The sequence below is a fragment of the Affinundibacterium seohonense genome, from assembly GCF_014284305.1.
GTDB classification, from domain to species: domain Bacteria; phylum Pseudomonadota; class Gammaproteobacteria; order Burkholderiales; family Burkholderiaceae_D; genus Undibacterium; species Undibacterium seohonense.
Window position 1 is genome coordinate 115,344 of sequence record NZ_JACOFW010000004.1, and the last position, 57,671, is coordinate 173,014.

Annotated in this window: 45 protein-coding genes and 2 pseudogenes (2 of these 47 cut by a window edge); 32 read left to right on the plus strand and 15 right to left on the minus strand. The window is 46.9% G+C overall.

Annotated elements, in window-relative coordinates:
• The 4 genes from H8K52_RS05345 to H8K52_RS05360 form a co-directional block, all read right to left on the minus strand.
• Nucleotides 1–229, minus strand: partial view of an MBG domain-containing protein gene (locus H8K52_RS05345; RefSeq protein WP_186921861.1) — the 5' portion only. Its footprint begins 95 nt before the window's first position; only the first 229 of its 324 coding nucleotides appear in the window; its start codon is at nucleotides 227–229; its stop codon lies off the left edge, out of view.
• Nucleotides 160–1,866 (minus strand): MBG-2 domain-containing protein, encoded by a 1,707-nt coding sequence (locus tag H8K52_RS05350; protein ID WP_186921862.1) that lies wholly within the window; start codon nucleotides 1,864–1,866, stop codon nucleotides 160–162. Before H8K52_RS05350 ends, H8K52_RS05345 begins: the two co-directional genes overlap by 70 nt.
• Nucleotides 1,867–2,076: 210 nt before the next feature.
• Nucleotides 2,077–3,114, minus strand: coding sequence for a phosphatidylserine decarboxylase (locus tag H8K52_RS05355; protein ID WP_186921863.1), 1,038 nt, complete (start codon nucleotides 3,112–3,114; stop codon nucleotides 2,077–2,079).
• Between the two features lie 72 nt (nucleotides 3,115–3,186).
• A complete protein-coding gene (locus H8K52_RS05360; RefSeq protein WP_186921864.1) occupies nucleotides 3,187–4,236 on the minus strand; it encodes a zinc-dependent alcohol dehydrogenase family protein in 1,050 nt (349 codons plus the stop codon).
• A 303-nt stretch (nucleotides 4,237–4,539) separates the two neighbouring features.
• On the opposite strand from H8K52_RS05360, the gene H8K52_RS05365 reads away from it, so the two are divergent.
• The 4 genes from H8K52_RS05365 (at nucleotide 4,540) to H8K52_RS05380 (ending at nucleotide 8,779) form a co-directional block, all read left to right on the plus strand.
• Nucleotides 4,540–5,799 carry a putative Na+/H+ antiporter gene (locus tag H8K52_RS05365; RefSeq protein ID WP_186921865.1) on the plus strand — a complete coding sequence of 420 codons (1,260 nt, stop codon included), beginning with the start codon at nucleotides 4,540–4,542 and terminating at the stop codon, nucleotides 5,797–5,799.
• A gap of 222 nt (nucleotides 5,800–6,021) precedes the next feature.
• Nucleotides 6,022–7,209 carry a cation:proton antiporter gene (locus H8K52_RS05370; protein ID WP_186921866.1) on the plus strand — a complete coding sequence of 396 codons (1,188 nt, stop codon included), beginning with the start codon at nucleotides 6,022–6,024 and terminating at the stop codon, nucleotides 7,207–7,209.
• Nucleotide 7,210: 1 nt separating this feature from the next.
• Nucleotides 7,211–8,335, plus strand: coding sequence for a YbdK family carboxylate-amine ligase (locus H8K52_RS05375; RefSeq protein WP_186921867.1), 1,125 nt, complete (start codon nucleotides 7,211–7,213; stop codon nucleotides 8,333–8,335).
• A gap of 30 nt (nucleotides 8,336–8,365) precedes the next feature.
• Nucleotides 8,366–8,779 (plus strand): hypothetical protein, encoded by a 414-nt coding sequence (locus H8K52_RS05380; RefSeq protein ID WP_186921868.1) that lies wholly within the window; start codon nucleotides 8,366–8,368, stop codon nucleotides 8,777–8,779.
• A gap of 95 nt (nucleotides 8,780–8,874) precedes the next feature.
• On the opposite strand, the gene H8K52_RS05385 is transcribed toward H8K52_RS05380, so the two are convergent.
• Nucleotides 8,875–9,282 (minus strand): acyl-CoA thioesterase, encoded by a 408-nt coding sequence (locus H8K52_RS05385; RefSeq protein ID WP_186921869.1) that lies wholly within the window; start codon nucleotides 9,280–9,282, stop codon nucleotides 8,875–8,877.
• 151 nt (nucleotides 9,283–9,433) lie between these two features.
• Here H8K52_RS05385 and H8K52_RS05390 point away from each other — a divergent pair, with 151 nt between their 5' ends.
• The 7 genes and pseudogenes from H8K52_RS05390 to H8K52_RS05415 all read left to right on the plus strand — a co-directional run bounded on the left by H8K52_RS05390 (nucleotide 9,434) and on the right by H8K52_RS05415 (nucleotide 20,562).
• Complete coding sequence (locus tag H8K52_RS05390; RefSeq protein WP_186921870.1) at nucleotides 9,434–11,269, plus strand: ABCB family ABC transporter ATP-binding protein/permease; 1,836 nt, start codon at nucleotides 9,434–9,436, stop codon at nucleotides 11,267–11,269.
• Between the two features lie 250 nt (nucleotides 11,270–11,519).
• Nucleotides 11,520–12,479: a LysR family transcriptional regulator gene (locus H8K52_RS05395; RefSeq protein WP_186921871.1), complete on the plus strand. Its 960-nt coding sequence runs from the start codon at nucleotides 11,520–11,522 to the stop codon at nucleotides 12,477–12,479.
• 236 nt (nucleotides 12,480–12,715) lie between these two features.
• Nucleotides 12,716–12,925, plus strand: coding sequence for a gamma-glutamylcyclotransferase family protein (locus tag H8K52_RS21030; protein WP_222613690.1), 210 nt, complete (start codon nucleotides 12,716–12,718; stop codon nucleotides 12,923–12,925).
• A gap of 359 nt (nucleotides 12,926–13,284) precedes the next feature.
• A pseudogene (locus H8K52_RS21795) lies at nucleotides 13,285–15,087 on the plus strand (AAA family ATPase); the annotation flags it as partial.
• Between the two features lie 150 nt (nucleotides 15,088–15,237).
• Nucleotides 15,238–15,567 (plus strand): annotated as a pseudogene (locus H8K52_RS21205) (biotin/lipoyl-containing protein); the annotation flags it as partial.
• 51 nt (nucleotides 15,568–15,618) lie between these two features.
• On the plus strand, nucleotides 15,619–17,265 hold the full coding sequence (locus H8K52_RS05410) for a VWA domain-containing protein (protein ID WP_186921873.1): 1,647 nt from the start codon (nucleotides 15,619–15,621) through the stop codon (nucleotides 17,263–17,265).
• Nucleotides 17,266–17,928: 663 nt separating this feature from the next.
• Complete coding sequence (locus tag H8K52_RS05415) at nucleotides 17,929–20,562, plus strand: PKD domain-containing protein (RefSeq protein ID WP_186921874.1); 2,634 nt, start codon at nucleotides 17,929–17,931, stop codon at nucleotides 20,560–20,562.
• Between the two features lie 60 nt (nucleotides 20,563–20,622).
• On the opposite strand, the gene H8K52_RS05420 is transcribed toward H8K52_RS05415, so the two are convergent.
• From H8K52_RS05420 to H8K52_RS05435, 4 genes are read right to left on the minus strand one after another with little or no spacing between them, the layout of a single operon-like run.
• On the minus strand, nucleotides 20,623–21,459 hold the full coding sequence (locus H8K52_RS05420) for a metallophosphoesterase family protein (protein WP_186921875.1): 837 nt from the start codon (nucleotides 21,457–21,459) through the stop codon (nucleotides 20,623–20,625).
• The gene (locus tag H8K52_RS05425) at nucleotides 21,456–22,457 is read right to left on the minus strand and encodes a diacylglycerol/lipid kinase family protein (RefSeq protein WP_186921876.1); all 1,002 of its coding nucleotides are present in this window, start codon (nucleotides 22,455–22,457) and stop codon (nucleotides 21,456–21,458) included. The genes H8K52_RS05420 and H8K52_RS05425 overlap by 4 nt, the downstream gene beginning before the upstream one ends.
• A complete protein-coding gene (locus H8K52_RS05430) occupies nucleotides 22,458–23,546 on the minus strand; it encodes a DUF3616 domain-containing protein (RefSeq protein ID WP_186921877.1) in 1,089 nt (362 codons plus the stop codon). It lies immediately after the preceding gene.
• 36 nt (nucleotides 23,547–23,582) lie between these two features.
• Complete coding sequence (locus tag H8K52_RS05435) at nucleotides 23,583–24,101, minus strand: YqhA family protein (protein ID WP_186921878.1); 519 nt, start codon at nucleotides 24,099–24,101, stop codon at nucleotides 23,583–23,585.
• A 503-nt stretch (nucleotides 24,102–24,604) separates the two neighbouring features.
• Here H8K52_RS05435 and pssA point away from each other — a divergent pair.
• Both pssA and H8K52_RS05445 read left to right on the plus strand, forming a co-directional pair.
• Nucleotides 24,605–25,966, plus strand: coding sequence for a CDP-diacylglycerol--serine O-phosphatidyltransferase (pssA, locus tag H8K52_RS05440; RefSeq protein ID WP_186921879.1), 1,362 nt, complete (start codon nucleotides 24,605–24,607; stop codon nucleotides 25,964–25,966).
• 190 nt (nucleotides 25,967–26,156) lie between these two features.
• Nucleotides 26,157–27,512, plus strand: a complete 1,356-nt coding sequence (locus H8K52_RS05445) for an amidohydrolase (protein WP_246464295.1) — start codon at nucleotides 26,157–26,159, stop codon at nucleotides 27,510–27,512.
• A 60-nt stretch (nucleotides 27,513–27,572) separates the two neighbouring features.
• Here the strand turns inward: H8K52_RS05445 and H8K52_RS05450 are convergent, their stop codons facing one another.
• The 3 genes from H8K52_RS05450 to H8K52_RS05460 form a co-directional block, all read right to left on the minus strand.
• Complete coding sequence (locus tag H8K52_RS05450) at nucleotides 27,573–28,472, minus strand: dienelactone hydrolase family protein (protein ID WP_186921881.1); 900 nt, start codon at nucleotides 28,470–28,472, stop codon at nucleotides 27,573–27,575.
• A 206-nt stretch (nucleotides 28,473–28,678) separates the two neighbouring features.
• Nucleotides 28,679–30,589: a phytase gene (locus tag H8K52_RS05455; RefSeq protein ID WP_186921882.1), complete on the minus strand. Its 1,911-nt coding sequence runs from the start codon at nucleotides 30,587–30,589 to the stop codon at nucleotides 28,679–28,681.
• 194 nt (nucleotides 30,590–30,783) lie between these two features.
• A complete protein-coding gene (locus H8K52_RS05460; protein WP_186921883.1) occupies nucleotides 30,784–33,369 on the minus strand; it encodes a TonB-dependent receptor in 2,586 nt (861 codons plus the stop codon).
• Nucleotides 33,370–33,912: 543 nt separating this feature from the next.
• Here H8K52_RS05460 and H8K52_RS05465 point away from each other — a divergent pair.
• From H8K52_RS05465 to H8K52_RS05500, 8 genes are all read left to right on the plus strand, one after another.
• Nucleotides 33,913–34,836, plus strand: a complete 924-nt coding sequence (locus tag H8K52_RS05465) for a GGDEF domain-containing protein (protein ID WP_186922000.1) — start codon at nucleotides 33,913–33,915, stop codon at nucleotides 34,834–34,836.
• A 15-nt stretch (nucleotides 34,837–34,851) separates the two neighbouring features.
• On the plus strand, nucleotides 34,852–35,883 hold the full coding sequence (locus H8K52_RS05470) for an AraC family transcriptional regulator (RefSeq protein WP_343044134.1): 1,032 nt from the start codon (nucleotides 34,852–34,854) through the stop codon (nucleotides 35,881–35,883).
• Nucleotides 35,884–36,008: 125 nt separating this feature from the next.
• Nucleotides 36,009–37,016, plus strand: coding sequence for a sulfate ABC transporter substrate-binding protein (locus H8K52_RS05475; protein ID WP_186921884.1), 1,008 nt, complete (start codon nucleotides 36,009–36,011; stop codon nucleotides 37,014–37,016).
• Between the two features lie 459 nt (nucleotides 37,017–37,475).
• On the plus strand, nucleotides 37,476–38,348 hold the full coding sequence (locus H8K52_RS05480; protein WP_186921885.1) for an EAL domain-containing protein: 873 nt from the start codon (nucleotides 37,476–37,478) through the stop codon (nucleotides 38,346–38,348).
• Nucleotides 38,349–38,473: 125 nt separating this feature from the next.
• Nucleotides 38,474–39,328, plus strand: a complete 855-nt coding sequence (gene cysT / locus H8K52_RS05485) for a sulfate ABC transporter permease subunit CysT (protein ID WP_186921886.1) — start codon at nucleotides 38,474–38,476, stop codon at nucleotides 39,326–39,328.
• Entirely contained in the window at nucleotides 39,328–40,212 is an 885-nt protein-coding gene (gene cysW / locus H8K52_RS05490) for a sulfate ABC transporter permease subunit CysW (RefSeq protein ID WP_186921887.1), read from the plus strand. Before cysT ends, cysW begins: the two co-directional genes overlap by 1 nt.
• 255 nt (nucleotides 40,213–40,467) lie before the next feature.
• Complete coding sequence (locus H8K52_RS05495) at nucleotides 40,468–41,538, plus strand: sulfate/molybdate ABC transporter ATP-binding protein (RefSeq protein ID WP_186921888.1); 1,071 nt, start codon at nucleotides 40,468–40,470, stop codon at nucleotides 41,536–41,538.
• An 8-nt stretch (nucleotides 41,539–41,546) separates the two neighbouring features.
• Entirely contained in the window at nucleotides 41,547–42,491 is a 945-nt protein-coding gene (locus tag H8K52_RS05500; protein WP_186921889.1) for a CysB family HTH-type transcriptional regulator, read from the plus strand.
• A gap of 45 nt (nucleotides 42,492–42,536) precedes the next feature.
• Here H8K52_RS05500 and H8K52_RS05505 read toward each other — a convergent pair whose 3' ends face one another.
• The 3 genes from H8K52_RS05505 to tyrS are packed head-to-tail and all read right to left on the minus strand — an operon-like array spanning nucleotide 42,537 to nucleotide 44,917.
• Complete coding sequence (locus tag H8K52_RS05505) at nucleotides 42,537–43,202, minus strand: histidine phosphatase family protein (RefSeq protein WP_186921890.1); 666 nt, start codon at nucleotides 43,200–43,202, stop codon at nucleotides 42,537–42,539.
• A gap of 3 nt (nucleotides 43,203–43,205) precedes the next feature.
• The gene (gene dtd / locus H8K52_RS05510; RefSeq protein ID WP_186921891.1) at nucleotides 43,206–43,661 is read right to left on the minus strand and encodes a D-aminoacyl-tRNA deacylase; all 456 of its coding nucleotides are present in this window, start codon (nucleotides 43,659–43,661) and stop codon (nucleotides 43,206–43,208) included.
• On the minus strand, nucleotides 43,658–44,917 hold the full coding sequence (gene tyrS / locus H8K52_RS05515) for a tyrosine--tRNA ligase (protein ID WP_186921892.1): 1,260 nt from the start codon (nucleotides 44,915–44,917) through the stop codon (nucleotides 43,658–43,660). The genes dtd and tyrS overlap by 4 nt, the downstream gene beginning before the upstream one ends.
• Nucleotides 44,918–45,176: 259 nt before the next feature.
• Here tyrS and H8K52_RS05520 point away from each other — a divergent pair, with 259 nt between their 5' ends.
• The 11 genes from H8K52_RS05520 to purH all read left to right on the plus strand — a co-directional run.
• A complete protein-coding gene (locus H8K52_RS05520) occupies nucleotides 45,177–46,571 on the plus strand; it encodes a M23 family metallopeptidase (protein WP_186921893.1) in 1,395 nt (464 codons plus the stop codon).
• 66 nt (nucleotides 46,572–46,637) lie between these two features.
• Entirely contained in the window at nucleotides 46,638–47,771 is a 1,134-nt protein-coding gene (locus H8K52_RS05525) for an anhydro-N-acetylmuramic acid kinase (protein ID WP_186921894.1), read from the plus strand.
• Nucleotides 47,772–47,818: 47 nt separating this feature from the next.
• Nucleotides 47,819–48,466 (plus strand): DsbA family protein, encoded by a 648-nt coding sequence (locus H8K52_RS05530; protein ID WP_186921895.1) that lies wholly within the window; start codon nucleotides 47,819–47,821, stop codon nucleotides 48,464–48,466.
• Nucleotides 48,467–48,580: 114 nt separating this feature from the next.
• On the plus strand, nucleotides 48,581–48,943 hold the full coding sequence (locus H8K52_RS05535) for an adenosine deaminase (RefSeq protein WP_186921896.1): 363 nt from the start codon (nucleotides 48,581–48,583) through the stop codon (nucleotides 48,941–48,943).
• A 67-nt stretch (nucleotides 48,944–49,010) separates the two neighbouring features.
• On the plus strand, nucleotides 49,011–50,849 hold the full coding sequence (locus tag H8K52_RS05540) for a lipoprotein N-acyltransferase Lnb domain-containing protein (protein ID WP_186921897.1): 1,839 nt from the start codon (nucleotides 49,011–49,013) through the stop codon (nucleotides 50,847–50,849).
• Between the two features lie 121 nt (nucleotides 50,850–50,970).
• The gene (locus H8K52_RS05545) at nucleotides 50,971–51,876 is read left to right on the plus strand and encodes an aldo/keto reductase (RefSeq protein ID WP_186921898.1); all 906 of its coding nucleotides are present in this window, start codon (nucleotides 50,971–50,973) and stop codon (nucleotides 51,874–51,876) included.
• A gap of 153 nt (nucleotides 51,877–52,029) precedes the next feature.
• Entirely contained in the window at nucleotides 52,030–54,375 is a 2,346-nt protein-coding gene (locus H8K52_RS05550) for an EAL domain-containing protein (protein ID WP_246464299.1), read from the plus strand.
• 84 nt (nucleotides 54,376–54,459) lie between these two features.
• Entirely contained in the window at nucleotides 54,460–54,999 is a 540-nt protein-coding gene (locus tag H8K52_RS05555) for a TlpA family protein disulfide reductase (RefSeq protein ID WP_186921899.1), read from the plus strand.
• Between the two features lie 207 nt (nucleotides 55,000–55,206).
• On the plus strand, nucleotides 55,207–56,253 hold the full coding sequence (gene dusB / locus H8K52_RS05560) for a tRNA dihydrouridine synthase DusB (protein WP_186921900.1): 1,047 nt from the start codon (nucleotides 55,207–55,209) through the stop codon (nucleotides 56,251–56,253).
• 140 nt (nucleotides 56,254–56,393) lie between these two features.
• Nucleotides 56,394–56,627, plus strand: a complete 234-nt coding sequence (locus H8K52_RS05565) for a helix-turn-helix domain-containing protein (RefSeq protein WP_186892113.1) — start codon at nucleotides 56,394–56,396, stop codon at nucleotides 56,625–56,627.
• 21 nt (nucleotides 56,628–56,648) lie between these two features.
• Nucleotides 56,649–57,671, plus strand: partial view of a bifunctional phosphoribosylaminoimidazolecarboxamide formyltransferase/IMP cyclohydrolase gene (gene purH, locus H8K52_RS05570; RefSeq protein WP_186921901.1) — the 5' portion only. It continues 543 nt past the right edge of the window; 1,023 of the gene's 1,566 nt are visible here — the first part of the coding sequence; it begins with the start codon at nucleotides 56,649–56,651; its stop codon lies beyond the right edge, outside the window.

Genomic DNA, 57,671 nt, shown 5'->3' on the forward strand with positions numbered 1-57,671 from the left:
ACGTCATCGTCTGACCATAACTTTTACTAGCGTCATTGGCTGTCACGACCAAAGGAATTGGCACGACAGTGAGCGCGCCATTGACGTAACTTAGCGTGTAATTGGATAGCACAAAGGAACCACTTGCACCGCTAGGTGTAATGGCATATGGACTACCGATCACATTTGCGGTGGCGATGGTGCCAGGGCTAGATTCATTGACGCTAACGATGGTGTCACCATTGACCAAGCCAGACTGGTAAAAGCGGTGAGTGGTAGCGTGATCGTCTGGCCATAATTTTTGCTGGCGTCATTGGCCTTCACTACAAGAGGGATAGGCAATACGGTTAAGGCGCCATTGACGTAAGAAATAGTGTAATTCGACGCCGTGAACGAACCACTAGCGCCACTAGGAACGATGGTGTAAGGACTACCAACCACGTTGGCAGCTGCGCTCGTGCCTGCACTTATTTCATTCACGCTGACAACCGTGTCACCGTTAATTAGACCGCTAGTGGTAAATGCAGTCAGAGGTAGGGTCATGGCCTGACCATAATTTTTTATCTGATCATTTGCCGTGATAACCAAGGGAATGGACTGGATAGTTAGGATGCCATTGACATACGTGATGGTGTAGTTTGATGGGGTAAACGTACCGCTAGCTGCACTCGGCGTGATGGTGTATGGACTACCTGCGATGCTTGCGGATGCGACGGTACCAGGGCTAGTTTCATTGACGCTGACGACTGTATCGCCATTCACCAGGCCACTGCTGGTAAACGCGGTGAGTGGAAGTGTGAGTGTTTGACCATAGTTTTTGCTGGCGTTATTGGCCGTAATCACTAGCGGCGTTGGTAGCACAGTCAGGGCACCATTGACATAACTCAGCGTGTAGTTTGATGCTGAAAACGCCCCACTAGCGCCACTCGGCGTGATGGCATATGGGCTACCAATCACGTTGGCTGACGCTGCTGCACCTGGACTGTTCTCGTTCACACTCAGGATCGTATCGCCATTGACTAAACCTTGGGCGGTAAAAGCCGTTGGCGCAAAATTGATACCCTGTCCATAATTCTTGCTCGCATCATTTGCTTTCACTACCAGTGGAACCGGCAACACGCTCAGTGCACCATCAACATAACTTAACGTGTAATTTGACGCGATAAATGATCCGCTGGCCGCGCTAGGGGTGATGGCGTAAGGACTACCAACAACATTCGCCGTGGCGATCGTGCCTGCGCTAGTTTCGTTGACGCTGACGACAGTATCACCATTGACTAAGCCATTGGTGGTGAAAGCTGTGAGAGGCAGTGAAATACTTTGACCATAATTTTTGCTGGCGTCGTTGGCGGTTACGATTAACGGTCTTGGCTGCACGGTAAGCGCGCCATTGACATAACTTAGCGTGTAATTAGACGCAATGAATGAACCACTTGCATTACTCGGCGTGATGACATAAGGGCTACCAATAACGCTCGCTGTGGCGACTGTGCCAGGGCTAGATTCATTCACACTAACGATGGTGTCCCCATTGACCAAACCACTACTTGTGAAGGCGGTGAGCGGCAGCGATACTGACTGACCGTAAGTTTTTGTCGCGTCATTGGCTGTTACCGTAAGAGCAACCGGCATGATCGTCAAACTTCCATTGACATAACTTAGCGTGTAGTTCGATGGCGTAAAAGTGCCACTTGCCGCACTCGGTGTGATGGCATAGGGACTACCAATCACATTCGCGCTAGCGACGGTGCCCGGACTCGTTTCCAGCACACTTACAATGGTGTCTCCATTGACCAAGCCGCTGGTGGTAAATGCAGTCAATGGCAAGCTTAGCGTGTCACCATAATTCTTAATTTGAACATAGTGACTTTCGGTTGATAAACGCAAATGACAGCAGTAGATTGTTAAGCATTCATGATGCTGGTCGTTTTTGTTCTTATGATCTGTGCGCTGGCACGCAGTATTGATCGATGTTAGCAAGGGGAGTGTCGATAATCTGACACTCGGAAATCGTCTCAGACTTCGCTTTTCGGAGGCGCTACCAGGACGTGTGATGAGAGAACACGATGAGATATTTAGTCACCATTTAGTCACGGCTTAATCAATATGATGACGCACGTGACCTAACTGTTGCCCCTGCAAATAGTGTTGACCCACGCGCGCGGTCAGCTCGACTTTATCGGACTCATATAAGGTGATAATGTCAGAGCCGCCAAAAGCAAAATAGCCAAATTCTTCGCCTTTGTGCAGGCTAGCGCCAAGATCTGGCGTCAGATTGACCGAAGAGACTTGTGCCATGCCGATCGGCAGCACCGCCACCATGCCAATTGCAGTCTCGATAATGATTAAGCCGCGATCTTGCGTAAATTGATAGCCGACGCCATCCACAATACTCAGACTGCCATCAGGATTTCGAATGACATCCATCACCGCATAGCCAGGGATCTTGCGCAACTCTTTAACGATGCCAGCAATTGGTAAATGAAAGCGGTGATAGTCATTCACATCTAAGAAACTATGGGTGAACAAACCATTTTTAAAGCGCTCTTGATAGGGACTGCCTGCAAGAAAATCTAGTACCGACCAACGCAAGTCTTTGATGGTAATGGTCGATTCCTCTGCGATTTTCCAAGCGCCTTGGTACACACTATCAGCCGGCGATACGACACTGTGATCGTCACATAAGCCGTCGATAGGGCGCTTGCCCGGTTTGACTTGGCGAGCAAAGAATTGATTGAAACTGAACCAACCACCGGGCGTCTGTATGTAGTCATCCATGTGATAGCTAGGATCTGCATAGAAGCTTGGTAAGCTGGCAGCGGACTCGACTGTGTCCAAAAATGTGCCCCAATCACTGGCAAATTTTCTGACCCATTCTTGAAATGCTTCATGATGACGTAAGACATAATCAGGGGATTGACCAATGATGAAATAGAATTTGCTGACGACAGGGTTGAGATTGCGTACATTGGGAATCAAGGTGACCGTCGCATCCAAAAAGTCGAAATAGTCTTTTAAGCTTTGTATATCGCTGAAATTGGCACGTTTAAAAGACGCTAATAGCGCCTCTTGCAGTGAAGGCTGATCATTGAGAAGGGTAATGAGTTCGTTGGTGATGTTTTGATGGGCGTGCATGATGTGCTCCGGATGCGTCAGGATTGTTGGGATGATTGGGATGACCATTTGTCGCTGAATCATTCACAAGACTCAACCGGGCTCCTGCATGCTAATGACCAGCTTCAGTGCATGCGTCTTGGCGGCATCGCGAAAGCTATCGTAGGCATCCAAGATTTGATCGAATCGGAAGTGATGCGTGACGAGCTTTTTGGCCTGAATCTTTTCCGCTGCAATGGCTTTGAGCAGCATAGGCGTACTCGAGGTATTGACTAAAGCGGTAGTGATCGTGATGTTTTTGTCCCATAGAGTTTCCAGATGCAAGTCAACTTTATGTCCATGCACGCCGACATTGGCAATGGTGCCGCCGACTGCGATAATCGCCTGACAAAATTCGAAAGTCGCAGGAATACCCACCGCCTCAATCGCTGTGTCTACGCCTTTGCCCTCGGTCAATTTCAACACCTGTTCTTTGGCATCGATTTCGCTACTGAGCACCGTCGCAGTAGCGCCGAATTGCCGTGCCATGGCGAGACGCGATGCATCTAAATCGATGACGATGATTTGCGATGGCGAATAGAATTGCGCGGTCAGCAGTGCCGCCATACCGATAGGGCCAGCACCGACAATGGCGACAGTGTTACCGACTTGTATTTTTCCATTGAGTACACCGCACTCAAATCCAGTTGGCAGAATGTCGCTCAACATCAACATGCTTTCTTCATCGGCACCAGCAGGAATCGGATACAAGCTAGTATCGGCATAAGGAATTCTGACAAATTCTGCTTGCGTGCCATCGATGGTATTACCCAAGATCCAGCCACCGTCAGTGCAATGCGAGTACATCATTTTTTTGCAGTACTCGCACTTGCCACAGGAGGTAATACAGGAAATCAGAACGCGATCACCGACCTTAAAATTGCTAACGCCTGCACCGACAGCATCAATCACGCCCACACCTTCATGACCCAAGATGCGGCCTGGCGTGCAGGTAGCGACATCCCCTTTTAAGATATGTAAATCGGTTCCGCAAATACTGGTTTTGGTCACGCGGACAATGGCATCGCTGGGTTTGTCTATGCTAGGTTTAGGACGATCCTCTATCTTTTGTTGATTGATACCGCTGTAAATAAATGCTTTCATGATGGCTACCTGTGATTGAGTGTGATGAACTCATTAGCCTAGTCTTTTGCGGTAGACATTCAGTGCGTTAGGGAACATATAGGTTTGTTTGACACCGTGTGTAGGTGCAATCCTCTCTCAGTTTTTTCATGAAAATTGAGTGCGTGTTGCCTTTTGCAAAATGCGACATTGTCCGATCTTTATTGTTCTGCATCGCTTAAGATGGATAAATCGGTTAAAATCGTGGCGGGTGCACATCACATGTGATGCAGCAGGTTTCAGCGACGGTCGGGCCGCCTCGCTGTTTTTTCACATCTAAAGCCCATGACCCATCTTTCTATTGAGTTGATTGCCGCTATCCTTTTCGCAATCGCTTTACTCCACACCTTCTCCGCCAAACAATTCGAACGCCTCTCCCACCGCTATCCGCGTCATGCGGGATTATTTCACCTGCTGGGTGAAGTTGAAGTCGTGTTCGGCTTCTGGGCTATCGTTTTGATTTTTACGATGGCGGCGATTAACGGTGGTGATCAGGCGCTTGCCTATGCCGAGTCGCGCCAATACACCGAACCTTTATTTGTCTTTGTGGTGATGGTGGTGGCGGCATCTCGCCCCATTCTTCAATTAGTCTTGAATGCGGTGAGTTTGACCGCGCGATTCATACCACTGCGCAATACATTGGTGAGTGCATGGCTAGGTTTGGCAGCGGTGCCATTGCTAGGCTCTGCGATTACTGAGCCAGCGGCAATGACGATTGCGGCGTTGATGCTCGCACCGCAAGTGTTTAGAAGCGATGTTCCTGAGCGCCTGAAATATTTTGCCCTCGGCGTGTTATTCGTCAATGTGTCAATTGGTGGCACCTTGACCTCCTTTGCGGCGCCGCCAGTACTGATGGTGGCCGCAACATGGCAATGGGACTCGGCTTTTATGCTGGCAACCTTTGGTTGGAAGGCTGCAATTGCAGTGGTGATTAATGCCACCATCGCCGTCGTTGTATTGAGAAAACATTTGCCTGATCAAGTGTCGACACCCGATGCTGATGAAAGAAAGCCAGCGCCAATCGTATTGACGCTAGTGCATATTGCTTTCTTGGTTGGTGTCGTCACTTTGGCTCATCATCCAGTCGCCTTCCTTGGCCTGTTTCTTATGTTTCTGGGTGTCACGCAAGCGTACGAGCGGCACCAAAATCCACTGATCATTAAAGAGGCATTGCTGGTCGCTTTTTTCTTAGCAGGTTTGGTCGTGCTCGGTGGATTACAACAATGGTGGTTACAACCATTGGTGGCCAACATGTCGCCAAAGGTGCTGTTCTTTGGTGCAACTGCATTAACCGCGGTCACCGACAATGCGGCTCTGACTTATCTCGGCTCATTGATTACCGGGATCTCGGAGCAAGCGAAATATAGCTTAGTCGCAGGTGCGGTAGCTGGTGGTGGTTTGACGATGATCGCGAACGCGCCGAATCCAGCTGGTGTAGCCCTGCTTAAGCGCGGATTTGCTGATGAGTCAATTGGCGCGGGAGAGCTCTTGATCGGCGCACTCTTGCCAACCTTGGTGGCGATTTTGGCTTTTATGTTTTTATAAGCATCGAAAAATGGCGTAATTGACGCAGAGGTGGGGTGTGCTTAATTGAGGCTTGGTAAGTGGGGCGATTGCCAATGCCGTAGTGCATGAGACGAATTAACCTATTCAATTTCATGGCATTGGGGCAGATCGGTTTGTGTGTGAATGATATCCACTGCAATTTTATGGGCAATTGTGATGATTGATAAAAGCGTTTGATGTGAAACCAGTAGAAAGGAAATCATGATAGAACTGACTACACTCCGAAATGATATGGCGTGGCCGCTTGCTATATTACTGGCATGGATAGCTGGTGAATTTGCTTATCGTTGGCTCAAGTTGTCGCGCATCAGCGCTTATGCATTGGTCGGATTTGTACTGGCACCTTCACAAGGTGGATTGCTACCCGCTAGTCAGTCACCGACCATGCTATTGATGGCGAATATCGCGTTTGGTCTGATCTTGTTTGAAAGCGGCTATCGAATTAATTTGCGCTGGCTACGTAGTAATCCTTGGATCGCCGCGGCGAGCTTGACTGAGGCCATCCTTACATTTGCCAGTGTCTATTTTTTGGTGCTTGCCTTTGATCAAACAGAAACCTCGGCTCTGCTCTTAGCTGCATTATCAATGGCAACTTCGCCAGCCACGATACTTCGGGTGATTAATGAGCAAAAAAGCTCAGGTCAAGTGACAGAACGTGTCTTGCATCTTTCTGTACTCAATTGCGTCCTTGCAGTTTTGGTATTTAAGGTGATCGTGGGACTGGTAATCTTTAAGACTTCTGGCAATTTATGGGATGCGAGTTATAACGGATTAATTGTATTAATTGTCTCTGCCGCATTAGGTTTAATGTTTGGTGTCTTGATACCAGCTGTACTGCGCAAAACCAAACGACTTAACCAAGATGGCACTCTCGCATTCACAATTGCCGTTGTTTTTATCGTCGCATTGACACACAGCCTAAAATTATCGCCTGTGCTGGCCACCTTGACCTTCGGCTTGGTTGCACGCCACAGACGTATCATTTTAAATGCCTCTCAGCGAGGATTTGGGGCGCTTGGTGATTTGTTGTCGGTGATCTTGTTTGTTTTTATTGCTGCAACGATTGAATGGAAACAAGTTGTCGCTGGTGTCGGCTTAGGGCTTGCCATCATCGTCGTTCGTCAAGTTGCCAAGATGGCCGGTATCGGCATATACGCAAAAGTCAGCGGTATTTCTTGGCGCAAAGGCGCTTTAATCGGGATGGCAACGATGCCAATTTCTGCATTTGTGATTTTGGTGCTAGAGCAAACCAGATACATAGGCGTCAATTTGGTGGATCAACTCGCGCCTTTAGCGACTGCCGCTTTGACGCTCGAAATCTTAGGGCCTCTGTTTATACAAAGAGCTTTGATTTGGGCACATGAAGTTCCTGAAAATAAGGAGGATTGAAATGGCACTCGAGAAATTTAAGAATTCACAGGCACTGAGCATGGGTGTCGAGTTAGAACTTCAATTAGTGAGCCTGACTGATTTTGATCTGGTAGCTGCTAGTCCAGATATGCTTGAACTACTTTCTCGCAATGCTTTTCCTGGAGTGGTAACGCCAGAGGTGACAGAAAGCATGCTAGAGATTGCCACCAGCGTGCACTCTGAGTATGGATCGTTGGTTGCCGAATTGTGTCAAATGCGGGATATCTTGATTCGTGCAGCAGATCGTCTGAATATCGGTATTGGCGGTGGTGGGACACATCCATTTCAAATTTGGTCCGATCGACGTATCTTCAAAAAACCCCGTTTTCAGGAAGTGTCCGTTCTATATGGATACCTGACCAAACAATTTACCATTTTTGGTCAGCATGTCCATATCGGCTGTACTAGTGGTGATGAAGCTTTATTTTTGCTGCATGCATTGAATCGCTATGTGCCGCACTTTATTGCCTTGTCCGCTTCCTCGCCTTTTGTACAAGGGCATGACACGCTATTTAATTCAGCGCGGCTCAACTCTGTGTTTGCTTTTCCATTGAGTGGTCGGGCCCCTTTTTTTCTAAAATGGGATGAATTTGAAAAACATTACTTTGAGAAAATGGAACATACCGGCGTTGTTAAGAGTATGAAAGATTTTTATTGGGATATTCGGCCTAAACCTGAATATGGCACGATAGAACTACGCGTCTGTGATACACCACTAACGGTAGAGCGCGCTGCTGGATTGGCTTGTTATCTGCAGGCCTTATGCAAGTACTTACTAGAACGAAATGAGCCCCCACCAGCCGAAGATGATTACTTGGTTTATAACTACAATCGCTTTCAAGCCTGTCGATTTGGACTTGACGGCACAATAGTGCATCCTAAGTCGTATGAGCAAATGCCTTTACGTGAAGATATCTTAACGACTTTACGTAAAATTCAATCACATGCTGATGCATTGGGCGCAAATGCGGCTTTGGAGCATATTTACCAAGCGACCCACACTGGCAGTGATGCTAGTTTCTTACGCAATGAATTCGCCCACCGTGGCAGCGTCGAAGGTATGGTGGATTTTTCACTGCAGAAGTTCAGACAATCTGTGCTGTAAATGCTGCATTAATCACTCGGAGAGTCTCAAATGATCATCCTCAATTTTGTAGCAATTGCGCTGATTTTTTTGACTGCTGTTTATTTCATTCTGCTCGGCATTGTTGCATTGTTGAAACCGACAATGGCAGCCCGATTCTTGCTCGGTTTTGCAAACAGCGCTGCGATGCATTATTTGGAATTGTTTCTTCGAATGGCGATTGGCTTTGCCTTGATACATCAAAGTACAAATATGTTGTTCGCTGATGTGTACTGGAGTTTCGGTTGGTTGTTGGTCGCAACTACCGCTTGCCTGTTCCTCCTACCATGGCAATGGCATCGGAAATTTACAAACAAAGTAGTCCCCTATGCGAATACTTATCTTGCTTTGATTGGGATCACGTCATTGGTTCTGGGGATGTTAATTCTCGGTTCCATTTTTATTCCCGCGATACAAGCTGTTTGAGAGCCAGTCAAACGCATTACTGAAGATGGATAGCTTGGACAGACAACCAAGCATATCCATCTTTTGTTGAAGACCGCGCTGAACAAAAAAGGTAGTTACAGCAAGTCGAGCGGCGGGATCAACCGAGGCTTACGGTTCTCATCAGTAGCGACATAGGTTAATGTTGCTTCTGTAACCTTGACCGTGTCTGCCTGCAAGCGATTGCGTTCTGCATACACTTCCACATACACCGTGATTGATGTGTTGCCGACCTTTGTCACTTCCGCATAAAACGACAACAGATCGCCGACGAAGACGGGTTGTTTAAACAAAAACGAATTCACCGCAATCGTCGCCACCCGACCATTGGCGCGTCGGGCGGCGGGTACTGCCCCAGCCACGTCGACCTGTGCCATGATCCAGCCCCCAAAGACGTCGCCGTGGATGTTGGCATCGGATGGCATCGGCATCACGCGTAACGTCGGCATGGTGTTCGGGAGTGAGGTTTTTGTGTTATCTGACATGGCTTTCTCTCTTAGGTCGATTGAACGCGATACAATCGCAGGAATTTCTTTTGAGTCTTTGAATCGATTGTCGCGTGGTAGTTGACTAGCATGTTCTCGCTAGCGCGATAAGAAACAATGATATAGCAAATTCTTTTACTGATGGTAAGCCATGCGCCGCGATTCTCGACCTTCTTCACCTGCCAGTCCCAGTGCCGTTCGCGGTGACTGGTCAACCGTTAAAACTTTATTACCGTATTTGTGGGCATATAAGTGGCGGGTAATGTTAGCCCTCAGTTTTTTGGTCGGCGCTAAGCTTGCCAATGTGGGTGTACCGTTGGTCTTAAAGGAATTGGTAGATCAATTGACAGTCAATCCTTTGAGTCCGACGTCCTTGATGGTGTTGCCAGTCAGCGTCTTGTTGGCGTATGGCCTCTTGCGCTTATCGACAACCTTGTTTACCGAGTTACGTGAATTTGTCTTCGCCAAAGTGACACAGAGAGCAGTGCGCACAATTGCGCTCAAAGTGTTCCGGCATTTACATGCCTTATCTTTGCGTTTTCATTTGAATCGTCAAACCGGTGGCATGACACGGGATATTGAACGTGGTACGCGGGCAGTCTCTTCTTTGGTATCGTTTGCTCTGTTTAGTATCGTACCGACGCTTTTGGAAATCGGTTTGGTACTTACTTATCTGTTCGTGCAATACGATAAGTGGTTCGCAATCATCACCATCGTGGCGCTCATTACCTATATTATTTTCACGATCGCGGTCACCGAGTGGCGCACCAATTTTCGCCGCACCATGAATGATCTGGATTCGAAAGCCAGTACCAAGGCTATCGATTCCTTGTTGAATTACGAGACGGTTAAATACTTCGGTAACGAAGAATACGAAGCGCAGCGTTACGATCAGGGTTTGCAAAGTTACGAGAAAGCGGCGGTCAAATCGCAGACCACGCTGTCCATGCTCAATGCGGGTCAATCGCTGATTATTGCCACGGCAGTGACTTTGATTTTGTGGCGTGCCGCGCAAGGCGTGATCGATAAGAGCATGACACTCGGTGATTTGGTCTTGGTGAATGCCTTCATGATACAGCTGTATATTCCGCTCAATTTCTTAGGTGTGCTTTATCGCGAGATTAAGCAAAGTTTGGCAGATATGGAAAAGTTGTTTACCTTGCTCGACCAAAATAAAGAGATTGCCGATAAAGAAAACGCACCTGTGCTGCAATTGCATGGACACGCTTCACCTGATGTCGAGTTTCATCAGGTGAATTTCAGCTACGAAGAAAAACGTCAGATTTTATTTGATGTCGATTTTAAGATTGCCGCTGGGACGACAACGGCCGTGGTCGGGCATAGCGGATCGGGTAAATCAACTTTGTCGCGCTTGCTATTCCGTTTTTACGATATCCAATCTGGCAGCATCCAAATCGCTGGACAAAACATTATGGATATTAACCAACATTCTTTGCGTCAGGCGATCGGGATTGTGCCGCAAGACACGGTTTTATTTAATGACACGATTGGCTATAACATCGCTTACGGTCAACCCGGTGCAACGCATGAAGAAGTGGTGGCGGTGGCGAAAGCAGCCTACATTCATGACTTCATCGAAAGCTTGCCGGATGGCTATGACACCATGGTCGGTGAACGCGGATTGAAACTCTCAGGCGGGGAAAAACAAAGAGTCGCCATCGCCCGCACTCTATTGAAAAATCCAGTCGTGATGATCTTCGATGAAGCGACCTCGGCACTCGATTCCAAATCCGAACAAATGATACAAGCCCAGCTCAAACAAATCGCCAAGAGCCGCACCAGCTTAGTCATCGCGCACAGGTTATCGACCATCGTCGATGCCCAGCAAATTTTGGTGATGGATAAAGGACGCATCATAGAACGTGGTACGCATCCTGAATTGATGGCGATGGCAGGCGCGTACTCGCAGATGTGGGAACGGCAGCAACATCATGGTGATGGCAGTTTGTCTGCTGATGATGCTTGAAGTACAAAATGAAGTTATGCAAAACGAATTAAATCCTTAGCTGCTCATAGCCGTTAATGTCCCCTCTCCCGCAAGCGGGAGAGGGCTAGGGTGAGGGTGGTTCAGAAGCTGCAATGTTTTGAGGAGAACTCCGCAAAGCATGAAGGGACTTTGAAACCAAATCGATCAAGAATACTAGTCCTGAGATAAGAAGAATCAAGTCAGGAAAGATGACAAAAACCATTGATAAATATTTTTTAAGAACCGCATTATGGAAACCAAATGGCTAGAAGATTTCGTCTCGTTGGCGGAAACCAATAGTTTTAGTCGCTCCGCAGAATTACGCCACGTGACACAGCCAGCTTTTTCGCGCCGCATCCAATCGCTCGAAGCCTGGCTAGGCGCGGATCTGATTGATCGTACCTCGTACCCAACTCGATTGACCAATGCGGGTGAGATTTTTTTCGAACAAGCGATTGCGATGCTAGGGCAAATCAACAATGCCCGCGCACTCCTACGTGGCAAACGCACCTCGATTCAAACCACGATCGATTTTGCCGTACCGCACACTTTGTCGCTGACTTTCGTGCCTAAATGGTTGTCCGAATTACAGACTAATTTTGGTGATATCAATAGCCGCTTGCTAGCTTTAAACGTGCATGACGCAGTCATGAGTCTGGTCGAAGGTGGTTGCGATCTAATGCTGTGTTATCACCACCCACAACAACCTTTATTGTTAGACCCAGCGCAGTACGACATGATCAGCATGGGCAGCGAAACCTTGCGCGCGTATTCACGCTGCGATAAATCACGACAACCTGATTTCCTTTTGCCCGGCAGCATAGAGCAACCATTACCGTTTTTGGCCTACGCCAATAATGCCTATCTCGATCGCATGGTCGATCTGATTCTGACACAACCCAAGTGCGCTTTGCATCTAGATAAATGCTACGAAACCGATATGGCTGAAGGCTTAAAAATGATGGCACTAGAAGGCCGCGGCGTCGCCTTTTTACCCGAATCGGCAGTGGTGCGCGAACTCAAACAAAAACAATTAGCCCGCGCCGATGGTGGCAGCGATACTTGGGAAGTGAAGATGGAAATTCGCCTATATCGCGAACGACCCTCGGAAGCGAAACCTGGCAAACCACTGGTCGCTAAGCTATGGGACTATTTGACGCAAAAGTCCTTGTTGGCGAATAAGTCTAAGACGGTGCGGTCGCAGCGGTAGGAGAGATTTTCGACTTTTAGCGGTGACGACTAGTCCGATGAAGGGGAGAATGAATGCATTTGCACACGAACCGATTTTGGCAATCAACTTTTTGGAAAAACTATGACTGAGCACTTATTCGTTTACGGTACTTTGGCACCTGGTCGACCAAATGCACATATTCTTGCTGACGTTTCTGGTACATGGGAACCAGCGGTGGTGAGAGGATTTTTGCGACAAGAATGTTGGGGGAGCAGATGTCGGTTACCCTGGCATTATCCCGCCCGATAGCGGCAACGAGGATCTTCACATCCGAGGTGTTATCGGCTCATTGGCAAAGGCTAGACGAGTTTGAAGGAGACGCCTACCTTCGCGTGCAGGTGCTAGCAAAACGTCGTGATGGTTCGATTATTCAAGCCTATGTTTTTTCACTCAGGAATCCAAGCAGCGACACAACGACCAAATAAGGCGTCCATCTTAAGGAGCAACAAATCGACTAATGCTCGCCTTACCCTAAAGTTGTCACGTCAGGTCGCTTGTATTAGTAAAACTTAGTTGAGTAAAAATGATGGCAAGCATACGCTTGAGATTCTCTTATTTGAGATTGGTGTCTTGGCTTTACCTTTATCTCAATTGCTGGAACATGTTTTTTGATGTAACGAATATTCTGGCTCATGGTTCAAAATCATGTTGAAGAATGGATTTCGTTTAAACGCTGGCCATGTTGGGTAGAATACAGACAAGAATTGTACCAATCCAACTCCACAGATATTTATTCTTCACGCTTTAACAAGCTTCATCCAAATAATATTAAATACGACTGAATATGAAACAAAAAATCAAAAGCATCCTTACCCAACTTAATCATGGCTTAGTTGAACGAGAAGAAACACTCAAGTTAGCTTTATTGACGGTGTTAGCGAGTGAAAATATTGTTTTAATCGGTCCACCCGGAACTGGAAAGAGCATGTTGGCGCGTAGGATTGCTGATTGTTTTGCGCTTGACGAGCAAGACGCGAACAAAGCCATGTCTGGGGAACTGAATGTAAATACAGTACATCCCTATTTTGAGTATTTACTCACTAAATTTTCAACGCCAGAAGAAATTTTTGGACCATTATCGATCACTGCATTGAAGTCCGATCGTTTTGAGCGCAATACTGCAGCCTACTTGCCTACGGTAAAAATTGCGTTTCTGGATGAGATTTTCAAAGCGAGTTCTTCAATTTTGAATTCTTTATTGACGATTTTAAATGAGCGAAAATTTCATAATGGAGCAAAGGTGCAAGACGTTCCATTGCAGTCGCTAATTGCGGCATCAAATGAGTTGCCGACAGATCAAGAAGAACTCAGTGCATTGTACGACCGCTTTTTGGTAAGGGGATTTGTTGATTACGTTAAACCTGAGAATTTGCCACTTTTATTTGAGAATGCAGGAGATCCTCCTAGTTCGAGTAAGCTGAATCGAGCCGATTTGGAAAGTCTTGCAGTTACTGTCCAAACCGTCACTATCCCGCCAGATGTGCAGGAAGCTGTATTGCGTATTTGGGCAAAGCATAAAGAGCTATTCAAGGAAGACCGTCGTGAAAACTTGTCGGATCGGCGCTTAAAGAAAATTTTACATTTAATGTGCATGTCCGCAGCTACCAATGGTCGGAAGGAAGTTGACCTGTCGGATGTCGTTCTTCTAAAAAATTGTCTATGGAATCATCAGGAAAACGCTGTCAAGGTACATGAACTTATCCTAAATGTTTTACGTAGTTTTAGCCGAGCGATGCCTCAAAGAAAAGGTGAGGCTGCTCCATCGCCAGCTTTGCCCATACCTAAAATCAATAGCAAATCAGTGAATGTTGTTAAAGGCCTTAAAGGTAGTGGTACGGAACGAGACCCGCTGTTGATTGGGACAGTTGAGGAACTTATGGATTTGAGCCGTCCAGAGGTGGGACTAAAAGGCTATCACTTCAGACAAATAACTGATATCGATTGCTCAGAACTCACTTCTTGGACGGATATTTCTTTTAGGGGCCACTACTGTGGCGGTGGGCATACTATCAAACTTAAGGTTAACAATGACCATGGGACTCCAGATTGGCCGTTCCCTACTGGCAAGTTGACATTGGAGTGGATCACGCTCTTTAGTAACATTCAGGCACAGTCCAGCATTTTTGACCTTAAGATGGACAATGTGGGTCTGGCTACCAAAGTTTCTGGTTGTCACATTAGTCATTGTTTAGCCAGCGGCATTTTGATTGAAGATAGTGCAACTGATAGCAACTTTAATGCTTGTCAAACTGGAGGCAGTCTGATTTTCAATTCAGCAACCAATTGCACAATTACGGATTGCTTAGTGATCGGTAATTGGAAGGGAAAAGGAGGCCATCATCGAGGTGGTATTGCTTTTCGCTTAACTCAAGGAAGTACCGTGAAACGGTGTTTTGTTACTGGTACTGCAGAATATGAAAGCACCCATGATTCCTTTTATTTTTCTGGAATTTCATCGAAGTGCTTTGACAGTAATATTGAACATTGTGCCATTGGAAAATTGGTTCGAACTTTAGAACGTGATGTCCTAGGAAATCGTATTGTCGGTGAGTCGGAAGGCCGAGTAACGCTGAAAAACAATGCCTCAATTGATAGTAACAGTGGGCAAGATGATATCGATGGCAACGACGGAAAAACGGTTGCTGCAGCTTTATTCAAGCAGCGTTACTTTGAGAACACGTTAGACTGGGATTTTGACACTGTCTGGCAATGGGATACTAAGGAAGACAGGCCAGCTTTGCGTTCCGTAGGCTCACATCCGGCACAACCTAGAACGCAACATTCGAATTCGGTGGATGAAGTGAAGGTACCGGATATTGGTGATTTTAAAGAAATGGAAGTCATCGAAGTGATGGTAAAGGTCGGTGACAGCATTAAAGTCGATCAATCCTTAATTACCGTTGAGTCCGATAAAACTAGTATGGAAATTCCTTCTAGCCACGCTGGTATTGTCAAAGAGATGAAGGTTAAAGTTGGCGATAAAGTCGCCAAAGCTAGCTTGCTGTTGCTGGTGGAGGCAGCCGGTGTAACCGGTGTAGATGCGGCAACGGCAAGTACTGCACCAGCGGTACTCACCATGCAAATATCTGCCAACGTCTGGCTTTAGAAAAGAGGCCTGATGATTTCTTCTTTTCTAAATTTGGCCAAGTCAGGCTTAGGTGTACTCAATGCGGCACTCCCATTTGGCTTAAAAACGATCAAGTATTTTGTCGACAGCACATTCCGGGATAAGGTTATGCCCGTGCCAGGCAGCGTCCTGTATTGTGATTTATGGTTTGCTGTAGAACATTCCGGTATTTATGTGGGCGATGGCAAGATCTCGAATATTGTGGTTGATGGATTGGCTGAGAGCACGGTAGAACGTTGCGATCCACAAAGTTTTACGTCTAAAAGTACTTTGGGACGCAAGATCTATGTCTCCTGTAATCAACATGGTGCAGTGGGACATCCAGCGGTGGCGCACGGTGCAGATGGGCATGTTGGTGAGCGTGCTTTTTATGGTTTGGTCATCAATAATTGCCATCAATTTTCTAGTAAATGCGTGGATTATTCAGCGTTGGATCATACCGATGACAATATCTGGGAGACCTTGTGGTCGGCACTTCCAGGTGCAAGTTGGGAGCCAACTCTTCTCTCATTGAAAGCCGATGCGAAAAATAAGTTGGGGGCGAGTAAGTGGCGTTTGTGGGATTGGGATAAGGATGGGGCTCAAGATTCAACGCCTGAACCAGATTGGCAAGCACACAGTGATTTTTTTCAGAATCAAGCCTTGAATGTTCAGAGCATAGAACAAATTCGTTCCGAACTCGCCGCGACACTAGCCTACGAAGCGGAAATAGCTGATGAGAACATCCCTGCAGAAGTTCGTCAGAAATTGGGTAGCTTTCGTCGAACATTGACCGACATCAGTAAAAAATATGAAGAGGTCAAAGATTTTCTATCAGCGTGTTCAGGTGCTAGCTTTTCATACGCCGAACTGTTGGCGTGCAATGAAGATTTTACTGCGTTGGCTAGCCAATTAGCGAACAACGATAAGATCAAGAATCTCGCGGAAAAAATGGGACGAAATTACGTTTCGGAAGAAAAAAAGAAACAAGCAAAAATTCCCTCTGCAAGTAAGAGCGAAGTCCACGGCACACATCGTAGCAACGATCTAATGCGTATGTTACCTAGCGAATTATTAAATCTCGAAGACGAAGATCTTGAGATGTTGTTTTACGCAAAACTCTTAGAGCAGAATCTTTTGACCTATGAACTAAGTGGCACCCAACTGATTATTGGTGAACAAACCGAGATTAATAAAAAGCGCACAGGCCCAGTTGTTGCGTGTCTCGATACCTCTGGGAGTATGAATGGCACTCCGCTATTGAAAGCAAAAGCATTGTTACTGACAATTTCAAGGATGCTTCAAAAAGAAGACCGCTCTTTGCATGTTTTGTTGTTTGGTTCCGCAGGAGAGATTCGCGAATTTTCGATGTGGCAACAAAATGATTCCGTGGGCTTATTAAGATTTCTAAACCAAGGTTTTGGAGGTGGTACAGATTATGAAACGCCGTTGAAAAAAGCCTTCAATATTATTGAAGAACAAGACGAGTATCTTAAAGCCGACGTTCTCATGATTTCCGATGGCGATTGCAGCTTGACGCCTGATTTTATTAGTCAAGTCAAACAAAATAAAGAGCGTTTAAATTGTATGTTGTACTCTGTGCTTTGCGCGGGTTCGAAGTTGGAAGATTCGTTTAGCGATGAAGTGGTTGTGTTGTAGGTTTGTGTTTCTTTTGAATGAGAACATCACACCAGACTGTCATCTCACAGACCAATCTCCTGCACTAAAAAGCTTGTAGATGATCTTGCATTGAGCGCTTTCGTGAGTTGTCGGCAGTGTTTTTGATCTCGATTTGTGCCTAGGTGATTATGTCGAATCAATATCATCTAATGCGACACGTCGATCGTGAACTTACCGTTTCTATGTCCGATGCGGAAGTTGTAGGTACCGATCACATCGATCTAGAAAAGCCAAACCGATCCTAAGTTGTTGACATCGCCAATTGCAATTGGAGTGAGGGATTGTTGAAGCGAGCTTGAGGTTCTTTTTTGGTATTTACGTAGATTGATATATTTAATTTCCTACGGTTGGTTTCTTCTTTACTAAAGCAGTTTGCTCGTAGTGACACATGCTGATGTTGATCGTGCTTAGAAATTCCGTTCTTGTCATTCGAAAATGTTGGAGAAGGAGGCGATTTTTGCGTGCATGATTCTTATGTGAAGTCAGTCATTCAAGTGGTATAAAAAATGTAGGTATTAGGCGGGAGTAATCTGGTGGTTTTAGGATGCTATTTTTGAAATGTTGTGTCATTACTTCAAGTATAATTCCGCCCGTCGTAATATTTCATAAACTATTGTAAGACTTTACATAAGGAGCTGTGCCATGCCTAACAATTTGCGGACCTCGTTGTCCGCGGTGCTGCTGTCTCTGCTTGTGGCATGCGGTGGCGGTGGATCAACGCCGAGTACTTCCAAACCAGATACGGGCGTCAAGATCAATAATGCGCCGGTGGTATCGATTACGGCGACTGGTCTACAGGCACCAGCTGGCGCACCAAGTAATTCAAGCCTCAGCTTGACCATGGGTGGATCCGCGACGCTCGACGGATCGTCGAGTAAAGATCCGGACGGGGATGCTTTGACTTATGAGTGGTCTCTGACCAATAAACCAGCAAATAGCGCAGCCGTGATTCCATCATCGGCACAGCCGCAACTCACGTTCAAACCAGATTTGTATGGTAGCTATACCTTGTTGCTGAAAGTAAGCGATGGTCGGGGTGGCGTCGCGACGCAGCAAGTCGTGATTAATGCGGATAATCGTGTGCCTGTTTCTAGCCTTTCTACTGTGGCTCAGTTCAATGCTATCCCTACCAATATGCCGACACAACTCGCCACCGTCGGCGCGAATATTATTTTGGATGCGACTGGTGCGACAGACCCTGATGGTGACCAAGTATCCGTTGTATTTGAGCTGATAGAAAGACCAGTGACGAGTTCGGCAGGCCTGAGTTTCGCGGGCAAGACAGCCAGATTGGTTGCTGATGTACAAGGTATTTTTAAGATCCGTGCACGCGGTTCTGATGGCAGGGGCGGTTCATTTGAGTCGGTTTATTCCTTCCAAGCGGACAATCGTGTGCCGACTGCCATCGTCATCACTAATGCGACTGCGATCGCCAACGCGGTTGGTGATACTAGTATGACGACCTCGGTGGGTTATAACGTTTTGCTCGATGGATCGACTAGTAGCGATGCCGATGGCCAAGCGTTGACCAAGGCTTGGGTGATGAGTTCTCGACCAAATGGCAGTACCGCAGTATTGTCGTCAGCTACAGGTAATGTAGCGGGCTTTACACCGGATGCGCTGGGTACTTATGTGGTGAATTTGACAGTGACTGACACGCAGGGAGCGCAAGCAACTTACATCAAGCGTATCAATGCTAATAATCGTCGTCCGATCGCTAGTATCGGCTCGAACGCAACACCGACTGCGCAGCTGTCGGCTCCTAATATTTTATTGCGTCTTGGAACAGAGCTGACTTTGCGTGGAAGTCTCAGTAGTGATGCGGATGGTGACGTAATGACTTACCTATGGAGTATTGAGGCACGACCTTCCGGAAGTACGGCATCATTGTCATCGCTGTCGATTGCTGACCCCAAATTTGTTGCCGATAAGGAGGGATCTTATGTATTCCGACTACGTGTCACCGATACTGCTGGCGCTTATTCTGAGCGTACCATCGGTGTCGATATCGGCACGCATGCCCCTGTTGCCTTGATTAATCGGGACCGTATGTCGGTGTTGGCTGGTTCACCTGTAATCGCGTCTGCGGATTTGAGTTACGACGAAGACGGTGATGTGCTGAAATTCGCTTGGACGATTGATGCTAAGCCAGTCGGTAGTAATGCTGTGATTAGTACCGCGAATACGTCTGCCTTAGCGTTCACGCCGGATATGCCAGGAAATTACTCACTTGCTGTAACCGTCACTGATGGTCGCGCCTCGAGTATTGCCTATCTTAATTTGTTGGTGCTGGCGAACATGAGCAATTCAGTCTCTCTGAATTTTGTGCCAGATCGCGTCAAATACAGCTTGGGCTTGGATAAATTGATTGTGACGGCAACCAACCCAGACACCCTGCGTATCGTTGATCCTTTTGTTGGCTCGATCCGTTCTGTGGCATTGTCTTTGCCAGTTAAGAATCTGGGCTTGAGCCCAGATGGTAAGTTGGCAGGTGTATTGCATGAAGGAATAGTGAGTTTAGTTGATCTGGTGACTGGAACGATCATCCGCTCCTCATCGACGGGTGGTGCGCATACTGATTTGTTCGTAATGAATAGCGGTGTGGTCTTTTTGATTGGACAGACAGGTGGGCAATGGGTGAATGAATCCGTGGTCGCTATCGATGCGAGAACTGGCACAAAGATCGCGCAAGGTTCCGGCTATTTAGGAATGTTTTATGGAACGCAGTACGGCATTTTGGCTGACAAGCTCAATAAAGTATTCCTGATGGAACAGGGTTTGTCACCGTCTGATATTGACTACTTTACGTTCAATCCAACGACAAGTCAGGCGATCAAATTTGGCGACTCGCCATATCACGGTGACTACAGTCTGAATGTACCACTGTATCTTTCAGAGAATCAGAACATTTTGTTCACCTCTACTGGCAACTATTTCCGCACCGATACTTTGCAATATGCCGGTGTGTTGAATGGTGTAACGCGTCCGCTGAGCCTCAGTAATTCGTCGCTGTTAGACGAAACTTTGGTTTTGCAAGCTGGACCAAGTACCAGCAATAATTATCCCTACACGCCGACTTTGCCATCAGCGTATAAGCGTTTTTCTGGAGCATTATTCATACCGGATACGGAGATGTCTTTACCGCTTATAGGAGGGCAGCAGTCGTATGGTATGCACATCTTCCATAGCGCATCTGGAAAGCACGTGGTGCTGGTACAAATCAATACCAAAGAGATCAATGGCGCGGGTGCGCGTTTTGCGGTGATTACCCGCTGATGAAACAAAGCACTTTGTGGCATTAGTCTATCAATAATGCCACTTTCGACATAATGCCGTTCAGTTCATGCTGAGCGGCATTTTTGTTTGTTGGCTGTGTTTGTGATCTTGCGTACGTATTTCGGTCAATTTTGCGATTGCAAAATGGGATTCTTCCGCTGAAAAATCCCATTGCTCTATGTGGCAGCCGCCCATCGCGGCGTCGCCCCCCCAGCGTAGAATATTCACCGAATTTGGCACACTGGATCGCACTCGCGATGAAACAGCAGTGCCAGCTTGCACTGCCCACATTGGACGTGAGAAGCCGCTTAGTGGCAGCACGTAAGGTAAATGGATATGCCCACCCATGACCAGATCCGCGCCAGCGGCGGACCACGCAGTTAAGGCCTCGGCGTGACCACGAAGTAAGTGGATAGCATCTGCAGCGCGCGTTACGGCGATAGGTTGGTGGACGACGACGATGCGTAATTGCTCGGCACTTGTGCGTGACAATACATCGGCAACTCGCGCGATTTGGCTGGCGGATACTTCACCGTGTCGGTGACGCCATGCGCGCGTGGTGTTGACGCAGATGACCAACAGGTCGGGAGATGAATAGACTGGTTCCAGCTCCGCTCCAAAAGCGGCGATATGGCGGGCGTAGGGATTGCGCAAGCGCGACCATAAATTGAGTAGCGGGATGTCGTGGTTGCCTGGAATTGCTAAGAAGGGGACTTGCAGGCTATCCATAAAACAGCGTGCTGCTTGGAACTGCGCTGGCTTAGCGCGTTGCGTGATATCGCCGGATAGCACGACGAGATTCGGCATCTGCTGTTTCACCAAAGACATGAGCGCCGCCATCACTTGTGGCTGTTCGGTGCCAAAGTGCGTATCGGAGATCTGTATTAAGACGCTCATGCGCCAAGGCTTTCTTGCGGTAATTTGTCGTTCACAGCAATTGTCCTTGGCGCTGGTTTTATCAGAAACAAGGGTTTCGATAGCACTTGAAAATGTAGTGGTGCGCGCAGGCGTGTGACTTCGCCATCGAACGCGACTTTGACGCCGCGACGACCTGGTGTGAGTGTGGGACGGACGACTAAGTGGTTGAAGCTAAAGTGTTCGATATCCTCAGCAGTACCAAGATTACCCATTGCACCATGCCACATGAGTCGTAACATCGCCAAGGTGCCGATGGGTCGTAACATGACCGCGGTTAGATGACCTGGTGTATCGGGTAGTGTAATGCTTGGAGGTACGCCCAATTGTTCTAGCTGCAGGCGATTATTGCCTACAAAGAGCGTCAGGGCTTTGACATTGCGGACTGCGCCTTCTTGTTCGATGCGCATGCGTAGTCGTCTTTGTGCGCGTAATAGCGTTGCACTTGCAGCCCAGAATGCGACCCAGCGGCTACGTCCAAAACGCGCTTTGTACGCTTCGCGATCTTCGAGTAAATCGGGGTAAAGTCCAAGGCTAGCATTAACCAAAAACACGTGTTCATTTATAGCGGCGACTTGTACAGGCCAAGGCGACCATTCCAGAAGTTGTCGAGCAGTGATGGCGGGATCGTCAGGAATTCCATGCGTGCGGGCAAAGTAGTTGAAGGTGCCTTGTGGTATGACTCCCATGGGGCAGCCTAGTGCGTGCGCAGCTTGTGCCACGGTGTTGATGGTGCCATCGCCGCCAACTGCAACGACAGCGCTGTGCTTGGCGATTGCTAAGTCTGCGGCTTGTCGCGCTACTTGTGCCAAGTTGGCGGGGTCACTAAAAATTAAATTGCCTTGACGTTGTGTTGCCTGAAGCGCGGCTTCGATGAGTTGACGTTTGTTCTCTGCGGCATTACTACCTGCCGCCGCATTGATCACGAACTGAAGTGGCGCTTCAGGATCGATGTGCGGAGCAGACCAGTTCGCGTTCATTTAGCGATGCCGCAATAAGTCGCCAAACACAGTGTGTTCACCCTCTTTACGATCAGCACCTGGCGCATCGTAAAGTACCAACCAGCTTGCTTTGCCATCTGACAGCTCGGCTGGCAAATTGCAGATAGCTTCGGCACGATTGGTGCCGCGTCCATGTGGTAGTGAAATAGATTCCGTCAGACTAGATTCAAAACGCGCTGGCTCGCGATTGGTCGCTAAAAATGGGCGCGCTGCTGGCCATTTAAAAATGCGGATATCACCATTGAGTACCATGGTCGGGCCAGCCAAAATGTATAAATCGTCACCGCAGAAATGCAGGTCACGCACACCCAAGCCGTCAAGTTGTAGAAAGTGCTTGCGCATCATGGCGCCAGTTTCATCTAATGGCACTAAGCGGAGTTGATCACCGCGTTCTTCGACGGCTATTTCGATTAAGGCTGACCAACCGCGCAACACGGGGCCACGCAAGCCGAGCAGTAAGCGATTACCGTCAATCGCCAAACCTTCAATGTCAAAGCCATTGTCTTTGCCGGGGATCGCCATGTAAGGGCCAAAGTGCGGATCGTCGGCTAACAAGCGGGTCAATTGATTGTGCTCGGCGTCGCCTTTGAGACGTTTGGCGCGGCGACCATCTTTCGCCTCCTTTACCAAACATGGTTCACCTTTGGCATCTGGCTCGATAGGAAAGCAAGCCAGTAAGCGACGATTACCATCCAAGGAAAGCTTTGCTAATCGCTTAGCGTTGTCTGCATGACTGCGTTCTGGTTTTGCATTTTTTCGTTTCAGTCCATGCGAACCCACCACCCAAAGATAGCCATCAGCAACAGCCATACCTTCAAGATCCGCCTCTTCGTCAGCCGCGCCAGGGAGGTCCAATAAATCCGCTAATGGAAAATCACGTACCTCACCAAAACGCAGCGACTCATCACCGACAGCATCAAGCTTGCGCAAACGATCCAAGCCGCAGGCTTCATCGCCTGCCACCCACAGCCAATCGCCCGTAAAAGCGGCGCCCGATAAGTTGGATTGCACTAAGGAGCCTGTTGTGAACTCCAGTCTGACAGCATTTGCGGATCGGTTATTTGGCATGATGGTGTTCTTTCCTAAGTCGAGATGGGCGTACGCTTATGTTTTGTCGTGGGTGAGTCGCTCTGCAAACGAGATACCAATTGCCGACAAGACAAACAAGAAGTGGATGACGGCAATCAAGGTCACCATTTGAATATTCTCTAAACTGAGATCGCTACTCAAATAAGTCTTCAACGCGTGCACGCCAGAGATAGAGATGATGGCAAACGCGAGTTTCAATTTCAGGTTATAGGTATTGACGTGATCAAGCCAGTCAGGCTTTTTCATGTCGGTGTTATCAAAGTGTCCGGTTGTTACGAACAGTGATACACCCGCCAAAGCAACGACCCACACTAGCTGTGCCACCATGGTCATGTCGACCAATTCGAGTACCTTAATGATCAGGCCAATTTTTTCCAGATTGCCAAATAATAAGGTGTTCATGAGCTTGTAGGTTTCAAACAAAAATTTGCCCAATATCCCAACAATGATGCCAACCAGCCCCATATAAAACAATAACATCATGATCCGCATGCCATATAGCATTGAACCTACGCTTGCCAGTAGTTTTTCCATTTTTTTCCTTATACAACCTAAACCCAAAGGGCGATTAAAAAAGATACCCAGCATCATAAACGCAATCCCAATTTTGGCAATCATTCAATATGATTTTTTCTGCGGCAATGTCAATTCCACTTGTGGTGTCGGTCTTGATCGAGGCCGATTGAGCGGCATTGTCTGTTTGCCTTTCTTGGATGTCAATAGCGTTCGACTGATGAGAGAAGCAGCTAGTCAGGGTTTGCAAGCGTGGATAATAGTGACACCGGGTCTTTCGCCTAAGCGACCAAATAGAAGTCATAATTGATCGAAAAAAAGCATGCGCCAGTGGCAGTGGTGAGAGGATTCATTTTCCGATGGCACAGAACTCGATACCAAGCATGCTTGATCTAGATACTTGTTCAACGCATTTTTAGTCGTGAGACTGATGCTGCGTACTTAAGCGTATATGTAAAATTATTCTTGAGTGCCAAAGATTCGCAGTATCATCGCAATATCATTTTTAGAATACCGACAAGCCCATGCGTCTATTTAAGCCTCGCCCGCAGTTAGCTGATTTACCTTGTGTTGCGATGGAGGTCGACGCGATCAAAATCTTACCAAGCGCAAAGCAGTTTCGACTCGAACTTCTACAGCAGTTTGCGCAGGCAAAAACGCGTATTTATTTATGTAGTTTGTATTTGCAACATGATGAGGCGGGGCAGGATATTCTCGATGCCTTATATGCGGCTAAACGCGCTAAACCTTCACTTGATATCAAAATTTTTGTGGATTGGCATCGTGGTCAGCGTGGCCTCATCGGGGAACAAAAGACGCCAGGCAAAATGGCCGGCAATGCCGCCTGGTATCAGATTCAAAGTGCGCAACAGAATTTCGTCATTCCGATTTATGGCGTACCGATTCAGACCCGTGAATTATTTGGTGTCTTGCATCTCAAAGGCCATGTGATTGACGACACGGTGATTTATAGTGGCGCGAGCATCAATAATGTCTATCTGCATCAACAAGAAAAATATCGGCATGACCGCTACTGGCTGATCAAGCATGCGGGTTTGGCAAACTCAATGCTGAATTGGATGCGACAATACTTTTTGGGTTCATCGGCGGTATGTCGCTTGGATTTACCAGAAGTACCAACGACCAAAGCGATTCGGCCAGATATTCGCGCCTTTCGTGAATACTTGAAAACCGCATCTTATGTCCTCCCTCAGTCCACGAGCGTAAATGAGGCGCAAAGTCTAAGTGTGACCAATTTGGTTGGCCTGGGAAAAAACAATGCACTTAATCGCAGTCTGTGTCAGTTATTGGCGTCCGCTGAAAAGCAAATTACGATTTGCACACCCTATTTTAATTTTCCGTTAGCGATCACGCGTGAAGTGAATCGTGCTTTGAAACGCGGTGTGAAGGTGAAAATTATCATTGGTGACAAAACCGCCAATGATTTTTATATCGCGCCAGAACTGCCATTTAAGGCAATAGGGTGTTTGCCGTACTTGTATGAAATGAATCTACGGCGCTTTGCCAAAATGCACCAGCCCGATATTGCTAATGGCAGTTTACAAATTCATCTATGGAAAGACGGTGACAATACCTACCATTTGAAAGGTTTGTGGATCGATGATCTTTACACGCTGGTGACGGGTAATAATTTAAATCCACGTGCTTTTGGTTTGGATCTGGAAAATGCCTTATTGTTCGTCGACCCTAGGGGTGAGCTACTGCCGCAACGTCAACAAGAGCTCAATGCGATTTTGCAGCACACCACGGTGATCACGCATTATCGCGCTCTGGAGAAACTTCAAGACTACCCACCCAAAGTAAAGCAACTATTGCAACGCTTAAGCAGGGTACGTCTGGATCGTCTTGCTTATCGCGTATTGTGATGATATCGATTTGTATAGGATAAGCGATTAGTCGGCGTGACAAGTGAATCACCAATGTTGTATCTCAGCCAAACTTCCTGTTAAGTGGTGATTAAATCCTGGGTGCTCGGTACGAATCGGGCAAAATAGGATGTCGTTCTTTCCTAGCTTCTTGAGCCTGCATCCATTACCGTATAACAGGAGACTGCAATTGAAATCGAATTTTACTAAGTTACATTCCGCATTACGCCCTATCTGCATCGCGTTGGCGATAGCAGGCGTGAGTAGTTCCTCGGCCTTTGCTGCTGACAGTGAATTGAAACTCGCGATTGCGAAAAACTACAACGCGCAATTAAAGCCATTATTTGAACATTTTCATCAAAACCCTGAATTATCATTCATGGAAACCAAGACCGCAGCACGTCTGGCAAAAGAGCTACGGGCGGCAGGTTTCGAAGTCACCGAAGGCGTGGGCAAAACCGGCGTGGTCGCCATGTTGAAAAATGGCCCCGGTCCGTTGGTGATGTTGCGTGCCGATATGGACGGCCTGCCTTTAGAAGAAAAGTCGGGTTTGCCTTACGCCTCTAAAGTTCAACAAAAAGATCCCGATGGTAAAGACCAATTCGTCATGCACGCTTGCGGACATGATGTCCACATCACCAGCTTGGTTGGTACGGCGGTACAAATGGCCGCGCTTAAAAATCAATGGTCGGGCACCTTGATGTTGGTCGGACAACCGGCTGAAGAGCGTGTTGGTGGCGCTGCCGCGATGATGAAAGACCAAATTTGGAAACGCTTTGGTCAGCCGAAATATGCTTTAGCTTTTCACGTAGACTCTGGTTCTGAAGCTGGCAAAATTGTAGCTGAAGAAGGTTCACCTTATTCCGGCGTTGATACCGTAGAAATTACCGTACATGGCATTGGTACGCATGGTGCTTATCCGCATTTGGGTAAAGATCCGGTGGTGATCGGCGCGCAAATTGTGCTCGCCTTGCAAACTATCGTCACCCGCGAAGTCGCGCCGCGCGAACCAGCCGTGATTACCGTAGGCTCCTTCCACTCTGGCACCAAATCTAACATCATCTCAGATCAGGCCAAGTTGCAGTTGAGTGTGCGCAGCGAGAGCAAGGAAACGCGAGAATTATTATTGGCAGCGATCAAACGGGTTGCCATGAATACGGCGCGTGCAGCAGGCTTACCGGAGAATTTATTGCCAGAAGTGGTGGAACGCGATACGCCAACGCCACCAACTTTAAATGATATTCCGCTCACTCAGCATTTGAAAAAAGTGTGGACAGCCAAATTAGGAAAAGACGCGTTTGCTACACCAAAGATGCGTGATGGAATGGGCGCAGAAGACTTCCCGTTCTTCACTAGCGATCCTTATATTCCTAGCGTGTATTTCTCGATTGGTGGCACTCCGAAAGCAGATTTTGACAATGAAAAAAAGGGTGGTCCAGCAGTGCCTGGACATCATAGCCCGATATTCAAAATTACGCCTGAGCCAGCAATTCGTGCTGGTGTTGAAGCGAGTGTGATTGCTTTGTTGGACTTGTTGAAGAAATAAATTGATTGATAAGAAAAAACCGCCCAAAAGATCAGGGCGGTTTTTTATTGTGCTGACAGCTTAACGCAGAGTGCGATTAAATAAATCCAAGGTGCGTTGCCAAGACAATTTGGCGGCAGCCTGATCAAAACGTGGTGTCGTGTCATTATTAAAGCCGTGCTCCACGCCTTCATACACAAAGCCTTGATATTTCACACCAGCGGCTTTTAATGCCTCTTCATACTTAGGCCAGCCAGCCACAAGGCGTTCATCTTTGCTCGCATGATGTACCAGTACTTCGGCTTTGATATTGGCGACAGCATCGAGAGCTGGCGCGCCGCCATAATAGGGAACTGCGGCAGACAGATCGGGAATTTTTGTCGCAAGAAAGTTAGCGATCGCACCGCCATAACAGAATCCAACCACACCGACTTTGCCATTGCCGCCAGCAATCGTTTTTAAGACGCCCGCAGCAGTGAGAAAATCTTCGCGTGTCTTCGCCTGATCTAATTTTGGAAACAGTTCGCGAGCCTTGTCTTCTGTGCCAGGATAGCCACCGAGTGGGAATAAAGCATCGGGCGCAAAGGCGATGAAATTGTCTAAGGCAACACGACGTGCAACATCTTCGATATGCGGATTCAAACCACGATTTTCGTGCACCACCAATACGGTTGGTAAGGGGCCTTTAGCATTAGCAGGTTTAACTAAGTAACCGCGCAATGTGCCGTAGCCGTTGGGTGATGGGTACTCAACATAGCTTGCAATAATACGTGCATCATCCGGCTTAATTTGCTGCGCCTGAGCAAAGTTTGGGCTTAGGGCCAACAACAAACCTTCGGCAGTCATGGCACCAGCGGCATACTTGCCAGCTGAACTCAAGAACCCTCGACGATCGATCCCGCCATGTACATACTGATCAAATAACTGTAGTACTTCGGGATGAAAATCTTTGGCACTTTGTTTGGGAAATTCTTGTGACATTCTTGCTCTCCTCGTTAGTGTTCGTATGGTTTGTTGAACGCGATGGTTTGCTCGCGCTCGTTACAATACACAGAAACATTCAAGCTTGCTTGAGAGTATGTAGAAAATGTTGGCGAATATGAAAAAGTCGACATCATCACGCTGGATTTGATGTCGACTTTGTTGGTCGTTATCCGAACTTTACCAAGTGCTAAAGCATGAAAAGTTTAGGGAAGCTGTAGCGCTTTGGCGATCTGTTTCCAATTGATATATTTAAAATTTTGTGCTCCATCTGGTAGATGTTTATGGCCATCTTGTACCACCAAAATGCCATCTTCATAGCCTGTCCCAAAACTCGCAGAGCTCACTTCTAAACCATCCGTCTCTGAGCTACCGTCTATGCCTTTCTCAATATTGAAACCAATACGAAATTTTCCGCGATAGCGAAATGGTGCTTGTGCATCGTAGATGACATAGCTATTGTCGCCTTGGCTGGACACCACAAGGTAGGTCTCTTTCTTACCGTGATACAGCGCTAGGCCTTCGACATCCGCATGTAGCTGTTCCCCGACTTTGGCGATGAGTTTTAGCGGGCTCGCCTGCATCACATCGGCATTGGTCAACCACACACCACGCTTTTCTTCACCGATGAATAGACGTGCATTTTTGTCGTCCACGACACAACCTTCTGGTTGTGTTGCAATCTTCATCTGTCGTAACTGTGTGCCCTGATATGCGCTATTCTTACGCTCTATGCGCCAGTGTTGTACCACGCCATCTTTGTCATTCACAAAGGCTTCTAGCCCACCACGACTAGGTTGATATAAACAAGTGCCGTAAATATCTTTTAGGCCTGTTGCAATGCGGCTGACTTCGCGTACAGAGCCATTTTGATCAATGTCAAAGATGACTAAACTATGGTCGTCACGTTGGGTCGCGATAGCGATATCGCTGACACCATCTTGCCACTGAATTTGCTGACGTACATCGACGTTATTCAGACGACCGACTTCCAGTAATTGGGTTTGCTTACCTTGCATATCATAGACCAGCAATCCCTGTTTTTTGTTCGTGCCAAGAATGCGGCTCTGTTGACTATCAAGCGGGTGACGCCAGATCGCTGGATCATCGGCTGCGTCGCCGAGGCGACTCATTTCCTCGGTTTGAGCTTGGGGAAGTAGAACAGGGATAGCTGCAGTTACGGGCGATACTTTGCTTGCGAGGCTAGTGATCGCAATCCAAGTCTTTTTACTATCATCGCGTAGGAATAAGTTTCGTTTTCCTGGCGTGTCAACTGAACGCAGAATGCCTGCTTTCTGAGGCCAAGCGGCATGTGTTTTTTTAGAAAATTGTTTGTTAATCTTCCAATCTTGTTTTGCTGATGTTGATGTCGATAACGAGATGTTGCTGCCCGCAGCATCGAGTATCGCAATGCCGTTTTGCATCGCGTGTATTGCATGAGCACCATGTTGCAATCGTCCGTATGGCTGACGCAATTCTACTGCACCACGTGCGGCATGACTTTCTGATTGCGCAGCGTATGCCCACACACCAAAATCTTCTTCGTTCACATATAAGGTCTCGGTGCGGTCATCGACTTCACAGGATTTTGCGTTGGCTGGTAATGCGAGGTTCCGCACTAAGCGTGCTTGATTGTCTTCTAAGATCCACTGTTGCGCGTGGCCACTTTTTGCAATGACGAATAGATGCATAAGCTGCTGTTGATCGCGATATAGGCAACTGGACTCTAGCGCACTGGTAGCTGCAGGTAGCGACGTCTGTAATTGAAACTGTGCTTGTTGAATGCGAATCGGCAAGACATTTTGTGTGTCGCTATCAATTAAAGCGGCAAGCGCATAATTTGCGCTTTCGCGCACATCAAACTGTTTTGCACGCACTTTCATAGAAGTGAGCTCTACACCACTTGCTGATAATAGTCGTAAAGATTTTTTGTCCAAAATCAACCAGTCACCATTATTCAGTTGGCGAAAATCTAAGGATGATTTTACAAATTCAGGTAGTGTAGGCGCTGGTGAATTGGCACTTGAGGTATTGACCGTCAGTGCTGTCGTAATCAGCATGGCTGCGCACAGCGTGCGTTGCCATTGTTGTGAATGTGTTTTCTTTTGGGTTTGCATAGCGAAACAGTATTCTTGAAAAATGTTATCTATTCAGACTCTATTGGAGAACGACTTTTTGTTAAACAAGAAGTCGATCATAAAACCTAAATAGTCACGAAAAGTCTCGATGACCGAATCGTAGGCGTTGCAGCGATGCTGCGATTCGGCCGGCGCTGACTAACAATAAGACGCTTGTTATGAATATCTGTCAGTTAAAAGTTGATTTTCAAACTCGCTTTGTACGTACGTCCATATTGCTCATATTGGGCGTTGAGTGACTTATTACCCAGATACACATAGTAGATTTCATTGTTGAGATTGTTCGCTTCAAACACGACTTGATAGCGGCGATTAATTTGGTAAGACAATGAGAAATCGAGCTGCTTCTGGGTATCGACCATACGATCCTGATCAGTCGCCAGAATGTCTGACCCTAATTCCAAAAGATAAGGTGACTTATAGTTGAGTGCCAGACGCGTACTAATCGCACCATCTTCGTAACCTAACATCAAGTTGCCAACGCGGTCGGATTGCCCCGGTAGTTTAATGCTACGGGTCTTGTAGCTATTGCTGGCTTTGTCGAAACGTCCAATGCTAGCGTCAGATTGACTCAAGCTCAGGTTGGCAGAAAAAATCAAATGATTGAACGGTGCTGGCAGCATGCGTAAAGATTGGCTATACCCGAGTTCAATACCTTGTACTTTAGCCTTATCACCATTGGCATAACTAATCGCACTGGTGTAACCGGTCCACGGTGTAGTGCCAGCCAGATTGGTGGTGTAGGTGAAGTTCTTGATATCTTTATGGAACAGATAGGCCGATACACTGCCATCGTCTTGCAAGCGGCGTTCGATACCAAAGTCGAGGTTGCTTGCTTTCATAGGATTGAGCAGAGGATTGCCAATCTGCGCTTCGGTGCTGCTAATCATATTAATCCCGGGTGCCAGTTGACTAAAATTGGCACGCACCACGGCATTCGTCCACGCTGCACGCAAACTAGTTTTGGCATCGACATCGTAGCGACCTTGTAGCGTCGGCAACCAATTATTGTATGAACGTGAACTTTGATTTGGCGTGGCGACACCAGCGACAATCTTATTCCCAGAAGCATCGAATTGCGTGCGTTCTAATCGTGTTCCGACCAATATGCTAAAGTTCTCAGCATGAAAACCATTTTGAATATAGGCTGCATCAATGTTTTCATCCATAGAGAAATCATTGATCGCTGATTCTACTGTCGAACGGGCAGCGGCGCGATTCGCACCCGAGACGCGAGCACGCAATGCCACAGGGTCTAATCTCGAACCGATACGTCCTAGTGGATAATCGACTTCTTGACCAACAAAAGATGACATCGAAGTTGGACCGGCACCCCAATAATTTGCTGCGCTCGTACTGCTGCTAAAGGCAAATTGATCCGTGTCATTTTTCTTGTTGCGCTGACTGGTCTTGAGTCCGAATTTCAATTTCGCATCCCAATCGCCGAGATCGAAGGTTTTACCGAGATCAACGCGGGCATGATGTTCTTTGTCGTCAGAAAAACGAGTCTGAAAGGTCAATGCATTCAAGGCGAATTTGCTAGCATCGTAGGCGCTGGCTGGCGCGTTGAGTTTTGGTAAATTCGTTTGTGTGAAGCTGATGTCGTTGAAATTGGACGTGCCACGGAAGCGTGCATCGTTCAGCGCATCTGGCGTGTCATCAGAAGCGGTGCTTTGCGCAATATTCGCTTCGAGCTTCCAACCTTGTATGTGTTGCTCTGTACCCAATAAGAGTGAGGTGATTTCTTGTGTGTATTTGCGTTGACGTAAACGACGTTCTAATCGTGCAGTTGCAGGTACGCTTTCAGTTAAGGCACCGCCGCTGACATTACTTACGGTTAGGCGATCACGTACTTCGTCATCACTAAATTTACTCATAAAACTGCGCATGAAATAACTGCTCTCAGTATTTGGTCGCCAATCTAAATTGAGTGCAAATGCTTGACGTTCACGCACTGGCAAATAGTCGCGCAATTCGAGGCCAGACAAACGACCATTGCTCCATGCGCCGCCAGTCTCCAAATTATCGGAGCCGAATTCGCGCTTCTCCATGCTTAAACCAGCGGCAATGCCGAACTTGCCATCGAGCAGACGATCGGCAAATAAGAGTCCGACGTTGGGACTAGTTTTTTTGATGTTTTCATCATAGCTGACACCTGCATTCAAGGACATCACTTGCTGTGGTAAGTCGAAGCCGGTGAGTGCTTTTACCTCGACCGTGGCACCGAGTGAATTGGCATCCATATCTGGACGCAAAGTTTTGATGACTTCCAGAGTGCGGATAATTCCTGACGGCAGCACGTCGAGCGCAACCGCACGGCGGCTCGCTTCTGCTGAAGGCACCAGTGCACCATTGATCGTGATGGCATTTAAATCTGGCCCTAAGCCACGCACGGTGATGTAGCGTCCTTCACCTTGATCACGTTGCACGGAGACGCCAGGTAAACGCGCCAACGCCTCTGCTGCATTTTTGTCAGGTAAAGCACCGATGTCATCACTGCTAATGACGCTGACGATGTTGTCGGCTTTTTCTTGTATCTCTAAAGCTTTACGCATACTTGCACGTTGACCGGTGATGGTGACACTTTGCGGCTCATAGGCAATTGTGCCACCCATAGTCGTTTGCGTCTGTGCTTGTGCTTGCATCATGCAGAGTACGCCGAAGCTAATTGCGCTGACTTTGCCAAGTATCGCGGCATTGTTGGATGGGCGTACACGTTTTGCGGTGGGAACTGAATACAAGTTGGTTTTATGTTTCATGATGGACGGGCTTGTTGAGAGGATGGAAAAGCCCGCAGTCTAGGAGTCAAATGTGTCAGTTGCGTTACAGCGGATTTTTGATTGCAGCGCTAAGTCTGGTTTTCAAGCTATTTGATAATGTTGTCTCTATTTTTTTGAGCTGAAATGACCATCTGCCCGTATCCGTGATTCTGTGGAATATGCCTAGACTAGGCGTGAATTGCACCGACATCTTTTGTCTGTAGTGGAGTGATCGACTGATGCAATGTAATAATCCAAGAGACCTCTGCACAAGCTACTACGCGACCGAATTTTGAATCTGCGTTGCTCGCTGTGCCTTAGCACAGGTGCGCCTCTCGTTCCAAACTTCGACCGCTCGCTATAGTTGTGCAGAGTTCTCTCCCATGCAATCTTTTGTGAGCTGTTTGCACCTGTGTTGTTTTATTCTGCAGTTTGTTAAGTGAACAGATAATTTGCGGCGATGTCATTTTCTCGTCATACACAAGGTTTACTCTCGCGCGATTCGTCCAGATTGGATGCTCATCGTCCTTCATTGTCTTTATGATGCTATCTCTCCATAAAACGCCACTCGCCTTATTATTGCTCACGACACTCGTGACATTTTTAGCTTACAGCACCGTCGGTATTGCAAAACCATTGGATACCATACAGTGGCTTGATGTCATTGCAGAAGGCGGCACCGCCTTGATGGCTGGCTTGTGGCTATTGATGACGCTCAGCAGCAGACCACGCGGCAAAGTTACGTACTTATTAGCGGCTGGCATGGGATTGATTATGCTAGGCGCTTGGTCTGATTGTATGGATGAGTTTTATCGGGTTGGCAAAGAACAAGGCTGGGATCACTGGTTAGAAGCCATATTTACCTTGGGCGGCATGTTGGTATTGACAGCTGGATTGTACTTTTGGCGGCATGAACAACTTTCACTGAATCAGCATTTGCAAAAACGTGAACGATTGTTCCGCGATCATCGTGCCTTTGATCGTCTCACGCAATTAGTGGATGCAAATTATCTTCGTCGCCTGATCGCGATGGAGCAGGAGCGTCATCCTCAAGTATCGAATTGCGTTGCGCTGTTGGATATTAATTCCTTCCATGTATTGAATCGCGATCACGGTGTGGCAGAGGGAGATCGCGCCTTGCAAGCGGTCGCCCACATGCTATTACTGAATTTATCCAATCAAGATGTGTTGTGTCGCTACGCTGGAGATCGATTTGCGATTTATATGCCGGCGATCACGATTGCCGACGCTCAGAAAAAAATTGACCATTTATGCACGATGGTGGCGCAGATGCATTTCTACGCGCAGAACCAACAAGTCCAGATCAGCTTGCGTGCTGTATGCAGCGAGGCACTTGAGGAACTAGATGTATTGCTGGCACGTTTAGAGCCATTAGATCAAAAAGCTGTGTTCAGTGAAGCCACAGAAACGGTAGTCAGGCTGTCGCCCACCACCGTCTACAGCTAGATCGTCGGTACCCACGTGCGCTATTTTTCCAGTAACGAAGCTTGTCTGTTTGCCCAGCATCACACGATGCTGGCATGGCAGAGCGCGCAGCGTTTTGAAGTTGATTTGGATGGCGCGCGTAAGGCGAGCAAATTGTGTGCTGATGATTTTAGTCAGCCAGAACGCAAGATCAGCCCCGAACAATACTTAGCGCTATTGCAGTATTTGGCGCAGTATCTAGCGCGTCATTCCCAAAGTAAAGACATCAGCTTTGCGCTAGGTCAGCACATGTTGCCAGGGCATTATGGCAGTGCTAGTCAAGCCCTATTGCACGCCAAAAATTTACGTCAGGCTTTGCAGATACTCGTGCAATTTCAATCATCATTGTGTCCGTTGCTAACACCCAGGGTGAAAGAAGAAAATGGGCAAATGATTTTGTATTGGATGGATCAATGGGGTGCGCCAGGTCTATTGCCGTTTTTGGTCGAGAAGCACATGACTGCGGTAACGGCGATGTGCCGCTGGCTGAGTGAGCAACGACTGCCGTGGCGGTACTGTTTTAACCGTAGTCGCGCAGCGCATATCGAGCAGCATCAAGTCCACCTAGGGCATGACTTGCGTTTTGATTGCTACCTCGATGCGATGATTATTCCCAGTGACTACTTAGATATCCCATGGCCACGCGCCAACGCCGTCAGCGCCGAGCAAGCGATTGCGCAAGCGAATGCAGAATTGGCGCAACAAGCACCCGTGCAAAGTATTATTCCGCAACTATATGACTACCTAGCGGCGAACTTGCGATGTACACCTAGCTTAGAAAAAGCAGCTCACCATTTTGACTGCAGCATTGCCACCTTCAAACGTCACCTAGCCAGACACGGCACACACTTTCAAGCGGAACTAGATCAAGTTCGCACGCACATGGCGCTTTACCTATTTCATTTTCAATCTATGGATAACGAAGGCGTTGCTGCTTATCTTGGTTTTCATGATGCAACGAATTTTCGTCGTTCATTTAAACGCTGGACTGGGCGGACGCCTAGTTTGTTGCGTTTGGCTTTGGAGTAGTGTTAGATCGATCATTGACGATCAAAAAACGTATAAGCAAACGCGAAATCATTCGTTTTCAAATCTTACTCGCATCTTTAATCTCCACACATCGATTTATTAATTATCTGTGTGGAGATCAAAAAATGAAGTTACTGAAAACCCTAGCTTGCGCTTTCACAATTGGCGCAGCAGCTCTGACACCATTCGCGTTGGCTGCAGACGTCACATTACTCAATGTCTCCTATGATCCAACCCGTGAGTTATACCAAGATGTAAATGCGGGGTTCGCTAAACTTTGGCAAGCCAAAACAGGAGATAAACTGAGCATTAAACAATCCCATGGTGGTTCAGGAAAACAAGCACGCGCGGTGATTGATGGCTTGGATGCCGATGTGTTGACACTGGCTTTAGCCTACGACATTGACGCGGTTGCAGAGAAAGGCTTGCTCGATAAAGCTTGGCAAAAACGCCTTGCGCATAATGCTTCGCCTTATACATCGACAATCGTATTTTTGGTACGTAAAGGAAATCCGAAAGGAATTAAAGATTGGAACGATTTGGTGAAGCCGGGCGTTGCTGTGATTACGCCGAATCCAAAAACCTCTGGCGGGGCGCGCTGGAATTATTTGGCGGCTTGGGGTTACGCGTTGAAACAAAAGGCTGGGACGAATGCGAGTGCCAAAGATTTTGTCCAGAAGTTATTTAAAAATGTGCCCGTATTGGATTCTGGCGCGCGAGGTTCTACCGTCACGTTTTCTGAGCGTGGTATCGGCGATGTTTTGATTACTTGGGAAAACGAGGCTTATCTAGCATTGAAAGAATTTGGTGCCGACAAACTACAAATCGTCACGCCGAGTTTAAGCATTTTGGCGGAGCCACCTGTGACTGTGGTGGACAAAACCGTTGATAAACGGGGTACGCGTAAAGTGGCGGAGGCGTATCTAAATCATTTGTACACTGAAGAAGCCCAAGACATCATCGGCAAACATTTTTACCGTCCTACATCTGAACGTGCCGCGAAAAAATATGCAGGTCAATTTGCAAAAGTCAGTTTGTTTAAGATTGATGAAGTATTTGGTGGTTGGACTAAGGCACAAAAAGAACATTTTTCTGATGGAGGTGTATTCGATCAAATTTATCAAGCAAAGTAACTTTCGTTTTCTTTGAGACGTAAGCGATGATTTCTACCTAAGTAAAATTTAGGCGTAAAGATAGATCGTGTTTGCCAGTCACTTTGGCCCCCAAGCAAAGGCGACGTTGAGGATTCGCGAGGATGTGTTGTTGGACGTATTGTTAGGCCTATTGTTAGACCTATTGTTAGACCTATTGTTAGATCTATTGTTAGAGACATTATTTATCAAAACTTCCCCCCCTTTGGTTTTGACGAAGTGATCAGTTTAAACTGATCTTGGTGTTGCGCGACTTAAAAATGTTTTCAGAGACTTTAGCTCTAGAGACATTTTTAATGTCGCGCTTTTTTACATATCTACATTCGCTGATTGTGGAAATAGAGTGCATAAATCATCTAAGTAAGTGCAAATTACTTCGTTTGTTTTTATTGATTCGTCTTTTAATCTGTACTGATTCAATTGATGTGATCGGAGAAGATAATGACTTATGTAGGATTAAATCACTACCTCAATAGCTTGCCAACGCAGAGTGGTAGCCATTTATTTTCAGGTAAAGATGGACGTATTTCTGCGCGATTTTTCAACGCGCGTTTAAGCAGTGTGTTTCAACCGATACGATCGAGCGTAGATTGTCGATTGTTAGGGTATGAGGCTTTTGTAAGGACGCTGTCATTGAATGATCAAGGGCTCAGTATTTGGAAATTGTTGGAGCATGCAACTACCGATGACGAGTCTGTTGAACTTGATCGTCTGTGCCGCTTACTTCACGCAATTAATTTTTTTCGTCAGACCGTCATGGAAAAAAGCGATTTGTATTTGAGTGTGCATAATCGCTTGTTGACCGCAGTCGCTGGTAATCATGGTGCGGCATTTCAGCGCGTACTTTCCAAGTTAGATATTCCACAGAAAAATATCGTTTTGCAATTGCCTGCGATTGTTCCAAGTCAGCGTTGGGCAATCACACACGTCGCTGAGAATTATCGTCGTAATGGATTTCGTCTTGCGGTTCATGCACAAAACATTGAGCAGGCGTTTGACTTACTAGAGCGCGTGCGTCCTGATGTGATTAAGCTCCACCTACATAGCAGTCTTGCCGATAAAGATGTCTGGTTGTTTGAAGATCTATTGAGACAAGCGGCGCAACAAGCTTGTTTGATTGTTGTGCGTAAAGTGGATCAATTACAGGCATTTCATAAATTACGTGAGTTAGCAGATGATCGTCTTCTATTTGCAGTGCAAGGAAATGCCATTGATATTGCGCGCTCGAATTTGATAGACGCCGTGGTGAAATCATCACCCAAGTTCCAAGTCAAGAATGGCTTTGGTGACAAGTCTCAACAAGCTTGTTGTTGAGTGCTAGAGCGGCGCTTTAGCTTATGCAGAAATCGACTATAGAAATATGAAAAAAATCGTTTTCTATATAACTTTACCGTGCAATCATGTGATGTCTATAGCTAATTCAGTAATAAAGGCTTCGCATGGCATTCCTTTCAAAAAATCGGGCGAAGGCGCGACGGGTGATACCCGGCTTTCACTTATCGGTGGGATTTACCTTGTTTTATCTGGGGTTGATCGTTCTGATTCCTTTGTCCGCTGTTTTCCTTAAAACCTTCACGATGACCTGGGATGCCTTTTGGCAGACCGTGACTTCTGAGCGCGTGATGGCATCGTATCGTCTGACTTTTGGTGCGTCGCTGCTGGCTGCTTTTATTAATGTGATTTTTGGCGGCATTTTGGCTTGGGTTTTGGTGCGCTATAAATTTCCGGGTAAGCGATTGATTGATGCTTTTGTCGATTTACCGTTCGCTTTGCCGACCGCGGTGGCAGGGATTACTTTGGCGACTTTGTATGCGCCGAATGGATGGTTAGGAAAGTTGTTGGTGCCGTTTGATATCAAAGTCGCCTATACACCATCAGGCGTGTTAGTCGCCCTGATTTTTATCGGCTTACCCTTCGTTGTGCGCACTGTGCAACCAGTATTAGAAGAAGCGGAAAAAGAATTAGAAGAAGCGGCGATCAGTTTGGGCGCTAGCCATTGGCAGACATTCGTACGAGTGATTTTCCCTACCATTTTGCCTGCCGTGTTGACCGGTTTCGCGCTTGCTTTTGCGCGTGCGACTGGGGAATATGGTTCGGTGATTTTCATTGCCGGCAACATGCCTATGATTTCTGAAATCACGCCCTTATTCATGATTACCAAACTCGAACAATACGATTACGCAGGTGCAACGGCGATCGCTGCCGTGATGTTGATTATTTCCTTTATTTTGTTATTGGCGATTAATGCGCTGCAAGCTTGGACGCGTAGTCGTCAAACAGCAGGGAGAGAATAATGACGACACAAACTGTAGCGAATCCACGGATAGAACCACCTCTGCAACTGCAGGCGACTTTAGAGCCCATATGGGTGCGAGTCTTGTTGCTCACGGTAGCACTGGCGTTTGTCACTTTGTTTTTGTTCATACCTTTGGTTGCCGTGTTTACTGAGGCTTTGCGAAAAGGCTGGGATGTGTATCTGGCATCTATTCAAGAACCGGATGCAGTGTCTGCGATCAAACTAACCTTGATTGCTGCTGGTATTGCCGTACCTTTGAATTTGGTTTTTGGTGTTGCGGCAGCTTGGGCTATCGCTAAGTTTGAATTCCGCGGTAAAAATGTTTTGCTGACTTTGATCGACTTACCATTTTCTGTTTCACCAGTGATTTCTGGTTTGATTTATGTCTTGCTGTTCGGTGCGCAAGGCTGGTTTGGTGAATGGCTGCGCGAGCACGATATCAAAATTTTGTTTGCGGTACCAGGCATCGTGTTGGCAACAATTTTCGTCACCTTTCCTTTTGTTGCGCGCGAATTGATTCCTTTGATGCAGGCCCAAGGTAGTGAGGAAGAAGAGGCGGCTTTGGTATTAGGCGCATCCGGTTGGAAGACTTTCTGGCATGTGACTTTACCGAATATCAAATGGGGTTTGTTATACGGCGTGATCTTGTGTAACGCACGAGCCATGGGCGAGTTTGGCGCGGTGTCGGTGGTGTCTGGGCATATCCGCGGCGAGACCAATACCATGCCTTTGCAAGTGGAGATTTTGTATAACGAATATAACTTCACGGCAGCGTTCGCAGTCGCTTCATTGTTGACTTTATTAGCGCTAGTCACACTGGCTTTGAAAACCGTCGTGGAATGGAAGACTGACGAATCACGTCAGCGGACGCTACAGGAATAGCTGTAAATACCTCTGCCACGAACGCTAAGTAGAGGTCGAAAAAAAGCTCCCTCTCCCGTGGGCGGGAGAGGGTTGGGGTGAGGGCGGTTCAGATTTGCGAAATGCTGATTAGACGCCAAATCAAAGCCCAAGATCATGCTCGGAGTGAGAAGGTGAAACATCAATCTACTTGCTCGACGTCCCTCATCCCCAACCCTTCTCCCGCTAACGGGAGAAGGGAGTAAGTCTGTAAATATTTGAAAGATTGGAAAAAACATGAGCATCGCTGTTAATCAATTACAAAAACGCTTCGGCAATTTCACCGCCCTAGACAATGTGTCTTTAGATTTTCCGAATGGCGAATTAACGGCATTGTTAGGGCCATCTGGCTGCGGCAAAACGACTTTGCTGCGCATCATCGCTGGTTTGGAATATGCGGACAGCGGTCAGGTTTTGCTGGATGGTGAAGACGCCTCAAATCAACATGTGCGTGAACGTCAAGTCGGCTTTGTGTTCCAGCATTACGCCTTGTTTAAACACATGACGATTTTTGAAAACATTGCTTTTGGCTTGCGCGTGAAGCCACGTCATTTGCGCCCAACAGAAGCGCAGAATAAAGAAAAAGTGACTAAATTATTGGAACTGGTACAGCTCGATTGGTTGGCGGATCGTTACCCACCGCAGCTCTCAGGTGGACAACGTCAACGTATCGCTTTAGCGCGTGCCTTGGCGGTTGAGCCACGAGTCTTGTTACTGGACGAACCCTTCGGCGCTCTCGATGCCAAGGTACGTAAAGAGCTGCGCCGCTGGTTACGCCGCCTGCATGATGAACTACACGTGACCAGTATTTTCGTCACTCACGATCAGGAAGAGGCACTTGAAGTCGCAGACAAAATCGTAGTGATGAATCACGGTAAAGTGGAACAAGTCGGTGCACCGAATGAGGTCTATCAACATCCCGCGACACCGTTTGTTTATGGATTTTTGGGGAATGTGAATCTGTTCCATGGTCGCGTGCACGAAGGCGTATTAGATGCCGATGGTGTCGCCTTTGATGCGCCTGGACATGCCGATACCAAAGATGCAGTTGGCACGGGCTACGTGCGTCCACATGAATTAGATATTGATCGCTATACAGCGGGCGCGTCCGGCTTGGTGGTGAAACTACGTCGCGTGCATGGCATAGGCCCACTCGCTCAATTGGAGTTAGTACGTGAAGATAATGGTCAAATCGTGGAAGCCATGATTAGTACCGAACGTGCCGTGCATTTGAATCTACAAGTCGGCGAAGCCTTGGTGGTGAAGCCAAAACGCTTACATGTATTCGTCGATAATGTGAATGCCTAGGAACGATTATGAATTTCCAACAATTACGCTCCATACGCGAAGCCTGCCGTTGCGGTTATAACTTAACCGAAGTGGCGAATGTTTTATACACCTCGCAACCAGGCGTGAGCCGTCAGATTCGCGAAGTGGAAGAAGAACTGGGCGTGGATATTTTTGAGCGCAACGGCAAGCGACTGACCGGCTTAACAGAACCGGGAAAAGGTATCTTACCCATCATCGAACGACTGCTACTAGAAGCTGAAAATTTACGTCAAGCGGGTAATGATTACTCCGATCAAGCGCGTGGGACTTTAGCGATTGCAACGACGCATACACAAGCGCGTTATGTCTTGCCGAAAGTGGTGCAACAATTTCGCTTGGCATTTCCCGAAGTGCGTATCGCTTTACAACAAAGTGCGCCAGAGCACATCGCAGAATGGGTGTTGTCAGGTAAAGCCGACATCGGCATTGCAACAGAAGGTTTGTCGGCATTTAAAGACTTAGTTTCATTCCCCTGCTATGAATGGAACCACGTGGTCGTAGTGCCGGATGGTCATCCATTATTGGCGCATGAGAAATTAAGCTTAGAAGACCTCGCCAATTATCCTTTGATTACCTACGACATTGGCTTCACTGGTCGTGGGCATATTGATGACGCGTTCAAACGTGCTGGATTGCGCACCGATATCGTGTTAACCGCGATGGATTCTGACGTGATTCAGCAATACGTGTCACTAGGATTGGGTGTAGGTTTGGTCGCGTCGATGGCGATAGAGTCAGGCAATGAAAACCGGCGTGCACAAGGTTTGCGAACGATTTCAGCTTCGCACTTATTTCAATCGAACGTGACACGATTGGCAGTGCGACGCGGTGCCTATTTACGCGCATACACTTACGACTTCATACAAAAATTCGCGCCTGATTTAAGTCGCGACGACATACGATTGGCTTTGGTTGATCACGCAGGTGAATAGATTTATTGGCGTGACTACACTTTGAATTTGCCAATACTCTAAAAACTATTTTGCTACTTCCGCAAGTTCATCAAGAGCTAGGTCACCCAAATGCTCAATATCTCCCCAACTGACAAGTGAGAGCTGACCATCTTGATAGACAAAACGATTGATACTGGCGTTGTAAATGGTGATGGTGCGTTCTGCATTGAGTGGTAAATTCATTGCTTCACGATACGCACATTCGAGTACACCGCCGTGAGCGACTAAGGCGATTTTCTTGCCTTCGAATTGTTGGGCGTGGTGCACAATACTATCGATCGTGCGTTGATGAAATTCGCGTATGCTTTCGCCGCGATTATTACTGTCATCCGGTTTAGGCGGGAAATGAAAATCGGGATCACGTTGTCGCCAATGTGCATATTCTTGCGGATACATTTCAGGTAATTCGCTATATAGCTTGCCTTCAAAATCGCCAAAGCAACGCTCGCGCAACGCTGCATCAATGCGTGTTGGTAGGCCTTGTAGTCGGGCGATTTCGCCTGCGGTTTGCATGGCGCGTTGTAGGTCACTAGAAATAATCGCGGCCAGTTTTTCGTGTTGCAAACCGGCGGCTAGTGCTTTGGCTTGACGTCGACCTTCGGCATTGAGAGGGATGTCTAAATGCCCTTGCAATTTGCGCACGGCATTCCAGGCGGTTTCGCCGTGGCGTATTAAGAGAATATCGGTCACAGCTTATTTTTCAATTTTGGATTTGGTTTGCAACCAAAATGTCACCGGGCCATCATTGGTCAAGGAGACTTGCATATCGGCACCGAATTGACCTGTTTCGACCAAAGTATGCTTGTTGCGTGCCTGCGCGACAAAGTGATCGAATAGCTGCTTGCCCAACTCTGGTGGAGCGGCGGGTGTGAAGGATGGTCGCGTACCCGACTGCGTGTCAGCGGCTAGGGTGAATTGAGGCACCAACAGCAATCCGCCTTGCACATCCGTGACGCTGCGATTCATCTTGCCAGCGTCATCGGCAAACACACGATAGCTGAGCAATTTTGTTAGTAATTGCTCAGCGTCTTTTTCGGTGTCGTTTCGTTCCGCACATACCAAAACCATCAAGCCAGTTTGGATTGCACCTATGGTCACGCCTTCGACCACAACATTGGCGTGACGAACGCGTTGCAGTAAAGCGATCATGCTGTCAACGTGACCTTGGCGAATTTACGTTTGCCAACTTGCAGCACCACGGTTCCCGCTTCAACTTGTAATTGCTTATCGCTGATCACAGCGCCATCAATACGCACGCCACCTTGATCGACCATACGCATGGCTTCGGATGTTGAGGCGCAGAGATTCGCTTGCTTCAATAATTGCGCAATCCCGACTGGCGCGCCGCTTAATGTAATTTCAGCGATATCGTCAGGAATACCACCTTTAGAACGATTCACGAAATCGGTCAATGCGTCGTCTGCCGCCTGCTTGCTATGGAAGCGGGTTACGATTTCTTGCGCAATCGCGACTTTGATATCGCGTGGATTTTGGCCTTCTGCAACCGATTTTTTGTACTGGGCGATTTGTTCTAGTGAACAGAATGACAGCAGATCGTAGTAGCGCCACATCATCTCGTCAGAAATGCTCATGACCTTAGCAAACATCGTGTTGGCTGGCTCGGTGATCGCGATGTAGTTATTTTTCGATTTGGACATCTTTTCGACGCCATCCAAACCTTCTAATAAAGGCATGGTCAAAATACATTGCTGTTCTTGTCCATAGTCTTTTTGTAGCTCACGACCTACCAGCAGATTAAATTTTTGATCCGTACCGCCTAGTTCTAAGTCGGCATGTAAAGCGACCGAGTCATAGCCTTGCATCAAAGGATACAAAAATTCATGGACGGAAATTGGCGTGCCCGCTTTAAAGCGTTTGGTGAAATCATCACGCTCCATCATGCGTGCGACTGTGTATTTCGAAGACAATTGAATCAAGCCACGCGAACCTAGTGGATCACACCATTCGGAGTTGTAGCGAATTTCTGTCTTGCTGGCATCGAGAACCAAGGATGCTTGTTTAAAGTAGGTTTGGGCATTTGCTTCAATTTGCTCACGGGTCAACGGTGGACGCGTAGCATTGCGACCAGATGGATCGCCGATCATGGAAGTGAAGTCGCCGATCAAGAAAATCACTGTGTGGCCGAGATCTTGCAATTGACGCATTTTGTTCAAGACCACGGTGTGACCGAGGTGCAAATCTGGCGCTGTAGGATCTAGACCTAATTTAATGCGTAAAGGCTTGCCGGTTTTTTCACTGCGCGCTAATTTTTGTGCGAATTCGGATTCAATCAAGAGTTCATCGACGCCGCGCTTGGTGACAGCTAATGCATGCTGCACCGCATCAGAAAGTGGCAAAAGAGTGGTTGCGCTTGGCGCTTTGTCATTATGTTGTGGCGAAGTCATGATTCAGTCAGCTAAATAATTAAACGAAATAATTAAACGAAATTCTAGATAGATCAAACAGTTTTGTAACAGGACTAGCGAAAACAAATGTCTGCTCGCATAATCGGCAGCTTGCATTATTCGCCATTTGCTTTACAATCAGGCGACTAATTTTCGCCCCACTTTACGATAATAAAAATAAAACAAGTGGGTTTGCAAACATCATGTTTGGTGCCAGATTTTTTGATCCGGCAGCGAAACATCAATTTTAACTTATTGCATGCGTTTATCCGATAAATTCCGTCAATTAGCTGCAACTACGCAAGTTAAAGCCCAATCCCTTTTAGCAATCAGCATCGCGAATGTGCGCGGTATGCGCGCATCGCGTGTGATTCCTTTCACTGGTTTGTTCTTTGCTGTATGCGCAGTCGGTGCAGTTGGTGTTGCTCCTTTAGCACCAGATGCCGCCAATCTCCCAGTCAAGACGGTGACTCAAGATTTAATTTTGCCATCCTTGGATGAGCAAATTGCCAAAATCGTATTGCAGCAACAGCATTACGTTAAAGAAGAAAAGATACAGCGCGGCGATAGTCTGGCAGCTTTGCTACAGCGTCTCGGTGTGGATGACGTCAATGCCGCTAACTTCCTCAAAACCGATCCAGTGGCACGTGGCGTTTTGCAAGCCCGCGCAGGGAAATCCATACGCGTAAAGACCACTGACGAAGGGACTCTGGAGTGGTTGCGGGTTGGTTTGGACAATAATGAAAATGGTACCAAAACCCTGTTGGTTGCTCGCAATGAACAGAACGGCTTTAAAGCTTCAGAAGTCACTGAACAATTAGAGCGCCGTATAGAAATGCGTTCTGGCGATATTCAATCTTCTCTATTCGTTGCCACTGATAAAGCGCTTATTCCATCAGCCATCGCCGATCAGATCGTGAAAATGTTTGAAACTAGCGTGGACTTTCGTCGTTTGCAACGCGGTGATTACTTTAACGTGGTGTATGAAACTTTTTGGTTGAATGGTGAATTGGTTAAAACTGGTCGTTTGCTATCCGGGGAATTTAAAAATTCTGGCAAATTAGCACAAGCAGTTTGGTTCGACGAAGGCGCTGGCGAAGGCGGTTACTATAGTTTTGATGGTAAATCCTTGAAAAAAGCGTTCTTGAAATCTCCATTAGAATTCTCTCGTGTCTCGTCTGGTTTTTCTATGCGCGTTCATCCGATTTCGGGTAAATGGAAGCGCCACACAGGTATCGATTTTGCCGCTGCCAGTGGCACACCAATTCGTGCTTCTGCTGATGGCACAATTGACCATGCGGGACCACAAGGTGGTTACGGCAACATGGTAATCATTAAGCACTGGAATGGTTACAGTACAGCATATGCCCACATGAGCCGTTTTGCACCAGGCGCACGCAAAGGTACTCGCGTCAGTCAAGGTCAAGTGATTGGTTATGTTGGTTCTACTGGTTGGTCAACTGGACCGCATTTGCATTATGAGTTCCGCGTCAATAACGAGCCTCGTGATCCAAACACGATTAGTGTACAAAGCGCAGCGGCACTAGCATCACATGAGTTGCCAAAATTCAGAACAGTCGCAGCCGATATGGCACATCGTTTTGACTTATTGCGTCCAGAGCGAAATTCAGCGGCGCTGGTGGCAGCGCGCTAAGCGAACTGTCAAGAATCAGCCGAACGTAGTTCGGCTTTTTTTATTCCTAATGGCAAATCCTATTTTATGCAGACAGCTATCCAAGTAGATTCAAACTATTATATCGGCCTGATGTCGGGCACCAGCTTAGACGGTGTCGATGGAGTACTAGTCGCTCTGCCCGAGCAGGATCATGCGCATGATCGGGACGCATTGCAGCTTCTTGCCAGTGCACATATCCCATTTTCAATAGCACTAAAACAGCAAGCAATGGCTTTGCAACAAGCAGGTGAGAATGAGATTGAGCGTGAAGCTTTACTTGCAAATCAATTGGCCGCCATTTACGCGCAATGCGTGGCTGAATTGCGCGCTCAGCATCCCGACCTTAAAGTTCAGGCCATTGGTGTGCATGGGCAAACCATACGTCATCGTCCTGAATTAGGGTTCACCCGACAAACCAATAATCCCGCCTTGTTAGCTGAATTAAGCGGACTTGATGTCATTGCCGATTTTCGTAGCAGAGATATCGCTGCTGGCGGACAAGGTGCTCCTCTGGTTCCGGCATTTCACCGCGCTATGTTTGCCAAGCAAGGTGAATGTCGCGTGGTGTTAAATATCGGTGGGATTAGCAATATTAGTGTGCTGCACGCGGATGGCAGCACGATCGGTTTTGACACTGGACCCGGTAATTTGTTGATGGACGCTTGGATACTGCAGCATCTGGGTCAAGCATATGATGCGGACGGTGCTTGGGCTGCGCTAGGAAAGGTCGATCCAGCTTTGTTGGCACGTCTAAGTGAAGACAGTTTTTTTGCGCAAGTGCCGCCAAAGAGCACCGGGCGTGATTTATTTCATTTACCTTGGCTGCAACAGCATTTACAGTCATTCTCGGATCTGAGTGCCGCCGACGTGCAAGCCACTTTGTGTGCCTTCACTGCCAAAACCATCACTGATGCCATCGCACAATTTGCCCCTGATTGTGTCGCTGTATATGTCTGCGGTGGTGGTGCTTGCAATGCGAGTTTGATGCGCGCTTTGGCACAGGCATTGCCTCATATTCACTGGGATAAAACTGATAGTCTCGGGATCGCTACCCAGCATGTGGAAGCGATCGCATTTGCTTGGCTTGCGCAAAGATTTGTGCAAAGAAAAGCTGGGAATATCAGTGAAGTCACAGCAGCCCGTGGTGCGCGTATTTTGGGTGCCTTGTATCCTGCTTAGATTTTTGAGTCGCCAATCCTCCGTTTTAACCCTGATGCTAGATGACAATGACAAATAAATTTTTATATATCGCTGATCCTATGTGCTCGTGGTGCTATGGATTTGGTCTGGAATTGCAGCAATTTTTGGCCGATAAACCTGATGCCGAACTCGATATCGTCTTGGGTGGTTTGCGTGCCTACAATACGCAAGTCATGGACGCGGATCAAAAAGACATGATCTTGTCGCACTGGGAAAAAGTACGGCAGGTCAGTGGCTTGCCATTTGATATGAGCGGCTTAGATAAGCCAGGATTTGTTTATGATACCGAGCCTGCCTGTCGGGCGGTGGTGACGGCTAAGATGTTGACAGATGGCATGCCGACGAAGATTAATTTGGCTGTCTTTCAGGCCATACAGCACGCGTTTTATGCGCAGGCAAAAGATGTGACTGATGAATTGACTTTAGCGGAGATTGCTGTAAATGCCTTAAATACGTATGAGCAGGCTGCGATTTTTGATGTGGAAAGTTTCCTTGAAACGATGCAAGCGCCAGAGAGTAAAGACGAAACGCGCCAGCATTTTCAGCAGATTCAACGCTGGGGTGTGCGAGGATTCCCCGTGTTGTTGCTAGTCAAGGAGGATGGTTTGCATATGCTCAGTTCTGGTTATACTAAGGCTGGGGATTTGACATCGGCTCTTAATGACATGCTGTGAATTCTTGAATGCATTAAAAAAACAACCATAAACTTAAACAAAAAACATTGTTTCGTATATAATGCGGCTTCAAATTTTTTTTAAAATCAAATCTAAAAGATTGGAAGCTCAGTAATGAAAAAAACGATTTTAGTAGCATCAATGGTAGCAATGACAGCTTTGACTGGTTGTGCGTCTATTTTGAATGACAAGACACAAGCAGTAAACGTATCCGCTTCAAACGGCAAGGAAATCACAGGTACGATCGACGGTGCAACATTCAAAGCTCCTGGCATTGTGAATATCACTCGCGAAAATAAAAACAAGCTGGTTTTGGTATCAACTGATGGCTGCGCTAAAGAAACTTCCGTTGAAAAATCTGTTGATCCAAAATTCTTCATCAACATTTTGTCTGGCGGTGCGTTTGGTTCTACTACAGATTACAGCACAGAAAAAATGTGGCGTTATTCTGAAAATGTTGTAGTTTCATGCAAATAATTCGTATTTGAATTTCAAAAAAGGCGGCTCTCAAGCCGCTTTTTTTTCGTTAAGAAAATCCTTTACCATGCTCTCTAAGTTATTGATTATCTGCTTAAGCTTTGTGATTTATTCGCAGACTGTGCTTGCAGATACCGAATCTAAAGACCTCAAGCTAGACTCCTATTTGGAACTTGCAACGCAGAAAAATCTTGCGGCTCATCCGACTTGGGCGGCGTTGTTACACGTGAGTGAGGCTAAGGCGAACATTCGTAGTGATACGTTCTTATTGAGTCATACAGATTTTTCACTCGCCAATGAATTGCGAGCGACCTTGCACTTGCTATATGCAGATCAAAGCAATCAGGTTTGCCGCTTTCCAGCGCGTTATTTGTGGCTACAAAAAGAGTTGAACCTGCCTGCACTGCCGATACAAAATTGCGGCGATCTGCAAGAATTTAAAGCTCGGGCGCCAATGCAAGAGATTGCATTAGCATTTGCATCAGAAAACCTTGCCCAACCATCGAGCATGATGGGACACGTGTTTTTAAAGCTGAGTGGGGTAGATGAGCGCGGGCAAAATCTGGAGCACGCCATTTCCTTTTTTACCGATGCTGGTGGTATCAATGTACCTAAACTATTTTTTGACAGCATGGTAATCGGTAAGAAGGGCTATTTTAGTCTGTCGCCTTACCAAGAGAAAATCTCACTATATTTAGGTGAGGAGCAACGCAGTATTTGGGAATACACTTTGCGCCTCAATCAGCAGCAAAAAGATTTGATTCAAGCGCATCTCATCGAATTGCGTCAAACCGATTTAGTGTATTTCTTCCAGAAATATAATTGCGCTACCGTGATTGATTTTATTCTGGCAGTCGCCGCTTCCCGAACGCTCGATACCAATGGTTTTTGGTTGACGCCTAAAGATGTCGTCAAGCGCGCGCATGAACTAGATCTGATTGACAGTAGTCGCATGATGTCGCCCAATCGATGGTTGATTCGTGCTGTGGGCGAGCAGTTCACAAGCCAAGAGCGCGCACTCATTGCGCAGCAAGTCGAACGCCAGGCTGTACCATCGCTGACTGAGCTCGATACGAATAAGACTTACTTAACTTTGCAATTGGCACGTGCGTATCAAGCCTATCGCAATGAATCGACGAAAGATCAATCGGCCTCGGCCTTAGCCTATGTAAAGAACTTGGATGGGATGACTAAGCGGGATTTTCCCGTGCATCAACTACAAGTCCTCGAAAGCAAAAATCCTTTAGAAACACCACAAGATTCCCAAGTCGCACTTGGTTTTGTGCGGCAAGATCGCGAGTCTTATGCCCGCGTCACATTGACGCCGACATCCCATCATTTGGACGACGATAATCGGCACTACTTTAGCGAAACCGAGCTCTTACTATTTGAACTGTCTTTGTTGAAAAATCTACGTAACCGCCAGCTTTTGATCGATAAATTGACGGTTTATGCAGCACAATCTTTCATCCCTTATGACAATATGAGTGGTGGTATTTCTGGCGCGATTCGAATGGGTATCAAGCCGCAGTTTGATGCGACATTTCGCCCAAAGAAAACTGCCTTTATAGAAGGAGCTTTGGGCTTCACACATCGCAGTGGGACCGACATCGATAGCTTTGCCTTGCTAGGTTTGGGCATGGCTTGGCGAAATGGACAATCGCAAGTTTATTTGCAACCGGAAATTGGCGTGATTGCGAGAGAAATTTTTGATATGAAATCTCGCTTGTCGGTCGTGCTCACATCCAATATTCATGGCGATCATGCACGAAATTTGCATTATCGTTTTGTACAGTCTAAATACTTTCAGAAAGAGAGTCTGTCGATACACTTGAGTATTGATCGCTTTCAGCAACAAAAAAAACGTCAGAATAGTTACGAATTGAGCTTAAAAAAGATGTTTTGATTTCGTAGTTGCAATCGAGAAAATCGAAGATAATATAAAAACCCGCCTGCGTTGCGGGTTTTTATATTCTGACAATGCGATCACGCTTGTTGGCTGATTTATCTTGAAGAGAATGTTTGTGATGTCTATTAGTCCACGCCAACAAATCGCCCCACAAGGCCCTGAATTTTCCCGTATCGTTTTAGGTTTATGGCGTTTGTCGTCGTGGCAAATGACGCCAGCTGAGCGTGTCGATTTTTTAAAGGCGGCGCTTGATTTGGGAATTACGACCATCGATCAGGCTGATATTTATGGCGACTACACTAGCGAAACTTTACTTGGCGAAGCGTTCGCCTTGGCGCCAGAATTGCGACAGCGTTTTCAAATCGTGACGAAATGCGGCATCCAGTTTCCTTCTGTAAATAGACCGCATCAGACAGCGCATATTTACAATACGACGGCGGCGCATATTATTCAGTCAGCGGAAAATTCTCTGCGAAGTATGCAAATCGATTGTATTGATCTGTTGTTGATCCACCGACCCGATCCTCTGATGGACGCGGATGCCGTTGCACAAGCGTTCTTACAACTGCAGCAGAGCGGCAAAGTTAAACACGTAGGAGTGTCAAATTTTACACCTGCTCAGTTTGACTTATTGGCGTCGCGTATTCCTTTGGTTACCAATCAGGTTGAATGTTCGTTATTACATACAGCGCCGATTGATGATGGGACCTTTGACAACTGTCAGCGTCTACGCATTTCACCGATGATTTGGTCCGCTTTGGCAGGCGGACGCCTGTTTAGTGATCAACATCCGCAAATACAAGTTCTCCATGCTGAATTAAACAGGATCGCCAATGAACTTGATGTTAGTGTCTCATGTGTCGCGATGGCCTGGGTTTTAAACTTGCCCTCTCAACCTGTGCTCTTGACCGGCTCTGGACGGGTGAAAGTGTTGGAAGAGGCGGTGCGCGCCTGTGGATGTCAGCTTTCACGTGAACAATGGTTTGATTTGTGGCGGGCAGCGACGGGTCAAGATTTACCGTAAAGAGATTTGCTGAATTTATATCTAAACCAAAAAAAATACTTTTCAGTAATTGTAAAACAGCGTATAAAAGAAATCTGATTTAGACTAACGTCGAATCGATCCATGCTATAAAGGATCTTCGAATTGTGTTGTCAGCCTTAGGGGGCGCAATAATTGAAGATAGTTCGTCCTTTCTTACGCCGCTTTTTACGCGCTCAGCGCCTGCCTTCCAAAGATTTGCAATTTTGGCGAGACCAGATGCTCAGTGCGATTCTGTCGGTTGCCTTGTTGCTTGGGACACTCACGGCGATTCCTAGCGTGATGATGGCGATCCGTGATCAGCTCTATTCCATCGTACTTATTGATTCCTTTGCGATTGGTTGGTTGTTGGTGATTTGGCGTTGGCGCGCACTTAGCTTCACTGCCCGAAGTTGGCACTTTCTCCTTGTCGTTTATAGCGTCGGTGTATTTTTCTTGTTTAAGGTTGGCCCTGTCAGTCAGATCTATTTGATGGCAGTGCCGGTCTTGGCTGCTTTATTATTAGGCCTGCGCCCAGCCATATTTGTCCTGATTTTAAATGCGATTACCTTGATCGCAATAGGTTACAGCTTCAACATTGATCTGCAATTTGATCGCTATCACGACCGGCCTTTTTTGCGCTGGATCATTATCACCCTCAATTTTACTTTTATCAGCTCAGTCATTACCGTTAGCTGTGCGGTGCTATTGCGCCGACTTGAAGAATCCTTGCGTAAGCAGGTGGAGATTAGTCTGTCCTTGCAGGAGGAGCAAAAATCCCTAAGGGAAGCAAATGAAGAATTGAGGCTGATTTCTGCCGCAGTCGACAACCTCAATGATATGGTGATGATCACGGATAATAATCTGCGAGACTCTGGACCACATATCGTGTTTGTTAACAAGGCATTTGAGACGACTACCGGATATAGCCGCGCTGAGGCGCTAGGTAAGACTCTGGAAATGCTATATGGAAAAAATTCTGATAGTCTCGAGATTCACCGCATGCGTTCGGCGATGGCGTCTCAAGATCCTATCCGCTCGGAAATCTTAGGCTATACCAAGTCGGATGAAGAATTTTGGTTGGAAGTGGACATTCAACCTATCAATAATCAAGATGGACTATGCACGCATTATGTGGCGATTGAGCGTGATATTACGGATAGAAAAAAGGCTGAGTTAGATATCTATCGACTGGCGTTTTTTGATGTATTGACGGGTTTGCCTAATCGTCGGTTGTTACGTGATCGCATGAGTGTACAACTGGCAAACGCGCAAAGAACAGGCCATTTCAGCGCAGTTTTGTTTATCGATTTGGATCATTTTAAAACCATCAATGATGCGCGTGGTCACGCGACTGGAGATATTTTACTGATCGAAGTCGCAAGGCGTTTAAGTGATGTGCTACGTGAAGTCGATACGGTGGCAAGGATAGGCGGTGATGAATTTGTCGTCCTGATTGATAGTTTAGATTCGCACATCGAAGTGGCCGGTAAGCTGGCATTGAAAGTCGCAGAAAAAGTTCGCCAAGCGCTATCTCTCGAATTTGTTATTCATGGTCAAGTCTACAGCTCCAGCTGTAGTATCGGTGTGAGTTTAATGCCTAAACCCGGACAAAGCGCCGACGATTTGTTGCGCGAATCGGATACGGCGATGTATAGAGCAAAATCAGCAGGGCGAAATCAGATTGCGTTCTTTGAGGGCAATATGCAAACCGAAGTCGAGCATCGCTTGACACTAGAACGAGATTTGACCAAAGCACTAGAACTCAATGAATTGCAAATGGTGATGCAGGCACAGGTTAATGATGCTGGTGTTGCGGTTGGTGCAGAGCTATTGATGCGTTGGCATCATAAAGGTCGGGGTATGGTTTCACCGGCTGTATTCATTCCATTGGCAGAAGAGTCAGGCTTGATTGTGAAAATGGGAGATTGGGTTTTGCAGGAGGCTTGCCGAATTTTGAAGCAATTGCAAAGCGCCGGGCATTATTTTTCATTATCTATCAATGTCAGTCCTAAACAATTCCGTCAAAAAGATTTTGTCGACAAGGTCACCGCGACTTTGGCAACTCAAGGAGTGGATGGTAACTATTTGATTTTTGAAGTGACAGAAGGTTTGTTTATCGATAATTTGCAAGAAACAATTGCGCGCATGAGCAAGCTTTCTGACTTGGGAATTCGTTTTTCTATCGACGATTTTGGCACCGGCTATTCCAGTTTGAATTACTTAAAACGTCTGCCTTTGTACGAATTAAAAATCGATAAGAGTTTTGTGCAAGATATCCCTGGGGATGCCAACGATACGGCAATCGTCGGCTCGATTTTATCGATGGCTAGGCAGTTCGGATTAAAAGTTGTTGCTGAAGGTGTGGAAACTGTCGAGCAAGCAAATTACTTGATCGCGAACGATTGTGATTCTATGCAAGGATTTTTGTATTCCCGCCCGATCGCTCCGGAGCTGTGGATTAGCCAGCACGCGCAAGAGCAGACGGCGACTGGGGTGTAAGTCACGGATTGGCGTTCCATTGGCTGATCGCGCGCCGTCAACGTATAATTCACACTTCGTTTTCAACATGGCAGGCAGATCATCGTGACAGCTACCCCGCAAGACCAACAGCAGCAGCCAAAGACTTCCAGTAAATTCATCGTCTTAGTCGCGATAGTGGCAGTGATTGCACTGATATTTGGCTATCAGGCGCTCAACGCGAAACCTGGTGCACCTAAGCTTGATTTTACGAATATTCAAGGTAAGACCATCGATCAGCAATCCTTGCAGGGTAAAGTGTACATGGTCAACTTTTGGGCGACATCTTGTGCCACCTGCATTAAAGAAATGCCGCAAATGATCGCCAGCTATGAAAAATTCCGCGCCCAGGGCTTGGAGTTTTTTGCGGTGGCAATGAGCTATGACCCACCAAACTATGTCTTGAATTTTACGGAAACCCGGCAGTTACCTTTCCAAGTGGTACTGGATCATCAAGGGAAAATCGCGCAGGCGTTTGGCGATGTTAAATTAACGCCGACGACTTTTGTGATCGATAAGCAAGGCAAGATCATCAAACGTTACGTTGGCGAACCTTCCTTTGATGAATTAAATCAATTACTTGCCACCGAATTGGCAAAAATTTGAAAGCGATAGACGGCTTTTGTTTTGGGTTTTCGTTTCTGCAATTGAACAACAAAACACAAAGAAGTCTATTGAAAACTCCTTCTAAATTGAAAAAATTTGTTCATCTGAATCGCTAGATTCACGCAGTTTTGCTACTTATTTAGGCAGCTTTTCAGGTAGAATAGCGCTTCCTCGAAATTCCTCCGACTCTCCCAAGGTTTTAACATCGTGCACATTGGCTCCTATCAGCTAAAGAATAATATTTTTGTCGCGCCCATGGCTGGCGTGACCGATAGACCATTTCGCCAATTGTGCAAAGACTTGGGCGCAGGTTATGCCGTGTCAGAAATGGCGGCATCGAATCCTAAATTATGGGAAACCGAAAAGTCCACGCGTCGGACTAACCATGAAGGCGAAATGGAACCGAAGGCGGTGCAGATTGCCGGTGCGGATCCTAAAATGTTGGCCGAATGCGCTAAATATAATGTCGATAAAGGCGCGCAGATTATCGACATTAATATGGGTTGCCCTGTTAAGAAAGTTTGCAACGCATGGTGCGGTTCAGCTTTGCTGCAAGATGAAAAATTAGTTGGCGAGATTCTCGATGCCGTGGTGTCCGCGGTCGATGTACCAGTGACTTTGAAATTCCGCACAGGTTGGGATAGAGCGAACAAAAATGCTTTGCAGATTGCGCGTATCGCTGAATCTGCTGGTATCGCCATGTTGACTTTGCATGGGCGTACGCGTGCCGATGGCTACAAGGGCGACGCTGAATACGAAACGATCGCAGCAGTCAAGGCGCAAGCAAGAATTCCCGTCGTTGCCAATGGCGATATTACGACGCCAGAAAAAGCGAAGTATGTACTGGAAGTGACAGGCGCAGACGCGATTATGATTGGACGTGCGGCGCAAGGCAGGCCTTGGATTTTTCGCGAAATTGAGCATTTTTTGAAGACAGGCACCTACTTACCCGCACCTTTGGTATCGGAAGTTAGTGCGCTGTTGGATCGCCATTTGCGCGAGCATTACGCGTTCTATGGTGAGTTTATGGGTGTGCGTACGGCGCGCAAGCATATCGGTTGGTATGTCGAAGATTTGGTCGATGGCGAAGCCTTTCGCCAGCAAATGAATAAGTTGGAAACTTGTGAGGAACAATTGGCGGCGGTCAACATGTTTTTTGATAGTCGACCGACAGAACGGTTACAATACCGCCCCTTCGAGAGCATTGTGGGCACCGAACTAACTCAAGGATTGTCGCAAGCCTTAGCCGCTTAAGTCATTTTCCTAATGGTATTTGGTGTCAGTAATGTGCACTATTTTGGTGGAAGTTTAAATTAGTTTTACCTCAGTTTAACCCTTGGAATCGAATGAGTTTACACCTCAGATAGATCCCATTAATAAGAAGAAAATTCAGTATGAGCAAAGAAAGCATTCAAGAAGCGGTCCACAAAAATCTGGAAAAATATTTTCGTGATTTAGGTGAGCAACCGGCTTCGAATATTTACGATATGGTGGTGTTAGCGGTTGAAAAACCGATGTTGGAAATGGTCATGACACGCACCGATAGCAATCAATCTCAAGCCGCAGATATGCTTGGTATTAACCGCAATACCTTGCGCAAAAAACTGCAGCAACACGGTCTTCTTTAATCTTATTTACCTATCTCAATCATGATCAAACAAGCTCTCCTGTCCGTGTCGGACAAAACTGGTGTTCTCGAATTCGCACGTGAACTCAATGCTATGGGTGTCAAACTTTTGTCCACAGGTGGCACTGCTAAACTCTTGACTGACAATGGTTTGCCAGTCACCGAAGTCGCAGATTACACAGGTTTTCCAGAGATGCTTGATGGTCGTGTGAAGACTTTGCATCCGAAAGTTCACGGCGGTATTTTGGCGCGTCGTGATTTTCCTGAGCACCAAGCTGCTTTAGAAAAACACGGTATTCCAACCATTGATATGGTGGTCGTCAACCTCTACCCATTCCAAGCAACAGTCGCCAAAGCAGAATGCTCCTTGGAAGACGCGATTGAAAACATCGATATCGGTGGCCCAACCATGTTGCGCTCATCGGCTAAAAATCATAAAGACGTGGTTGTAATTTGCGATCCTATCGATTACGCGACGGTCTTGGCGGAAATGAAAGCGGGCAATAATGCCGTGTCGTATGACACGAAATTCATGCTGGCGAAAAAAGTGTTTGCGCACACGGCACAATACGACGGCGCGATTACCAATTATTTGACGAGTTTGGGCGAAGACAAAGCACACACAACACGCAGTGCTTATCCACAAACTTTAAATATGCATTTCGAAAAAGTTCAAGAGATGCGTTACGGCGAAAACCCGCATCAATCCGCTTCTTTCTACCGCGATCTGGCACCAGTGGTAGGCGCATTGGCGAACTACACGCAATTGCAAGGTAAAGAACTGTCCTACAACAACATCGCTGACGCTGATGCAGCGTGGGAATGTGTAAAGTCTTTCGAGACTGGCGCATGCGTAATCGTTAAACATGCAAATCCATGCGGCGTAGCGATTGGTGCGACAGCATTGGAAGCTTACAACAAAGCATTGCAAACAGATCCAACGTCAGCCTTCGGCGGCATCATCGCGTTCAACACAGTATGTGACGGCGCAGCAGCAGAAGCCGTTGCAAAACAATTCGTTGAAGTCTTGATCGCACCATCTTTC

Bases quoted from the DNA above. Each gene is read 5' to 3' on its own strand.
- H8K52_RS05355 (WP_186921863.1), bottom strand. From the start codon at position 3,114: ATGCACGCCCATCAAAACATCACCAACGAACTCATTACCCTTCTCAAT.
- H8K52_RS05360 (WP_186921864.1), bottom strand. From the start codon at position 4,236: ATGAAAGCATTTATTTACAGCGGTATCAATCAACAAAAGATAGAGGAT.
- H8K52_RS05365 (WP_186921865.1), top strand. From the start codon at position 4,540: ATGACCCATCTTTCTATTGAGTTGATTGCCGCTATCCTTTTCGCAATC.
- H8K52_RS05370 (WP_186921866.1), top strand. From the start codon at position 6,022: ATGATAGAACTGACTACACTCCGAAATGATATGGCGTGGCCGCTTGCT.
- H8K52_RS05375 (WP_186921867.1), top strand. From the start codon at position 7,211: ATGGCACTCGAGAAATTTAAGAATTCACAGGCACTGAGCATGGGTGTC.
- H8K52_RS05380 (WP_186921868.1), top strand. From the start codon at position 8,366: ATGATCATCCTCAATTTTGTAGCAATTGCGCTGATTTTTTTGACTGCT.
- H8K52_RS05385 (WP_186921869.1), bottom strand. From the start codon at position 9,282: ATGTCAGATAACACAAAAACCTCACTCCCGAACACCATGCCGACGTTA.
- H8K52_RS05390 (WP_186921870.1), top strand. From the start codon at position 9,434: ATGCGCCGCGATTCTCGACCTTCTTCACCTGCCAGTCCCAGTGCCGTT.
- H8K52_RS05395 (WP_186921871.1), top strand. From the start codon at position 11,520: ATGGAAACCAAATGGCTAGAAGATTTCGTCTCGTTGGCGGAAACCAAT.
- H8K52_RS21030 (WP_222613690.1), top strand. From the start codon at position 12,716: ATGTCGGTTACCCTGGCATTATCCCGCCCGATAGCGGCAACGAGGATC.
- H8K52_RS05410 (WP_186921873.1), top strand. From the start codon at position 15,619: ATGATTTCTTCTTTTCTAAATTTGGCCAAGTCAGGCTTAGGTGTACTC.
- H8K52_RS05415 (WP_186921874.1), top strand. From the start codon at position 17,929: ATGCCTAACAATTTGCGGACCTCGTTGTCCGCGGTGCTGCTGTCTCTG.
- H8K52_RS05420 (WP_186921875.1), bottom strand. From the start codon at position 21,459: ATGAGCGTCTTAATACAGATCTCCGATACGCACTTTGGCACCGAACAG.
- H8K52_RS05425 (WP_186921876.1), bottom strand. From the start codon at position 22,457: ATGAACGCGAACTGGTCTGCTCCGCACATCGATCCTGAAGCGCCACTT.
- H8K52_RS05430 (WP_186921877.1), bottom strand. From the start codon at position 23,546: ATGCCAAATAACCGATCCGCAAATGCTGTCAGACTGGAGTTCACAACA.
- H8K52_RS05435 (WP_186921878.1), bottom strand. From the start codon at position 24,101: ATGGAAAAACTACTGGCAAGCGTAGGTTCAATGCTATATGGCATGCGG.
- pssA (WP_186921879.1), top strand. From the start codon at position 24,605: ATGCGTCTATTTAAGCCTCGCCCGCAGTTAGCTGATTTACCTTGTGTT.
- H8K52_RS05450 (WP_186921881.1), bottom strand. From the start codon at position 28,472: ATGTCACAAGAATTTCCCAAACAAAGTGCCAAAGATTTTCATCCCGAA.
- H8K52_RS05455 (WP_186921882.1), bottom strand. From the start codon at position 30,589: ATGCAAACCCAAAAGAAAACACATTCACAACAATGGCAACGCACGCTG.
- H8K52_RS05460 (WP_186921883.1), bottom strand. From the start codon at position 33,369: ATGAAACATAAAACCAACTTGTATTCAGTTCCCACCGCAAAACGTGTA.
- H8K52_RS05465 (WP_186922000.1), top strand. From the start codon at position 33,913: ATGCTATCTCTCCATAAAACGCCACTCGCCTTATTATTGCTCACGACA.
- H8K52_RS05475 (WP_186921884.1), top strand. From the start codon at position 36,009: ATGAAGTTACTGAAAACCCTAGCTTGCGCTTTCACAATTGGCGCAGCA.
- H8K52_RS05480 (WP_186921885.1), top strand. From the start codon at position 37,476: ATGACTTATGTAGGATTAAATCACTACCTCAATAGCTTGCCAACGCAG.
- cysT (WP_186921886.1), top strand. From the start codon at position 38,474: ATGGCATTCCTTTCAAAAAATCGGGCGAAGGCGCGACGGGTGATACCC.
- cysW (WP_186921887.1), top strand. From the start codon at position 39,328: ATGACGACACAAACTGTAGCGAATCCACGGATAGAACCACCTCTGCAA.
- H8K52_RS05495 (WP_186921888.1), top strand. From the start codon at position 40,468: ATGAGCATCGCTGTTAATCAATTACAAAAACGCTTCGGCAATTTCACC.
- H8K52_RS05500 (WP_186921889.1), top strand. From the start codon at position 41,547: ATGAATTTCCAACAATTACGCTCCATACGCGAAGCCTGCCGTTGCGGT.
- dtd (WP_186921891.1), bottom strand. From the start codon at position 43,661: ATGATCGCTTTACTGCAACGCGTTCGTCACGCCAATGTTGTGGTCGAA.
- tyrS (WP_186921892.1), bottom strand. From the start codon at position 44,917: ATGACTTCGCCACAACATAATGACAAAGCGCCAAGCGCAACCACTCTT.
- H8K52_RS05520 (WP_186921893.1), top strand. From the start codon at position 45,177: ATGCGTTTATCCGATAAATTCCGTCAATTAGCTGCAACTACGCAAGTT.
- H8K52_RS05525 (WP_186921894.1), top strand. From the start codon at position 46,638: ATGCAGACAGCTATCCAAGTAGATTCAAACTATTATATCGGCCTGATG.
- H8K52_RS05530 (WP_186921895.1), top strand. From the start codon at position 47,819: ATGACAAATAAATTTTTATATATCGCTGATCCTATGTGCTCGTGGTGC.
- H8K52_RS05535 (WP_186921896.1), top strand. From the start codon at position 48,581: ATGAAAAAAACGATTTTAGTAGCATCAATGGTAGCAATGACAGCTTTG.
- H8K52_RS05540 (WP_186921897.1), top strand. From the start codon at position 49,011: ATGCTCTCTAAGTTATTGATTATCTGCTTAAGCTTTGTGATTTATTCG.
- H8K52_RS05545 (WP_186921898.1), top strand. From the start codon at position 50,971: ATGTCTATTAGTCCACGCCAACAAATCGCCCCACAAGGCCCTGAATTT.
- H8K52_RS05565 (WP_186892113.1), top strand. From the start codon at position 56,394: ATGAGCAAAGAAAGCATTCAAGAAGCGGTCCACAAAAATCTGGAAAAA.